The organism is Delftia sp. WY8, from assembly GCF_018437695.1.
In the GTDB taxonomy this organism is placed as follows: Bacteria; Pseudomonadota; Gammaproteobacteria; order Burkholderiales; family Burkholderiaceae_C; genus Comamonas; species Comamonas tsuruhatensis.
Window position 1 is genome coordinate 5772738 of record NZ_CP049795.1, and the last position, 57671, is coordinate 5830408.

A 57671-nucleotide genomic window follows, 5' to 3' on the forward strand; every position below is an offset into this window, starting at 1 on the left:
GCCCGATGTGGAGACCTTCCAGCGCTTTGCCTCGGCCTTCGGCCATCCGCTGCTCAAGTACGAATTCGCCTCCACGCCGCGCAGCGCGGTCGAGGCCTCCAGCGGCGCGGGCGTCTACACCTCCACCGAATACCCGGCCCACCAGAGCATTCCGCTGCACAACGAGCAGGCCTACACGCGCGAGTGGCCCATGAAGATCTGGTTCCACTGCGTCACCGCATCGCCCGAGGGCGGCGAGACGCCGATTGCCGACAGCCGTGCGGTCTACCGCCGCATTCCGGCGCGCATCCGCGAGCTGTTCGAGCCCGGCATCCTCTACGTGCGCAACTTCGGCGAGATGGACGTGCCCTGGCAGAAGGTCTTCAACACCGAAAGCCGCGCCGAGGTCGAGGCCTTCTGCCGCCATGCGCGCATGGACTGGGAGTGGAAGGAGGACGACGGCCTGCGCACGCGCCAGCTGTGCCAGGCCATGGAAAGCCACCCCGTCACGGGCGAGATGGTCTGGTTCAACCAGGCCCACCTGTTCCACATCTCGGCGCGCGAGCCCGAGGAGCGCGAGGTGCTGGAGGAGGTCTACGGCATCGAGAACCTGCCGCGCAACACCTTCTTCGCCGACGGCTCCACCATCGGCGACGACATCTTCGCCGAGGTGCGCGCCGCGCTGGACGCCGAGACCGTCAGCTTCCCCTGGGAGCAGGGCGACGTGCTGATGCTGGACAACATGCTCGTGGCCCATGCCCGCTCGCCCTTCAAGGGGCCGCGCAAGGTCATCGTCGCCATGGCCGAGCCGCGCAGCAATCTGGACCGTTTCTGAGAACCCGGGAGGCAGCTGACATGCTGAGTGGACAAAGTGCAATCGCGGCAGCAGGCCGGGCGCCGGCCAGCCTGGTCGAGCATCTGAGGGGCCTGGCGCAGCAGCGGCCCGACGACATCTGGCTCACCGTGGCCGCCGTGCAGGACGGCCGCGTGGTCGAGCGCAGCCACAGCTATGGCGAGTTCGACCGCCGCGTGCGTGCGCTGGCCGCCCGGCTGCAGCAGCTGTGCCCCGTGGGCGCGCGCGCCCTGGTGATGATGGACAACGACGAGCACTACGCCGCCAGCATGCTGGCCTGCTTCTACGCGGGCGTGATCGCCGTGCCGGTGCCGCCGCTGGAATCGCTGCGCGTGCAGCACCTGGAGCGGCTGCTGGGCATCGTGGGCGACGCGGATGCGGCCTGCGTGATCAGCACGGCCGAAGTGATGCAGGCCCTGCCCGGCGCCGATGCGCGCTTTGGCAGCATTGCCGCCGTGGCCGCCGACCAGGTGGACCTGGCCGATGCCGACGCCTGGCGGCCCCATGCGCCGGCTGCCGACGACATCGCCTTCCTGCAATACACCTCGGGCTCCACCTCGGCGCCCAAGGGCGTGATGGTCAGCCACGGCAACCTCATCGCCAACGAGGCCGCCATCCAGCAGCGCATGGACATCGGCGCGGGCGACCGCTTCATGTCCTGGGCACCGCTGTACCACGACATGGGCCTGATCGGCGGCCTGCTGCAGCCGCTGTACAGCGGGCTGCCGCTGGTGCTGACCTCGCCGCGCCTCTTCCTGGAAAGCCCCGTGCGCTGGCTGGAGCTGATCTCGCGCCACCGCGCCACCATCAGCGGCGGCCCCGACTTCGCCTACCGCATGTGCCTGGAGCGCATCAAGCCGTCGCAGCTGGCGCAGCTGGACCTGTCGAGCTGGCGGCTGGCCTATACCGGTGCCGAGCCCGTGCGTGCCGACACCGTCACGGCCTTCGCGCAGCGCTTTGCCGCCTGCGGCCTGCGGCCCGACGCGGCCTATGCCTGCTACGGCCTGGCCGAGGCCACCCTGTTCATCACCGGCGGCAGTTGCGGCGCGGGCGCCACGATCACGTCCTTCGATACCGAGGCCCTGGGCCAGGGCCGGGCCGTGGAAAGCCCCGGCGCCTCGCAGACCACCGCGCTGGTGGGCTGCGGCCCCGCCGTTCCCGGCCATGCCGTGGCCATCGTCGATCCGCACAGCCTGCAGGTGCTGGAGCCCGGCCGCGTGGGCGAGATCTGGGCGCACGGCCCCAGCATCAGCCAGGGCTACTGGGGCAAGCCGCAGCAAACGCAGCAGGCCTTTGTCGAGCATGCAGGCCGGCGCTGGCTGCGCACGGGCGACCTGGGCTTCGTGCACGGCGGGCAGGTCCATGTGGCGGGCCGCATCAAGGACCTGATCATCGTGCGCGGGCACAACCTCTACCCGCAGGACATCGAGCGCGTGGCCGAGGTCGAAGCCGTGCGCAAGGGGCGCGTGGCCGCGTTTGCGGTGGACATCGATGGCCGGGAAGGCATAGGCATTGCTGCCGAAGTCTCATTCGGCATGCAAAAACTGGTGCCGGCCCAGGCCCTGGTCGATGCACTGAGCACCGCCGTGGGCGCGCAGTGCGGCGAGGCGCCCCGGGTGATCGTGCTGCTCAACCCCGGCGCCTTGCCCCGCACCTCCAGCGGCAAGCTGCAGCGCGCAGCCTGCCGCCAGGGCTGGTCCGCGCGCACGCTGGATGCCTGGGCCGTGTTCGAGTCGGGCCGCTTCGCGGGCGGCGGCAGCCAGGCACCGCAGGAGGCGGGCGCGGCAGATCCCACCACAAGCGCGCTGGCCGGCCTGTGGCGCGAGGTGCTCGGTGGCGATGCCCTGCACAAGCCGGCCGGCGAGGCCAACTTCTTCGCGCAAGGCGGCAACTCCCTGGCCGCCGTGCGGCTGGCCGCGCGCATCTGCCGGCAATGGTCCCTGGCGTATCCGGCCGGGCGGGTCTTCGAGCACCCGCGGCTGCGCGACCAGGCGCACGACATCGACCGGCTGTGCCAACAGCGCCAGCCGGGCACGGCACTGCAGCGCATTGCCCCGCTGGCCGAGGCCCGTCGCGCCATGCCCCTGCCGCTGACGCCGGCCCAGCAGCGCCAATGGTTTCTCTGGAAGATGGATACGCGCAGCACGGCCTACCACGTGCAGGGCGCCCTGCGCATCACCGGGCCGCTGGATGCAGGCGCCCTGCGTGCGGCCGTGCAGGGCCTGGCCGAACGGCACGGTTCGCTGCGCACGGTATTCAACGCCCGGCCCGATGGGGAGGTCGAGCAGCGCCTGGACCCCCAGGGCAGGCTGGAGCTGCAGTGGCTGGATGCTGCGCAGGCCGCGCAGGGCAAGCCCGCGCAGCGCCAGGAGCACGCCGCCCAATGGCTGCAGGCGCTGTGCGCCCAGCCCTTTGATCTGCAGCAGGGGCCGCTGGCCAGGGCTGCCCTGGTGCGGCTGCAGGCCCATGAGCACATCCTGGCGCTGGTGATGCACCACATCGTCTCCGACGGCGCCTCCATGCAGATCCTGCTGGACGATCTGGCGGCGCTGTATTCCGGCGCCCCGAACAGCGGCCCGGCGCTGCAGTACGTGGACTACGCCGTCTGGCAGCGGGAGCAGGCTCAGCAGGCCCAGCAAGGCCAGCAGGCCTCGCTGGCCTACTGGCTGGAACGGTTGCAGGTGCCCCCAGGCGAGGCCCAGCCTGTGCTGGCCCTGCCCACCGACCATCCGCGCCAGGCGCTGGCACGCTATCGGGCGGGACGGCACGGCTTCGAGCTGTCCGGCGCGACCTTGCAGGCGCTGCGCGCGCAGGCCCGCCAGCAGGCAGACACGCTCTTCACGCTGCTGCTGGCAGGATGGCAGGCGCTGCTGTACCGCTACACGGGGCAGGAGGACATCCGCGTCGGGGTGCCCGTGGCCAACCGCGCGCATGCCGACCTGCAGGGCGTGGTCGGCTTTTTCGTCAACACCCTGGTGCTGCGCAACCGCATCGACGGGCGCATGCGCCTGGCCGACGTGCTGCAGCAGGCCCGCGAGGCGGCGCAGGGCGCGCAGGCCCACCACGCGCTGCCGTTCGAGCAACTGGTGGAGGCGCTGCAGCCGCAGCGCAGCCTGGCGCACAGCCCCTTGTTCCAGGTGCTGTTCAATCATCTGGTGGAGGACTGGCACGCGCTGCAGCAGGTGCCGGGCTGGACGGTGGCCGGCCAGCCGCTGGCGGCCGCAGATGCACAGTTCGAGCTGACCGTGGAAGTGCGCGAGCGCTCCGATGGCAGCCTGGGCATCAGCCTGGTCTATGCCCGCGAGCTGTTCGAGCCGGGCAGCATGCAGCGCCTGGCCGCCCACTATGCGGCCATGCTGGAGGCACTGGCGCGCCAGCCCCAATGTGCCGTGGACGAGGTGCCGCTGCTGGGTCCCGACGAACGCCAGCAACTGGCGGCCTGGAGCTGCAATGACCAGGTCCTGCACGGCGGCGACATCGTGCACCGCCGCTTCGAGCAGCAGGTGGCGCGCAGCCCCGGTGCCCCGGCCCTGTGCCTGGGCGAGGCCACGCTGGGCTACGCCGAGCTCAATGCGCGCGCCAACCGCCTGGCGCATCACCTGATCGCATCGGGCGTGCGACCCGGCGTGCCGGTGGGCATTGCCATGGAGCGCTCCATTGAGATGGTCGTGGGGCTGCTGGCCATCATGAAGGCCGGCGCGGCCTATGTGCCCATCGACCCCGAGCACCCGGCCGACCGCATCGCCTACATGCTGGAGGACAGCGGCGTGTCCCTGGTGCTGGTGCAGCCGCAGGTGCGGGACCGCCTGCCGGCCATCTGCAGGGCCCGACTGGTCGATGTGCCGGGCTTGGCGTCCCGGCTGCAGGACATGCCGGCCCACAACCCGGCCGTTGCCCTGCATGGCGACAGCCTGGTCTATGTCATCTACACCTCGGGCTCCACGGGCCGGCCCAAGGGCGCGGCCAACCGCCACCGTTCGCTGTGCAACCGCCTGGCGTGGGGGCAGATGCACCAGCCGCTGGGCCCGGGCGACACGGTGCTGCAGAAAACGCCCTTCGGCTTCGACATCTCCTTCTGGGAATTCTTCTGGCCGCTGACCACCGGCGCACGCCTGGCGCTGGCCGCCCCCGGCGACCACCGCGATCCCCGGCGCCTGGCCGAGCTGATAGCGCGCCACCAGGTCAGCACCATCCACTTTGTGCCGTCCATGCTGCAGGCCTTCATGGCGCACCCGGCGGCCGCCACCTGCCAGGGACTGCAGCGCATCATCTGCAGCGGCGAGGCCCTTTCCGCCGAATTGCAGGCGGCCGTGCTGCAGGCCTTCCCCGGCACCCGCCTGCTCAATCTCTACGGCCCCACGGAGGCGGCCATCGAGGTCACCTGGTGGGACTGCCGGGACGAGGGCGCGTTGTCCGTGCCCATAGGCCGCCCCGTGGCCGGGCTGCGCACCCATGTGCTGGATGCCGCGCTCAACGAGGTGCCGCGCGGCGTGGCCGGCGAGCTGTATCTGGGCGGTGTGGGCCTGGCGCGCGGCTACTGGCGGCGGCCTGGCCTGAGCGCCGAGCGCTTTGTCGCCGACCCCGCCAGCCGCACGGGCGAGCGCCTGTACCGCACGGGCGACCTGGTGCGCTGGCGCGGCGACGGCCAGATCGACTACCTGGGCCGCGTGGACCACCAGGTGAAGATCCGCGGCTTTCGCATCGAGCTGGCCGAGGTGGAGGCGCAACTGCTGGCCCACCCCGCCGTGCGCGAGGCCGTGGTGGTCGCCCGCCAGGCGGCCGACGGCGCGCGGCTGGCCGCCTTTGTCTCGGTGCAGCAGGGGCAGACCCTGGACATGGCCGCGCTGCGCAGCGCGCTGGTCGCAGCCCTGCCCGACTACATGCTGCCCTCGTCCATCACCGTGCTGGATGCCTTGCCGCTGAACGCCAATGGCAAGGTGGACCGCAAGGCGCTGCCCGAGGTGCCCGCCCTGCCGGCCCTGGAGCACCAGGCCTACGAGCCGCCCGAGGGCGGCGTGGCCGAGACCATTGCCGCCCTCTGGGCCCAGGTGCTGGGCGTGGAGCGCATAGGCGCCAGCGACAACTTCTTCGACCTGGGCGGGCATTCGCTGCAGCTCATCCGCGTGCATGGCCTGCTGGAGGCGCGGCTGGGCCGGGAGCTGTCCCTGGTCGATCTCTTCAAGCACCCCACGGTATCGGCCCTGGCGCGACGCATTGAGCAGGGCGCAGATAGCGAGGGCGAGGGCGACGGCGCCGCGCAGGCGGCCGCCGCCCGGGACGGCATGGACGCGGCCCAGCGCCGCCGCGAGGCGCTGCTGCAGCGCAAGCGCCACATCGAAAGGACCCTCTGATGTCTTCTTCCTCCGAAACCACCGGCCTGGAGATCGCCGTCATCGGCATGGCCGGGCGCTTTCCGGGCGCCGACGACATCGACCGCTTCTGGGCCAACATCCGTGACGGCGTCGAGTCCGTGAAGCGCTACAGCGACGATGAGCTGCGCGCCATGGGCGTGCCCCAGGCCCTGCTGGACGATGCCGGCTACGTGAAGGCCGGCGTGCCGCTGGCCGGCATGGACCTCTTCGATGCCGACTTCTTCGGCTACACCCCGCGCGATGCCGAGCAGCTGGACCCGCAGCACCGCCTTTTCCTGGAATGCGCGTGGCAGGCGCTGGAGCATGCGGGCTACGAGGGACGGCGCTACCCCGGCGCCATCGGCGTGTATGCGGGCACGGGCGCCAGCGTCTACCTGATGCGCCATCTGCTGCCCCGCCATGCGCCGGGCCCTGGCGCCCAGGTCGCCGATCTGCTGGGTCTGATGAGCGGCAACATGGCCGATGCCCTGGCCACGCGCGTGGCCTACAAGCTGGACCTGCGCGGCCCGGCCGTCACCGTGCAGACGGCCTGCTCGACCTCGCTGATGGCGGTGCACACCGCCTGCCAGGCGCTGCTGGGCCATGAATGCGCCATGGCGCTGGCCGGGGGCGTCTCGCTCAACCTGCTGCAAAACGGCGGCTACCGCTACCAGGCCGGCGCCATCTTCTCGCCGGACGGGCATTGCCGCGCCTTCGATGCCCAGGCCGCAGGCACGCTGCAGGGCAGCGGCGCGGGCATTGTGGTGCTCAAGCGCCTGGACGATGCGCTGCGCGACGGCGACACCATCCACGCCGTCATCCTGGCCAGCGCCGCCAACAACGATGGCGCAGACAAGGTGGGCTTCACGGCGCCCGGCGTCAACGGCCAGGCCGCCGTGGTGCGCGCGGCGCAGGCCCTGGCGGACGTGCCGGCCGACACCATCGGCTATGTGGAAGCCCATGGCACGGGCACGGCGCTGGGCGACCCCATCGAGATCGCGGCGCTGACCCAGGCCTTTCGCGCCAGCACGCAGCGCAGGGGCTACTGCGCCATCGGCTCGGTGAAGACCAATATCGGCCATCTCGATGCGGCCGCCGGTGTCACGGGCCTGATCAAGGCGGTGCTCTCGCTGCGGCATGCCACCTTGCCGCCGAGCCTGCATTTCGAGCGGCCGCATCCGCAGATCGACTTCGAGCGCAGTCCCTTCCATGTCAACACCGTGGCCAGGCCCTGGCCCCAGGCGGCCACACCGCGCCGCGCGGGCGTGAGCGCCTTCGGCATTGGCGGCACCAATGTCCATGTGGTGCTGCAGGAGGCTGCTGCCGCCCCTGCCACCTCTGCCGCCCCTTCCCTTACACAGGCGGATGCAGCCCGGGGCTGGCAGGTGCTGCCGCTGTCCGCTCGCAGCCCCCGTGCGCTGGATGAGTCGGCGCGCCGCCTGGCTGCCCATCTGCAGCAGGCCGGCAGCGGCCTGTCGCTGGACGATGTGGCCCACACCCTGCAGCAGGGCCGCCGCGCCTTCGGCCATCGCCGTGCCGTGGTGGCCGACGGCATGGGCATGGCGGTGGAGGGCCTGCACCTCGCTGCTTCTGCTGCTGCGCCGGCAGGCCAGGCCACCGAGGTGCCGCCACAGCCGCCCGGCGTGGCCTTTCTTTTCCCGGGCGGGGGCGTGCAGCACGCCAACATGGGCCTGGACCTGTACCGCGACGGCGGTGTGTTCCGGCAGGAGGTGGACCGCTGCTGCGAGCTGCTGCAGGCCGAAACAGGCTGGGACCTGCGCCAGTGGCTGTTCCCCGCCCCGGGTGAAGAGGTGGAGGCCGACGCGGCGCTGTCCGCCATGGACAAGGCCCAGCCGGCACTGTTCGTGATCGGCTATGCGCTGGCCCGGATGTGGATGGCGCGCGGCGTGCAGCCCGTGTCCATGCTGGGCCACAGCCTGGGCGAGTATGTGGCGGCCTGCCTGGCCGGCGTGTTCGAACTGCCGCATGCCCTGCGCATCGTGGCGGCGCGCGGCCGCCTGCTGCAGTCGCTGCCTCAGGGCGCCATGACCTCGGTGCCCCTGGCCGAGGCCGAGCTGCAATCGCTGCTGGATCTGGGCTGTGACCTGGGTGCTGTCAATGGCGAACGCCTGTGCGTGCTGTCCGGCCCGCTGTCCGCCATCGAGGCGGCCGAAGAGGCGCTGCGCGCGCGCGACATCACCGCGCGCCGGCTGCACATTGCCGTGGCCTCGCACTCGGCCATGACCGAGCCCCTGCTGGCGCAGCTGGAGCAGGTGGTGGCCAGCGTGCCCCGGCATGCGCCGCGCCTGGCCTTCATCTCCAGCGTGACCGGCAAGCCCATCACGGCCGAGCAGGCCATGAACCCCGCCTACTGGGCCGGCCACCTGCGCCATACCGTGCGCTTTGCGGACGGGCTGGACGAGCTGCTGAGCGTGCCGGGCCGCGTGCTGCTGGAGGTGGGCCCCGGCCAGGCCCTTACCGCCCTGGCCCGCCAGCATGCGCGCGCCGCCACGGCGGCCGGCATCTGGCCCAGCCAGGCCCATCCCCAGCAGACCGCACGCAGCGCGCAACTGCTGGCGCAGGCCGTTGCCGGACTGTGGTGCGCGGGCGTGGACATCGACTGGACTGCCTGCCGGGGCGGGCGGCCAGGCCGGCGCGTGCCGTTGCCGACCTATGCCTTCCAGCGCCGCTCTTTCTGGGTGCAGGCGGCGGGGCAGGGTGGCGATGCACCGAAAGCGGCAGGCGCGGCAGGCCCCTCGGCGACCGCGGGTCCGTTCTACGCCGCCGCCTGGCAGCGCAGTCCTCTGCAGTTGGCGGCAGGCACCGCTGCCGCCGCAGCCCAGGTGGCCCTGGTGTTTGGCGACGGCAGTGCCACGGCCGAGGCCCTGGTGCACGCATTGCGGGCGCAGGGCACCGATGTGGTCTGCGTGGAAGCGGGCGCCGCCCCCGCCTGCCTGGCCCCGGGCCGGCATGCCGTGCGCCCCGGCGAGCGCCGCGATTGCGAGGACTTGCTCGATGCGGTGCAGGCGCAGTTCGGCCCCGTGGGCGCCATCTACCACCTGTGGGCCATGGACGCGGCCGCCCCTGCGCCGCTGGAGCGCGGCTTTCACAGCGTGCTGGCCCTCGCGCAGGCGCTGGAGGCCCGTGCGCACGGCGCTGGAGGCCCGCGCACACGGCGGCTGCTGCTGGTGGCCGCAGGCGGTTCGGAAGATGTGACCGGAGCGGAAGCGCTGAACCCCGAGATGGCCGCCGTCTTTCCGCTGTGCAAGGCGATAGGGCAGGAATGCCCGTCCATCGACTGCCGTTTCGTCGATGTGGTGCAGGCGGGTTCGCCCGCAATGCAGGCCCGGCTGGCGCGCCAGCTGCTGGACGAAGCCCGCGCGCCGCATGGGATTCGCACGGCCGACACGGCCATCGCCCTGCGCGGTGCCCACCGCTGGCGCAAGACCTATGAGCCCCTGCAATGGCAGGACGCCGCGGCGCCGCGCCTGCGCAGGCAGGGCGTGTACCTGATCACGGGCGGCCTGGGCGGCGTGGGCCTGTCGCTGGCCCGGCATCTGGCCGCGCACTGGCAGGCCCGCCTGGTGCTGCTGGGCCGCACGGCGCTGCCTGCGCGCAGCCAATGGGAGGCGCTGGCCGCCGATGACGGGCAGCCGAGCACCCTGCGCCAGCAACTGCTGCAGTTGCTGGCCCTGGAGGCCGAGGGCGCCCAGGTGCTGACCCTGGCCGCCGATGTGGCCGACGCCGCGCAGATGCAGGCGGCGCTGGCGCTGGCGCACCAGCGCTTTGGCGCGCTGCATGGCGTGGTCCATGCCGCAGGCCATGCCGACAGCGGCATGCTGGCCACCCGCACGCGGGACGGCGTGGAGCGCACGTTCGCCCCCAAGCTGCGCGGCACCCGGCTGCTGCTGGACCTGCTGGGCACGCTGGGCACGCAGGACGTGCAGGACGTGCAGGACGTGCAGGACGTGCAGGCGCCGGACTTCGTGCTGCTGTGCTCGTCCATCTCCAGCCTCACCGCAGGCCTGGGCAAGAGCGACTACGCCGCCGCCAATGCCTGCATGGATGCACTGGCGGCACTGGCCAGCCGCCAGCGCGCCTGGCCCGTCATCTCCGTGGACTGGGACGCCTGGCGTGACCTGGGCATGGCCGCCGGCATGCGCATTCCCGAGGGCATAGGCTGGAGCGGCGCAGAAGCGGCAGCGGTGTTCGAGCGCATCGTCAACGGCGATGTGCCGCACCAGGTGGTCATCTCCACCACCGACCTGCGGCAGCGCCTGGGCGAGATCGATGCCGGGCTGGTGGATGCGCTGGCAGAACCTGCCGCCGAAGCCGTCGCCGAACCTGCCAACGGATCGCAGGCCCGTGGCGGCCATCCGCGCCCGGCGCTGCAGACCGCCTACGTCGCGGCCGAAGGCGAGCTGCAGCAGGCCCTGGCCGCGCTGTGGACCGACATGCTGGGCATTGCCCCGGTGGGCGTGGACGACAACCTGTTCGAGCTGGGCGGCGACTCGCTGCTGGCCCTGCAGATCCTGGGCCGCGTGAAAAAGCGCTTTGGTGTCGAGCTGCACCCTGCGGCCTTCTTCAAGGCCCCCACCGTCGGCGAGCTGGCCGTGCTGGTGGAGACCCGGCTGATCGAGGAGATCGAGGCCACCGTTACCGATGAAGGCGATGCCCTTGCCGCCTTCGCATCTGCGTGAGAAGACCACCATGTCCCTGAACGATCTCGATTCCCGCAAGTCCCGCCTGTCCGATGCGCAGCGCGCCGCACTGGCCCTGAGGCTCCGGGGTGCATCCGGCGCATCCGGTGCATCCGGTGCACCCGCTGCATCTGACGCAGGTGGCGCAGGTGGCCTGCCGGACGGCGACGCCCGCAACACGGCCCACACCATCACCCGCTGCGACCGCACGCTGGCCATTGCCCTGTCCCCCGCGCAGCGCAGCCTCTGGCTCACCTGGCGGCTGGAGCCCGCCAGCCCCGCCTACAACATGGTGGGATCGCTGTCGCTCAAGGGGCCGCTGGATGCGTGGGCGCTGGAGCAGGCGCTGCAGGCCCTGGCCGAGCGCCACGAGATCCTGCGCACCTGCTATCCGGCCGGCGAGGACGGCGAGCCCCGGCAGTCCATCCAGCCCGCCGCGCCCGTGCCCCTGCGCCACGTCGATCTGGGCGCATGGACGGACGGCGATCCGCAGGCCGAGGCGCAGCGCCAGGTGCTGCTGCTGGCCCGCCAGCCCTTTGCGCTGGACACGGAAACGCCATTGCGCGCCGTCCTGTGCCGGCTGGGCGCGCAGGAGCATGTGCTGGGCCTGTCGCTGCACCACATTGCGGGCGATGGCTGGTCCAACGGCATCGTGATCCAGGAGCTGTTCCACCTGTACGAGGCCCTGCGCACGCAGCAGCCATCGCGCCTGCCGGCCATGGCCCTGCAGTTCGCCGACTACGCCGTCTGGCAGCGCCGCTGGTTCGATGCCGGTGAGCGCGAGCGGCAGCTGGCCTACTGGCGCGCCCGGCTGGGCACCGAGCATGAGGCCCTGGCCCTGCCGATGAAGCAGGCCAGGGCGGCCGCGCAGGAGGCACAGGAGCAGCGCCTGGAGTTCACGCTGCCCGCCGCGCTGGCCACCCGCGTGCGTGCCCTGGGCCGCGCGCATGGCGCCTCGCTGTTCATGGTGATGCTGGCCCTGCTCAAGCTGGTGCTGTACCGCTTCAGCGGCACGCGCGAGCTGCGCGTGGGCACACCGGTGGCCAACCGCCAGAAGGCCGAGACGCATGGGCTGATCGGCTACTTCCTGAACCTGCTGGTGCTGCGCACGCACATCGATCCCGCGCAGGACTTCGGCGCGCTGCTGGCGCAGGTGCGCGAGGCGGTGCTGGGCGCGCAGGCCCACCAGGACCTGCCGTTCCACCTGCTGGTCGAGGCGCTGCAGCCGGCCCGCCAGCCGGACGTTCACCCGCTGTTCCAGGTCAAGTGCACCCAGCAGGAAGACGCCTCGGCCGCGCGCCACATCGCCGGCCTGGAGATCGCCATGCAGGCCGTCTCCAGCGGCCAGGCGCATTTCGACCTGAGCCTGGACTTCACCGACCGGCAGGACGGCATCGACTGCGTGCTGATCTACGCCCATGAACTGTTCGACGAAGCCGTGGTGCGTGACATGGCCGGCGCATTCCAGGATCTTGCGCGGCAGGTCACCGGCGCAATCAGCGACAGGCAGCCCAGGCTGGGCGAGCTGTCGCTGCCAGGCCGCGTGTCGGAGTCTGCAGGCCCGGTGCAGGCCTTTGGCGCCGACAGCGTGCTGGAGCTGTGGTCGCGCGCCGTGCAGGCCCATCCCGATGGCACGGCGGTCAGGGACGCGGGCTCGGCCCTGGGCTACGCGCAGCTGGACCGGCAGTCCGACCAGTTGGCCCGGGCCCTGGTGGCGCGCGGCGTGGGGGCCGATGTGCGCGTGGCCCTGCATGCCGAGCGCAGCTGCGCCTTTGTGCTGGGCCTGCTTGCCGTGCTCAAGGCCGGTGGCACCTATGTGCCCCTGGACCCCGGCCTGCCGGCGCAGCGGCTGGCCTGGCAGCTGCGCGACAGCGGCGCGGTGCTGATGCTCTGCCAGCAGGCGCCCGCCTGGGACGCGGGCGTTCCCCTGCTGAGCCTGGACCCGAATGCCTGCCAGGAGCCGTGCATTGCGGGGCAGGCGCTGCCGGCCGCGCCGCCGCATTCCGCACAGGGTGCCTATGTGATCTACACCTCGGGATCGACCGGGCAGCCCAAGGGCGTGGTCGTCAGCCACGGGGCGCTGGCCCACTATGTGCAGGCCGTGCTGCAGCGGCTGGACCTGCCCGATGCGGCGCGCAGCATGGCCATGGTCTCGACCGTGGCGGCGGACCTGGGGCACACCGTGCTGTTCGGCGCGCTGTGCTCGGGGCGCGCGCTGCATCTGATGGCGCCCGAACTGGCCTTCGACCCCGACGGCTTCGCGCGCTACATGGCAGAGCACCGGGTGGACGTGCTCAAGATCGTGCCCAGCCATCTGCAGGGGCTGCTGAATGCCGGCATGCCCGCTGACGTGCTGCCTGCCAGCCGCCTGGTGCTGGGCGGCGAGGCCACGCGCTGGCCGCTGATCGACCGCATCGCCGCGCTCAGGCCCGGCTGCCGCGTGCTCAACCATTACGGCCCCACCGAAACCACGGTGGGCATCCTCACCCAGGAGGCGGACGAGGTGCTGCGCGGCGGCGAAAGCCTGCCCGTGGGCAGGCCGCTGGCCAATAGCCGCGCCCTGGTGCTGGATGCCGACCTGCAGCCCGTGCCCCTGGGCGCCAGCGGCGAGCTGTACCTGGGCGGGCCGGGCCTGGCGCGCGGCTACCAGCTCCGGCCCGGGCAGACGGCGGAGCGCTTCGTGGCCAACCCGTTCCAGCCGGGCGAGCGCCTGTACCGCACCGGCGACCGCGTGACCATGCTGGCCGATGGCAGCCTGCAGTTCCTGGGCCGCATGGACGACCAGGTGAAGGTGCGCGGCTACCGCGTGGAGCTGCGCGAGGTGGCGCTGGCGCTGCAGGCCGTGCCCGGCGTGGCCCAGGCCGAAGTCGTGGCGCGGCTGGATGGGGAGGGAGGCGGGGACGGGCGCATGCAGCTGCATGCCTATGCCGTGCCCCAGGCGGGCGTGCCCGCCGACAGGCCGGGGTGGGCCGCCGCGCTGGCGCAGGCGCTGCCCGAATACATGGTGCCTGCCAGCATCACCGTGCTGGAAGGCATGCCCCTGACGGCCAACGGCAAGATCGACCGCAAGGCCCTGCCCGTGCCGGAGCAGGCGGCCGCCGATCTGTTCGAGGCGCCCCAAGGCGAGGCCGAGCAGGCGCTGGCCGCCGTCTGGGCCGACCTCTTCGGCCTGGAGCGCGCGGGCCGGCATGACGACTTCTTCGCGCTGGGCGGGGACTCCATCCTCGCACTCAAGCTGGTGGCGCGCGCCCGCAAGCGCGGCGTCAAGCTCACGCCCAAGCAGCTGTTCACGGGCAAGACGCCGGCGGGTGTGGCACGGCTGGTGGAGGGGCCGGTCGCCGGCGCCGAGCAGACCGAAGGCACGGCGCCCCTGCCCAGGGCAGACCGCAGTGGCCCGCTGCCGCTGTCCTTTGCGCAATTGCGCCAATGGTTCCTGTGGCAGCTGGAGCCCGCCGGTACGGCCTATCACATCAGCGGCGCGCTGCGTCTGCTGGGCACGCTCGATGTGCTGGCGCTGCAGCAAAGCTTCGACGCGCTGGTGGCGCGCCACGAGTCGCTGCGCACGGTGTTCCGCATGGGCGGGGACGGGCAGGTGGTGCAGGTGATCGCCGCACAGGGCAGTGTGCGGGTCGAGCAAACGGATCTGTCCGAACTCCCCGCTGCGCAGCGCCAGGAACAACTGGAACAGGCGGCGGCCGCCGTGCACCGCCAGCCCTTCGACCTGCAGGCCGGGCCGCTGCTGCGCGTGGGCCTGATCCGGGAGTCGGCCGAGGCGCATCTGCTGGTCGTGGCCATGCACCACATCGTCTCCGACGGCTGGTCCATGCAGATCATCGTGGATGAATTCGTGCAGCAGTACCGCGCACGGTGCCAGGGACAGGTGCCGCAGGCCGCACCCCTGCCGCTGCAGTACGCCGACTACGCGGTCTGGCAGCGCCAGTGGCTGGAGGCCGGCGAGCGGCAGCGGCAACTGGCCTACTGGCGCACCCAGCTGGGCGACACGCACCCCGTGCTGCAACTGCCCACCGACCACCCGCGCCGGCCCGGCGCGGACCATGTGGCCGCCAGCCATGGCCTGCAGCTGCCGGCCGAACTGGTCGGCAGCCTGCGCCGCCGCGCCCAGGCGCAGGACGCAACGCTGTTCGTGCTGCTGCTGGCGGGCCTGCAGGCCGTGCTGCACCGCTACACGGGCCAGGAAGACATTCGCGTGGGCGTGCCCATTGCCAACCGCCACCGGGTGGAAACGCAGGGCACGGTGGGCTTTTTCGTGAACACCCAGGTTCTGCGCGCCACGCTGGACGGGCGCATGGGCCTGGCGCAGCTGCTGGACCAGGCCCGGCAGGCCGCCCAGGGCGCGCAGGCCCACCAGGACCTGCCCTTCGAGCAACTGGTCGAGGCGCTGCAGCCCGAACGCAACGCCGGCACCCAGCCGCTGTTCCAGGTGCTGTTCAACCACCAGCGCCAGGACCGCAGCGCGCTGCAGCAACTGCCTGGGCTGGAGCTGCAGGAATATGCGCTGCAGGGCCAGGGCGCCCAGTTCGAGCTGACCGTGGACACCACCGAGGATGCGCAGGGCCGCCTGCACCTGCGCCTGACCTATGCCCGCGAATTGTTCGAGGCCGCCACCATCGGCGCGCTGGCCGGCCACTATGTGGCCATGCTGCAGGCGCTGGCCGATGATCCGGCCCGCAAGGTGGGCGAGGTCGCCTTGCTGGGCGCGGCCGAACTGCACAGGCAGCAGGCATGGGGCCGCGCCGCCGGCCTGCCTGCCGGTCGGCCGGCCGCAGCGCAGACGCTGCACGGCCGCTTCGCCAGCCAGGCATTGGCGCGGGCCGGGGCGCAGGCGCTGTCCTTCGAGCACCACGTTCTCGGCTACGCCGAACTCGACGCCCGGGCCAACCGCCTGGCCCACCGCCTGATCGCCCTGGGCGTGCGGCCGGAGACGCGCGTGGGCATTGCCATGCAGCGCTCGGTGGAGATGGTGGTCGGCCTGCTGGCCATCCTCAAGGCCGGTGGCGCCTATGTGCCGCTGGACCCGGATTACCCTGCCGACCGGCTGGCGCACATGGTGGCCGACAGCGGGATCTCTCTGGTGCTGACGCAGGCTGCGGTGCGTGAGCGCCTCCCGGGCGCTGCTGCGCTGCAGGTGCTGGAGATCGACACGCTGTACCTGTTGGGCGAACCCGATACCGATCCGCAGGTCGATGTGAACCCGGACAGCCTGGCCTATGTGATCTACACCTCGGGCTCGACAGGCAAACCCAAGGGCGCGCAACTGAGCCACCGCAACGTGGCACGGCTGCTGGACGCCACCGATGCCTGGTTCGGCTTCGGGCCTGACGATGTCTGGACCCTGTTCCACTCCTACGCCTTCGACTTCTCGGTCTGGGAGATCTTTGGTGCCCTGTGCACGGGCGGCAGGCTGGTGGTGGTGCCGTACTGGGTCAGCCGCTCGCCCCAGGACTTCCTGGCTTTGCTGCGTGCGGAGCGCGTAACGGTTCTCAATCAAACGCCTTCGGCCTTCGGGCAGCTGGCGCATGCGGTGGAGCAGGATGAAGAAGGCGGCTCCGGCCTGGCGCTGCGCCAGGTGATCTTCGGCGGCGAGGCGCTGGAGCCCGAGAGCCTGCGGCCCTGGTTCGAGCGCTTTGGCGAGCAGGCCCCGCAGCTCATCAACATGTACGGCATCACCGAGACCACGGTGCATGTGACGTACCGGCAGATCACCAAGGCGGATCTGGAGGGTGGTCGCAGCCCTGTTGGCGTGGCGATTCCAGACCTGGGCCTGTATGTGCTCGATGGCAGCCTGAACCTGCTGCCGCAGGGCGTGGCCGGGGAGCTGTTCGTGGCGGGCGAGGGCTTGGCACGCGGCTATCTCAACAGGCAAGGACTGACGGCAGAGCGCTTCGTTGCCAACCCGTTCAGCGAGACGGGCGAGCGTCTGTACCGCACGGGCGATCTGGTGCGCTGGAACGCTCAGGGCGAACTCGAATACCTGGGCCGTGCCGACCAGCAGGTCAAGATCCGGGGCTTCCGCATCGAGCTGGGCGAGGTGCAGTCGCAACTGCTGGCCCAGCCTGAAGTGCGTGAGGCGGTGGTGCTGGCCAAGGAGGGGGCGGGCGGTGCCAGACTGATCGCCTATGTGTCGCTGAATGCAGAAATCGCAGAGGGTCTGCTCAAGGACCGGCTGGGCGAGATACTGCCCGACTACATGGTGCCCTCGGCCATCGTCGTGCTCGATGCCCTGCCTTTGACCGCCAACGGCAAGGTGGACCGCAAGGCGCTGCCCGAGCCGGAGATGGTCAGCGCCCAGCAATATGAGGCACCGCAGGGCGAGTTGGAGGAAACGCTGGCGCAGATCTGGGCCGAGGTGCTGGGCGTGGAGCGCGTGGGCCGGCAGGACGGCTTCTTCGATCTGGGCGGGCATTCGCTGCTGGCCCTGGGCCTGCTGGAGCGCGTGCGCGCCCAGGGCCTGCGCGTGCAGGTGCGCACGCTGTTCCAGCATCCGAGGCTGGCGGAGTTTGCGCAGGCGGTATTGGAGGAACAGCAGGAGCAGCAGGGTGAGCAGGTGGCCGGCGAGATCGATGTGCCACCCAACGGCATCCCCGAAGGCTGCACGGCGATCACGCCGGACATGCTGACCCTGGTGGCGCTGGATGAGGAGGAGATTGCGCGCATTGCCGCTGCGGTGCCCGGTGGCGCAGCCAACATCCAGGACATCTACCCGCTGGCGCCGCTGCAGGAGGGGATTCTGTTCCACCACCTGCTGCAGTCCGGGGGCGATGTGTTCGTCTCGCCCAACCTGCTGAGCTTCGGGGCGCGCGAGCAGCTGCAATCCTTCGTGCATAGCCTCAATCAGGTGATTGCGCGCCATGACATCCTGCGCACGGCCGTGCTCTGGGAGGGGCTGTCCGAGCCCGTGCAGGTGGTGCTGCGTCAGGCACCGCTGCAGCTGCAGTGGCCTGATGCGGATGAGGCACATGAGGCACATGAGGCACTGGTGCCGCAGATGCTGGAGCAACTGCGCAGCCACGACCTGCGCCTGGACGTGCGGCAGGCGCCGATGATAGGGGCGCGGGCCGCGCACGATGCCGGGCAAGGCCGCTGGCTGCTGCAGCTGCTGAGTCACCACCTGGTGATGGACCGCATCACGCTGGACCTGCTGCTGCAGGAGGTGCTGCGGCTTCAGCAGGGCCGTGCGGCCGAGTTGCCGGTGCCCGTGCCCTTCCGGCGCTTTGTGGCGCAGGCTCGCCAGGGCGTGGCGGCCGAGGCGCACGAGCGGTTCTTCCGCCGCATGCTGGCCGATGTGCAGGAGCCCACGGCCGCCTTCGGCCTGCTGGACGTGCAAGGCGATGGCCGTGGCATGGAGGAGGCCCGCCTGCGGTTGGACGCCCCACTGGCCCAGGGCATGCGCCGCCAGGCGCGTGCGCACGGCGTCAGCCCCGCCGCGCTCTGCCACCTGGCCTGGGCGCTGGTGCTGGCCCGGACCAGCGGCAGGCAGGAGCCGGTCTTCGGCACCGTGCTGATGGGCCGCATGGACGGCGGCGCCGGTGCGCAGCAGGCGCTGGGCATGTTCATCAACACCTTGCCGCTGCGGCTGCCGCTGGGCGAAGGCAGCGTGCTCCAGGGCCTGCGCAGCACGGCGGCGGCGCTTGCGGCGCTGCTGCAGCACGAGCATGCCAGCCTGTCGCTGGCCCAGCGCTGCAGCGGCCTGCCTGCGGGAACGCCGCTGTTCGGCGCATTGCTGAACTACCGGCATGGCGCGGCCGAGGGTGCTGCGCAAGAGCTGGCCCGGGCCGGCGTGCAGGTGCTGGGCCGCCCCGAGCGCAGCAACTATCCCGTGGGCATGGCCGTGGATGACGACGGCCAGGGCTTTGTGCTCGTCGCCCAGGTGGTGCGCAGCGTGGGGGCCGGGCGCGTCTGCGCCTACATGCAGCAGGCCCTGCAGGCGCTGGTGCAGGCGCTGCAGCAGCAGCCCGGCCGCGACCTGCGCACGCTGGACGTGGTGCCCCCGGCCGAGCGCCAGGCGCTGCTGGCGCAGGCCTGCAACCCCCGCTCCTGGCCGCAGGCCTTGCCGGTGCACCGCATGTTCGAGGCGCAGGCAAGGCAGCGGCCCCAGGCCCCGGCCCTGGCCGCGGACGGGCAGGTGTTCAGCTACGGCGATCTGGACCGGCGGGCCAGCCGCCTGGCGCAGGCCCTGATCGCCCAGGGGCTGCGGCCCGGGCAGCGCGTGGGCCTGGTGGCCGAGCGCGGGGCCGCCATGGTGGCCGGCCTGCTGGCCATCCTCAAGGCGGGCGCCGCCTACGTGCCCGTCGATCCGGCCCTGCCCGATGAGCGCATGCGGTACATGCTGCAGGACAGCGGGGCCTGCCTGGTGCTGGCCTCGGGCCTGGCGCCGGGCCGGCTGGCCTTGCTCGCCGCCAGCGTGCCGAAGGTGCTGGAGCTGGAGGCGCTGGAGGTACCGGAGGTGCTGGAGGCAGTGGAGGCAAGGGAGCCAGGGCCGCAGGCAGGCACGGAACGCGCGCCCCGCGTCGAGGTGCATGGCGACCAGGCGGCCTATGTGATCTACACCTCGGGCTCCACCGGGCGGCCCAAGGGCGTGGTGGTGCGGCATGCGGCCTTCTCCAACTTCCTGCAGTCCATGGCGGCACAGCCGGGCCTGCAGGCGCAGGACGTGGTGCTGGCCACGACCTCCGTGTCCTTCGACATTGCGGGCCTGGAGATCTTCCTGCCCCTGGCCGTGGGCGCGCAGCTGGTGGTGGCCGGGCGCGAACAGGTGCGCGACGCGGCCGCGCTGGCGGCGCTGCTGGAGCGCAGCCGCGCCAGCGTGATGCAGGCCACGCCCTCGGGCTGGCGCCTGCTGCTGGCCGGTGGCTGGAAGGCGGCACGGCCCCTGAAGGCGCTGTGCGGCGGCGAGGCGCTTGCGCCGGACCTGATCGCCCTGCTGCGCGCGGCGGGCGTGGACCTCTGGAACCTCTACGGCCCGACCGAGACCACGATCTGGTCCAGCCTGCAGCAGGTGCAGGGCGATGCCGCCACGCTGGGCCAGGCCATCGCGGCCACCCGGCTGCTGGTGCTTGACGAAGGACTGCGCTGCGTGCCGCAAGGCGTGGCCGGTGAGCTGTTCATTGGTGGCCAGGGCCTGGCGCGCGGCTACTGGCAGCGGCCGGGCCTGAGCGCAGAGCGTTTTGTGGCCGATCCTTTCGCGGGTCCGGGTGAGGCTGGCGAACGCCTGTACCGCACGGGCGATCTGGTGCGCCGCAATGCCGATGGCGCGCTCGAATACCTGGGCCGGCTGGACCACCAGGTCAAGATCCGCGGCCACCGCATCGAGCTGGGCGAGGTGGAGGCCGCGCTGCTGGCCCAGCCCGAGGTGCGCGAGGCCGTGGTCACGGCAGCGGGGGCCGGCAGCGATACGCGCCTTGTGGCGCACGTATCTCTACATGCATCGCTGCATGCAGGCCCGCCCCTGGACGCTGCGGCACTGCGCGCAAGACTGGCCAGCGGCCTGCCCGACTACATGCTGCCGTCCGCCATCGTGGTGCTGGACACGCTGCCGCTGAACAACAGCGGCAAGGTGGACCGTGCCGCGCTGCCTGCGGCGCAGGCACCGGCCGGCCAGTCCTACGAGGCGCCTTCGGGGCAGGCCGAGGAAATGCTGGCCGGGCTCTGGTCCGAGCTGCTGGGCGGTGGCCGCGTGGACCGCCGCGACAGCTTCTTCGAGCGCGGCGGGCACTCGCTCAAGGTGGTGCAACTGCTGGCGCGGCTGCAGGGGGCAGGCGCTGCGGGGCTGACCGCCCAGGACATTTTCCGCACCCCGGTGCTGCAGGACATGGCAGGCCTGGTGCGCCTGCCGGCCCATGGCGGCGCGGATGCTGCGGGTGCTGCGGGTGCAACAGGCACGACAGGCGCGGATGCGCAGGTGCTCGATGCGCTGGATTCCTTTCTCGAAACTCTGGGAGATATCTGATGGACCGTGGCCGCCTGCGCCAAATCGCCGAGCGCTTTGCAAGCCTGGGCCCTGCCCAGCGCACGCTGGCATTGCAAAAGATCCGGGCCGAGGGACTGGATCTCTCGCACTTCCCCATCCCTGTCCGCGCACCATCGCCCGACCAGACCGAAGCCCTGTCCCATGCGCAGCTGCGCCAGTGGTTCCTGTGGAAGCTGGACCCGCAAAGCTCGGCCTACCACATCGCCCAGGCCTCGTGGATGCATGGCGAGCTGGATCTGGCGGCCTTGCGGCAGGCGTTCGGCGTGCTGCTGGAGCGCCACGGCGGACTGCGCACGGTGTTTGAGGAAAGCCCCGACGGCCTGGCGCGGCAGCGCATCGTGCCGCAGCTGGCCCTGGAGTTGCCGCTGATCGACCTGACCCCCTTGCCTGCCGCACAGCGGCGCGAACGGGCCCTGGCCGAAGCCGAGCGCCTGTGCCTCACGCCCTTTGACCTGACGCGCGGACCGCTGCTGCGCGTGGCCGCCGTCCGCCTGGACAGCCGCCAGCACCTGCTGGTGGTGGTGATGCACCACATCATCTCCGACGGCCGCTCCATGCAGATCCTGCTGGAGGAGTTCGCCGGCCTGTACGCGGCAATGGTGCAGCAGCGCCCGACCCGCCTGCCGCCGCTGCCCATTGCCTACAGCGACTACGCCGCCTGGCAGCGCGACTGGCTGGAGGCCGGGGAAAGGCAGCGCCTGCTCGACTACTGGCTGCCCGAGCTGGCCGGTGGTCAGGACCTGCATCTGGAGCTGCCCGCCGACCATGCCCGCGCGCCGGGCGCCGAGAACCGCTGGCATGCCGCCTGGCACCGGCTGGAGCTGCCCGCCAGCCTGGTGGCCGGACTGGAGCAGCGCGCCCGCGAGCAGGGCACCTCCCTCTTCGTGGCGCTGCTGGCCGGGTTCCAGGCCCTGCTGCACCGCTATACCGCCGAGACCGATATCCGCGTGGGCGTGCCCGTGGCCAACCGCAACCAGCCCGAGGCCCAGCCGCTGGTCGGCTTCTTCGTCAACACGCTGGTGATGCGTGGCCGGCTCGATCCCCGCATGCGCCTGCAGGAGCTGCTGGCCCAACTGGCCGAGCTGGTCCGCCTGGGCCTGGCCCACCAGGACCTGCCCTACGAGCAACTGGTCGAGGCGCTGCAGCCGCGCCGCAGCCTGGACGGCAGCTCGCTGTTCCAGGTGATGCTGAACTACCAGCACGAAGAGGCGGCCGGCCTGGCGGGCCTGGAGATCCAGAAGCTGGAGCTGGACGGCCTGGCCGCCCAGTTCGAGCTGACCCTGCACGCCAGCCGCCGCGCCAACGGCAGCCTGCAACTGGGCTTTGCCTATGCGCGCGAGCGCTTCGAGCCGGCCACGGTGCAGCGCATGGGCGCGCATCTGTCGCTGCTGCTGCAGGCGCTGGCGCATGCGCCGCAGTGCGCGCTGGACCAGGTGCAACTGCTGCCCGGCGATGAGCAGGCGCAGCTTCTGGACCGCAGTGCGCGCCGCAGTACCCGCAATGGACCTGCCCTCAACCCTGCGCAGCCCGCCTGCCTGCACCAGCGCTTTGCCACAAGCGCGCAGCAGCGGCCGGATGCGGTGGCGCTGACCTGCGAGTCCGCACGACTGACCTACGCCGAACTCGACGCCCGGGCCAACCGCCTGGCCCACCGCCTCATCGCCCTGGGCGTGCGGCCGGAGACGCGCGTGGGCATCGCCATGCAGCGCTCGGTGGAGATGGTGGTCGGCCTGCTGGCCATCCTCAAGGCCGGTGGCGCCTATGTGCCGCTGGACCCGGATTACCCTGCCGACCGGCTGGCGCACATGGTGGCCGACAGCGGGATCTCTCTGGTGCTGACGCAGGCTGCGGTGCGTGAGCGCCTCCCGGGCGCTGCTGCGCTGCAGGTGCTGGAGATCGACATGCTGGACCTGTCGGACGAACCCGATACCGATCCGCAGGTCGATGTGAACCCGGACAGCCTGGCCTATGTGATCTACACCTCGGGCTCCACGGGCCGTCCCAAGGGCGCGCAACTGAGCCACCGCAACGTGGCACGGCTGCTGGACGCCACCGATGCCTGGTTCGGCTTCGGCCCGGACGATGTCTGGACCCTGTTCCACTCCTACGCCTTCGACTTCTCGGTCTGGGAGATCTTCGGCGCGCTGTGCACGGGCGGCCGGCTGGTGGTGGTGCCGTACTGGGTCAGCCGCTCGCCCCAGGACTTCCTGGCTTTGCTGCGTGCCGAGTGCGTAACGGTTCTCAATCAAACGCCTTCGGCCTTCGGGCAGCTGGTGCATGCGGTGGAGCAGGATGAAGAAGGCGGCTCCGGCCTGGCGCTGCGCCAAGTGATCTTCGGCGGCGAGGCGCTGGAGCCCGAGAGCCTGCGGCCCTGGTTCGACCGCTTCGGTGACGAGAGCCCGCAGCTCATCAACATGTACGGCATCACCGAGACCACGGTGCATGTGACGTACCGGCAGATCACCAAGGCGGATTTGGACGGAGGCCGCAGCCCCGTTGGCGTGGCGATTCCGGACCTGGGCCTGTACGTGCTCGACGGCAGCCTGAACCTGCTGCCTCAGGGCGTGGCCGGAGAGCTGTACGTGGCAGGCGAGGGCCTTGCACGGGGCTATCTCAACAGGCAAGGACTGACGGCAGAGCGCTTCGTTGCCAACCCGTTCAGCGAGACGGGCGAGCGCCTGTACCGCACGGGCGACCTGGTGCGCTGGAGTGCCCAGGGCGAACTCGAATACCTGGGCCGTGCCGACCAGCAGGTCAAGATCCGGGGCTTCCGTATCGAGCTGGGCGAGGTGCAGTCGCAGCTGCTGGCCCAGCCCGAGGTGCGCGAGGCGGTGGTGCTGGCCAAGGAGGGCGCAAGGCTGATCGCCTATGTCTCCCTGCGTGACGCGGTGGAGGAAAGCCAGATCAAGCAGCGCCTGGGCCATGCGCTGCCCGACTACATGGTGCCCTCGGCCATCGTCGTGCTCGATGCCCTGCCGCTGACTGCCAACGGCAAGGTGGACCGCAAGGCGCTGCCCGAGCCGGAGATGGCGAGTGCGCAGGAATACGAGGCACCGCAGGGCGAGTTGGAAGAAACGCTCGCGAAGATCTGGGCCGAGGTGCTGGGCGTGGAGCGCGTGGGCCGGCAGGACGGCTTCTTCGAGCTGGGCGGGCATTCGCTGCTCGCCCTGGGCCTGCTGGAGCGCGTGCGCGCCCAGGGCCTGCGCGTGCAGGTGCGCACGCTGTTCCAGCATCCGAGGCTGGCGGAGTTTGCGCAGGCGGTACTGGAGGAACAGCAGGAGCCGCAGGGTGAGCAAGGGGCGCAGGTGGCCGGCGAGATCGACGTGCCGCCCAACGGCATCCCCGAAGGCTGCACGGCGATCACGCCGGACATGCTGACCCTGGTGGCGCTGGATGAGGTGGAGATTGCTCGCATTGCCGCGGCGGTGCCGGGAGGTGCGGCCAACATCCAGGACATCTACCCGCTGGCGCCGCTGCAGGAGGGGATTCTGTTCCACCACCTGCTGCAGTCCGAGGGCGATGCCTATGTCACCTCGCACACGCTGAGCTTCGACTCGCGCGAGCGGCTGCAGCGGTTTGCCGAGAGCTTTGACCAGGTGGTCGCGCGGCATGACATCCTGCGCACGGCCGTGTTCTGGGAGGGCCTGGCGACGCCCGTGCAGGTCGTCTGCCGGCAGGCCCGCCTGCCGCTGTCCTGGCTGGAGGAGGGCGGAACAGCGGCACCATCGCAGGACGCGCTGGCCCGGCTGGCCGCCTGCGCCCACGGCTACCGCATCGACCTGCGCAAGGCGCCGCTGATCCACCTGGTGGCCGCGCACGACGCGCCGGGCCAGCGCTGGCTGCTGCAGATCCTGGCCCACCACATGGTGGACGACAACACCACGCTCAAGCAGGTGATCGGTGAGATCGCGCTGATCCAGCAGGGCCGCTCCAGCGCGCTGCCCCGGCCGCTGCCGTTCCGCCAGTTCGTGGCCCAGGCGCGCTCGGGCGAGGGCATGGCCGGGCATGAGGCGTTTTTCCGCACCATGCTGGGCGATGTGCAGGAGCCCACGGCGCCCTTCGGGCTGCTGGATGTCCAGGGCGACGGAGCGCGCACGAACGAGGTGCGGCAGGTGCTTGACGGCGGCCTTGCCGCCCGGTTGCGGCAGCAGTCCCGGCGCCACGGCGTCAGCGCCGCCGCGCTGTTCCACCTGGCCTGGGCCCTGGTGCTGGCCAGGACCAGCGGCAGGGACGACGTGGTGTTCGGCACCGTGCTGTTTGGCCGCATGCAGGCGCAGCAGGGCGCGGCCCGCGCGCTGGGCATGTTGATCAATACGCTGCCGCTGCGCGTTCGCCTGGCCGGTCGTGGCGTGGCCCAGGCCCTGCGCCAGACCCAGTCCGCGCTGACGGACCTGCTGCACCACGAGCATGCCAGCCTGTCGATGGCCCAGTCCTGCAGCGGCCTGGCCGGCGGGGCGCCGCTGTTCACGGCCCTGCTCAACTACCGGCACACGGCGCTGCAGGACGCGGACGCTGGCGATGCCTGGAGCGGCGTGCAGATACTGCAAAGCCACGAGCGCACCAACTTCCCGTTCGGCCTGTCGGTCAACGACACGGGCGAGGGCTTCACGCTGATCGCGCATGTGATCGATGCGGTGAATGCCCACAGCATGTGCGGCTACATGCACCAGGCGCTGGACGGCCTGGCCGATGCCCTGGCGCGCGACCCCGGCCAGCCCGTGACCGCGATTGCGGTGCTGCCCGCGCATGAACGGGACAGGCTGCTGCAGTGGAGCCTCAATGGAAAGGCCCATCCCGAGGCCCTGCCCGTGCACCGGGAATTCGAGGCCCGCGTGCGGGAGCAGCCCGATGCCGTTTGCCTGGTCCATGGCGACGAGGCGCTGACCTCGGCCCGGCTCAACGCCCGTGCCAACCGGCTGGCCCACCGGCTGATGGCCCTGGGCGTGGGGCCGGACGTGCGCGTGGGCGTTGCGCTGGAGCGCTCGGTGGACATGGTGGCCGGGCTGCTGGCGGTGCTCAAGGCCGGCGGCGCCTACGTGCCGCTGGACATGGAGTACCCGGTGGACCGCCTGGCCTACATTGCCCAGGACAGCGGCATCGCCCTGCTGCTGACCGAGCGCAAGGCACGCGAGCGCCTGCCGTTCGCGCAGGCGCTGAACGTGGTCGAGCTCGACGATCTGGACCTGGACGCAGGGCCTGACCACAATCCCGGCGTGGCGGTCCATGGCGACCATCTGGCCTATGTGATCTACACCTCGGGCTCCACCGGCCGGCCCAAGGGGGCGGCCAACCGGCATGCCGCGCTGTCCAATTGCATGGCCTGGATGCAGGACCACTACCGGCTCACGCGGGCCGACGCGGTGCTGCACAAGGCGGCCTTCGGCTTCGATGTCTCGGCCTGGGAAATCTTCTGGCCGCTGACGGCGGGCGTGCGCCTGGTGGTGGCCCGGCCCGGCGACCACCGCGATCCCGAGCGCATCGTCGCGCTGATCCGCCGCCACCAGATCACCACGCTGAACTTCGTGCCGGCCATGCTGCAGGCGTTTCTGGCCCATGAAGGCATCGAGGAGGAGACCCGCCTGCGCTATGTGATCTGCGGCGGCGAGGCCATGCCGGCCGAGACACAGCGTGAGGCCCTGCGCCGCCTGCACGGCGTCAGCCTGCAAAACCTCTATGGCCCCACCGAGGCCGCCATCCACGTGACGCACTGGACCTGCCGCGACGATGGCCGCAGCCCGGTCCCCATCGGCCGCCCCGTCAGCGCGACCAAGGCCCTGGTGCTGGGCCAGGATCTGGGACTGGTTCCCGCAGGCGTGGCCGGCGAACTCTATCTGGGCGGGCAGGCGCTGGCGCAGGGCTACCTGGGCCGGCCCGGCCTGAGCGCCGAGCGCTTCGTCGCCGACCCGTTCGACCAGGGCGGCGGCCGCCTGTACCGCACGGGCGACCTGGTGCGCTGGAACGACGAAGGCCAGCTGGAGTACCTGGGGCGCCTGGACCACCAGGTGAAGATCCGGGGCTTTCGCATCGAGCTGGGCGAGATCGAGGCCCGGCTGCTGGCCCAGCCCCAGGTGCGGGAGTCCGTGGTCGTGGCCCGCAAGGGCTCTGCCGGAATGCACCTGGCGGCCTATGTCTCGGCGCATGAAGGGCAGCAGGTCACGGCGGCCGAACTGCGCGAGCGCCTGGCCCTTGAACTGCCGGACTACATGGTGCCGGCCGCCATCATGGTGCTGGACCGCCTTCCCCTGAATGCCAATGGCAAGGTGGACAGGGCCGCCTTGCCCGAGCCTGAACTGCTGGCCAGCCTGCACTACGAGGCGCCCGTGGGCGACGGCGAGCAGCGGCTGGCCGCACTCTGGAGCGAGGTGCTGGGCGTGGAGCGCGTGGGGCGCCAGGACCATTTCTTTGAGCTGGGCGGGCACTCGCTGCTGGCCCTGAAGCTGCTGGAGCGCATGCGCGCCCAGGGCTGGGTGACGCAGGTGCGCACGCTGTTCCAGCACCCCCGGCTGGCGGATCTGGCGCTGGCGCTGCGCCGCGAGCAGGGCCTGCCCCGGCATGAGGTGCAGGTGCCGCCCAACGGCATTCCCGAAGGCTGCACGGCCATCACGCCCGACATGCTGACGCTGGTGGCGATGGACGCGCAGCAGATCGCGCGGGTCGAGGCCGCCGTGCCCGGTGGCGCGGCCAACATCCAGGACATCTATCCGCTGGCGCCGCTGCAGGAAGGCATTCTGTTCCACCACACGCTGCACCAGCAGGGCGACGCCTATGCCACGCCCACGCTGCTGGGCTTTGACACGCGGGAGCGTTTGCTGGGCTTTGTGCAACGGCTCAACCAGGTCATCGCACGCCACGACATCCTGCGCACGGCCGTGCTGTGGGAGGGGCTGGCCGAGCCTGTGCAGGTGGTCTGCCGGCAGGCGCAGGTGCTGCTCGACTGGCTGGAGCCTGGTGAACGCGAGGGCGAAGGCGATGTGGCCGCCGCGCTTCAGCAGCGGCTGGACCCGCGCGTGCAGCGCATCGATGTGCGCCGCGCGCCCATGATCCGCGCCGTGGCGGCGCAGGATGCTCCCCACGGGCGCTGGCTGCTGCAGCTGCTGACGCATCACCTGGTGCTGGACCACACGACGCTGGAGCGCATCGTCGAGGAGATCGCGCTGATGGCGCAGGGCCGCGAGGCGGAGCTGCCCAGGCCTTTGCCGTTCAGGCGCTTCGTGGCCCAGGCCCGCCTGGGCGTGAGCACCCGGGAGCATGAGGACTTCTTCCGCGCCATGCTCGGCGATGTGGATGAACCTACGGCGCCGTTTGGCCTGCTGGATGTGCAGGGCGACGGCAGCGCGGTGGAGGAGGCCAGGCTTGCGCTGGATGCACCGCTGTCGCGCGAGCTGCGCCGGCAGGCGCAGCGCCATGGGGTGAGTGCGGCCAGCCTGTTCCACCTGGCCTGGGCGCTGGTGCTGGGCAGGACCACGGGCAAGGATGACGTGGTGTTCGGCACCGTGCTCTTTGGCCGCATGCAGGGCGGGGAGGGCGCGCACAGTGCGCTGGGCATGTTCATCAACACGCTGCCGCTGCGCATACGGCTGGGTGGGCGCAGCGTGCAGGACTGCCTGCATGAGACGCATGCGGGGCTGACGGGGCTGATGCACCACGAGCACGCCACGCTGTCGCTCGCACAGCGCTGCAGCGCTCTGGCGGGGGGGACGCCGCTGTTCTCGGCCCTGCTCAACTACCGCTACAGCGCGGCGCCGCAGGAGGGGGGCGCAGCCTCGGGCGCATGGGAAGGCATGACGGCGCTGGGCGGGCAGGAGCGCACCAACTACCCCGTGACCGTGTCCATCGATGACCTGGGCGAAGGCTTTGGCATCGTGGCCCAGGCCGATGCTGCTTTGGGGGCTGAACGGCTGTGTGGATACATGGCGGCGGCCGTGGCCTCCCTGGTCCACGCGCTGGAAAGCGAGCCCGGCCTGGAGGCTGCGGCGCTGGACATGCTGGACGGCAAGGAATGGGCGCAGCTGCAGGCCTGGAGCCTGGGCGCCCGAGCCGAACCCGGAATGCAGCCCGTGCACCAGCTGATCGAGCGCCAGGTCCAGGCACGGCCGGATGCCGTGGCGCTGGTCTTTGGCGATCAGGTTCTGAGCTACGACCAGCTCAACCGCCGCGCCAACCAGCTGGCACACCGGCTGATGGCCCTGGGCGTGAGGCCGGAGACCCGGGTGGGCATCGCCATGGAGCGGTCCATCGAGATGGTGGTGGGCCTGCTGGCCATCATGAAGGCCGGTGGCGCCTATGTGCCCCTGGACCCCGATCACCCGCCCGAACGGCTGGCGCAGATGATCGAAGACGGCGCCGTGCGGCGCCTGCTCACCCACAGCGCGCTGCGCAAGCGCCTGCCCGCAGGCGAGGATCTGCAGTGGCTGGACATCGACCGCATCGATGTGGCCGGTGAATCTCAGCGCAACCCCGTGGTTGCCGTGCATGGGGAGCATCTGGCCTATGTGATCTTCACCTCGGGCTCCACGGGCCGTCCCAAGGGCGCGGCCAACCGGCATGCGGCCCTGCACAACCGGCTGGCCTGGATGCAGCAGGCCCATGCGCTCGATGCCTCGGACGCCGTGCTGCAAAAGACACCGTTCAGCTTCGATGTGTCGGTCTGGGAGTTCTTCTGGCCCCTGATGGCCGGCGCCCGGCTGGTGATGGCCGCGCCTGGCGATCACCGTGACCCCGCAAGGCTGGTGGCGCTGATCACGGGCCATGGCGTCACCACCGTGCACTTCGTGCCTTCCATGCTGCAGGCCTTTGTGGCGCACGCGGGCGTTGCAGCATGCACGGGCCTCAGGCGCATCCTGTGCAGCGGCGAGGCCCTGTCGGCCGAGGCGCAGAACGCCGTCTTCAGGTTGCTGCCCGGAGCCGGTCTCTACAACCTCTATGGCCCGACCGAGGCGGCCATCGACGTCACCCACTGGCGCTGCCGCGACGACGGGCGGCGCCAGGTTCCCATCGGCCGGCCCATCAGCGGTATCCGCACCTATGTGCTGGACTGCGCCATGCGGCCGGCGCCACAGGGCGTGGCCGGCGAGCTGTACCTGGGCGGCATGGGCCTGGCGCGCGGCTATCTGAACCGCCCCGCGCTGACGGCCGAGCGCTTTGTGGCCGACCCGCTGGACACGCAGGGCGGCCTGCTGTACCGCACGGGCGACCTGGTGCGCTGGAACGGCGAAGGCCAGATCGAGTACCTGGGGCGCCTGGACCACCAGGTGAAGATCCGCGGCCTGCGCATCGAGCTGGGCGAGATCGAGGCCCATCTGCTGGCCCAACCCGGCGTGCGCGAGGCCGTGGTGGTCGCGGCGCAAGCCACATCGGGCGCGGCGGGCGCACGCCTTGTCGCCTATGTGGCCGGCCCGGACGCCGATGCGGGGCTGGCCGAAACCTTGCGCCAGGCGCTGGCCCGGCGGCTGCCGGACTACATGCAGCCTTCGGCCATCGTCGTGCTGCCTGCGCTTGCGCTCAATGCCAACGGCAAGGTGGACCGCAAGGCCCTGCCGCAGCCCGAATGGGCGCAGCGTGGATACGAGCCGCCGCACAACGGGGTCGAGCAGCAGCTGTCGGCGATATGGGCCGAGCTTCTGGGGCAGGACCGCGTGGGGCGGCGCGACAACTTCTTCGAGCTGGGCGGACACTCGCTGCTGGCCATGGGCATGCTGGAACGCATGCGCGCGCATGGCCTGTCGGCCTCGGTACGCAGCCTGTTCCAGCATCCGCAGCTGGCGGATTTTGCGGCGCAGCTGATGCAGGCGGACGGCGCCGCCCAGGTGCAGGTGCCGCCCAATGGCATCCCCGAAGGCTGCACGGCCATCACGCCCGCCATGCTGACACTGGCGGCGCTGGACGTGCAGGAGATCGCACGGGTCGAGGCCGCCGTGCCCGGTGGCGCGGCCAACATCCAGGACATCTATCCGCTGGCGCCATTGCAGGAAGGCATTCTGTTCCACCACACGCTGCACCCGCAGGGCGACGCCTATGCCACGCCCACGCTGCTGGGCTTCGACACGCGCGAGCGGCTGCTGGGCTTTTTGCAACGGCTCAACCGGGTCATCGCACGCCACGACATCCTGCGCACGGCCGTGCTGTGGGAGGGGTTGGCCGAGCCCGTGCAGGTGGTCTGCCGGCAGGCGCAGGTGCTGCTCGACTGGCTGGAGGAGAGCGAAGGTGAAGGGGAAGGAACGGATGTGGCCAGCCGGCTGCAGGCCGTGCTGGACCCGCGCGTGCAGCGCATCGATGTGCGCCGCGCGCCCATGATCCGCGCCGTGGCGGCGCAGGATGCGCGCAACGGACGCTGGCTGCTGCAGCTGCTGACCCACCACCTGGTGCTGGACCACACGACGCTGGAGCGCATCGTCGAGGAGATCGCACTGATGGCCCAGGGCCGCGAGGCGGAGCTGCCTAGGCCCCTGCCGTTCAGGCGCTTCGTGGCCCAGGCCCGGTTGGGCGTGAGCACCAGCGAGCATGAGGACTTCTTCCGCGCCATGCTCGGCGATGTGGACGAGCCCACGGCGCCGTTTGGCCTGCTGGATGTGCAGGGCGACGGCAGCGCGGTGGAGGAGGCCAGGCTTGCGCTGGATGCACCGCTGTCGCGCGAGCTGCGCCGGCAGGCGCAGCGCCATGGGGTGAGTGCCGCCAGCCTGTTCCACCTGGCCTGGGCGCTGGTGCTGGGCAGGACCACGGGCAAGGATGACGTGGTGTTCGGCACCGTGCTCTTTGGCCGCATGCAGGGCGGGGAGGGCGCGCACAGCGCGCTGGGCATGTTCATCAACACGCTGCCGCTGCGCATACGGCTGGGCGGGCGCAGCGTGCAGGACTGCCTGCAAGAGACGCATGCGGGGCTGACGGGGTTGATGCACCACGAGCACGCCACGCTGTCGCTGGCGCAGCGCTGCAGCGCTCTGGCGGGGGGGACGCCGCTGTTCTCGGCACTGCTCAACTACCGCTACAGCGTGGCCCCGCAAGAGGGCGCCGCAGCGGACGCAGCCTCGGGCGTATGGGAAGGCATGACGGCCCTGGGCGGGCAGGAGCGCACCAACTACCCGGTGGACATGTCCATCGATGACCTGGGCCAGGGCTTTCGCCTGGTCGGGCAGGCCAGCAAGACCGTGGGCGCGCAGCGCCTGTGCGCCTACATGCTGGCCGCCGTGGAAGGCATTGTTGCGGCCCTGGCCGAAACGCCTGCGTTGCCGGCCTGCGATATCGAGCTGCTGGACCGGGACGAATGGGCGCTGCTGACGCAATGGGCGCAATCGGTGCAGTCTGGATGCAACCCGCAGAGCCGCGATGCCCAGCCCCTGGTGCACAGGCTGTTCGAGCAGCAGGCGGACGAGCAGCCCCAGGCCACGGCCCTGGTCTTTGGCGACGAATGCATCAGCTATGCGCAGCTCAACCGGCGTGCCAACCGCCTTGCGCACCGCCTGATCGCCGAGGGAGTGGGCGCGGAGGTGCGCGTGGGCATTGCGGTGGAACGCTCGGTGGAGATGGTGGTGGCCGTGCTGGCCGTGCTCAAGTCGGGCGCGGCCTATGTGCCCCTGGACCCCGGCTATCCGGCCGAGCGCCTGGCCCACATGGTCGAGGACAGCGGCATGGCCTGCCTGCTCACGCAGTCCCGCCTGGGGCTTGCGGTGGCCGGTCGCGTGAAGGCGCTGGACCTGGATGCCATCGGCGCGATGCCGGGGCCCGACCACAACCCCGGCGCCGCCGTGCATGGCGAATGCCTGGCCTATGTGATCTACACCTCGGGCTCCACCGGCCGCCCCAAGGGCGTGGGCATCTCCCACCGCTGCCTGGCCGAACAGGCGCAGCTGGCCGTCGGCTTTGCCGCGCTGTCGCCGCAGGACCGCGTGCTGCAGTTCGCCACGCTGAATTTCGATGGCTGCATCGAGCAGCTGTTCGCGCCGCTGGTGGCCGGCGCGGCCATGGTGCTGCGCGGGCCCGAACTCTGGGACAGCGCCACCTTCCACAGGGAACTCATGGCCAGGCAGATCAGCGTGGCCGATCTGACCACCGCCTACTGGCTGCTGCTGGTCCAGGATTTTGCGCGCCAGGGCCTGCGCGGGTACGGGCGGCTCAGGCAGGTGCATGTGGGCGGCGAGGCCATGCCGGGCGCCGGCCTGCAGGCCTGGCGCGATGCCGGGCTGGGCCATGTGAGGCTGCTCAATGCCTATGGCCCGACCGAGGCCACCGTCACGGCCTCCCTCTTCGACTGCACGGGCCTGGTGGAAGGCGCCGGCGCGGCGCCCCAGGACCTTCCCATAGGCCGGCCTCTGGCGGGCCGGCACATGTGGGTGGTGGACGACCGGATGCGCCCCGTGCCCCTGGGCGTGGCCGGCGAGCTGTGCATAGGCGGGCCCCTGCTGTCGCGCGGCTACCTGAACCGGGCAGGGCTCAGCGCGGAGCGCTTTGTCGCCGACCCCTTCGGCCGCGATGGCGCAAGACTCTATCGCACGGGCGACCTGGTGCGCTGGAATGCGCAGGGCCAGCTGGAGTACCTGGGGCGGGTGGACCACCAGGTCAAGATCCGCGGCCTGCGCATCGAGCTGGGCGAGGTGCAGGCGCAACTGCTGGCGCTGGACGATGTGCGCGAGGCCGTGGTCGTGGCCGGCGAGGGACCGGCGGGCACGCGGCTGCTGGCCTATGTGTCTGCCCGCAGCGGGCGGACCCTGGACGGGCAGGAGATGCGCGAGCGCCTGGCCACGGTACTGCCCGACTACATGGTGCCGGGCGCCATCATGGTGCTGGACCAGTTGCCGCAGAACGCCAACGGCAAGCTGGACCGGCAGGCCCTGCCCGCGTTCGGCATGCCAGCCGCCAGCCAGGCGCCCGAGGGCGAACTGGAGACGCTGCTGGCCCGTGTCTGGGCCGAGGTGCTGGGCCTGGAGCGGGTGGGGCGCAGCGACAACTTCTTCGCGCTGGGGGGTGATTCCATCCTCAGCCTGCAGATCGTCTCGCGCCTGCGACGCTTCGGCTGGAAGCTGTCGCCACGGCAGCTGTTCGAGCGGCAAAGCATTGCCGAGCTGGCGCGTGTGGCCGAGCCCGTGCAGGACGAGGCGGTGGAGCAGGAGACCCCGGTCCAGGGAAGCGTTCCCCTGCTGCCCATTCAGGCGGAGTTCTTCGAAACGGACGTGCCGCAGCGATCCCACTGGAACCAGGCCCTGCTGCTGCGCAGCACGCAGCCGCTGCAGCCTGCACCGCTGCGCCAGGCCCTGGCCGACCTGCTGGCCCGGCACGACAGCCTGCGCCTGCGCTTTCGCCCCACGGCGCAGGGCGCCTGGGAGCAGGCCTACGCAAGCCCGTCCGAGGCCGACCTGCAGGCACTGCTGTGGGTGTGCCAGGCACGGGATGCCGGCGCGATCGAGGCCTTGTGCGAACAGGCGCAGCGCAGCCTGGACATCGTCCACGGGCCGCTGCTGCGCGGGCTGTGCATCGAGGTGGGCGACGGCAGCTGGCGCCTGCTGCTGGTGGCCCACCATCTGGTCGTCGATGGGGTCTCCTGGCGCATCCTGCTCGAAGACCTGCGTTCGGCCTATGCCAGCCGGCTGCAGGGCCTGGAGCCCGCCAGGGTCCACAAGACCGCCAGCTACCAGCGCTGGTCGCAGGCGCTGCAGGCCCATGCCGCGCAATGCGGCGGCGAGCTGGCCTTCTGGCAGGCGCTGGCCCAGGTGCCGGCCGTCCTGCCCTGTGCCCGTCCCGGGGGGGCCAACACCCTGGCATGGCAGTCCAGCGTCGAGCTGCGGCTGGACCGCGAGCGCACCGAGGCCCTGATCAGCCGCGTGCCGGCGGCCTACAGGACGCAGATCAACGACATCCTGCTGGCCGCCCTAGGGCGCGCCCTGTGCGCGTGGAGCGGGCAGCAGCGCATCCTCGTGGACCTGGAGGGCCATGGCCGCGAGGAGCTGTCGGCCGGCGTAGACGTCTCGCGCACCGTGGGCTGGTTCACCAGCGTCTTCCCGGTGGCGCTCGATGCGGGCACAGGCCCGGGCGACGCGCTCAAGCGCGTCAAGCAAAGCCTGCGCGAAGTGCCGCTGCACGGCCTGGGCCATGGAGTGCTCAAGTACCTGGGCACGGCGCAGCAAAGGCAGGCCATGCAGGCCTTGCCCCGGGCCAGCCTGGTCTTCAACTACCTGGGGCAGTTCGATGCAAGCTTTGACAGCGCGGCCCAATGGCTGCCGGCTGCAGAGGGCAGCGGCATGCCGGCCGACGCCTCGGCGCCGCTGTCGCACGAGTTCACCATCAATGGCCGCGTGTACGACGGCGAGCTGGTGATGACGGCCGCCTTCAGCACGGCGCGCCACGACACCGCCGATGTGCAGGCCTGGATGGGGCGCTACCGGCAGGAGCTGGAAGGCCTGATCGACCACTGCCTGAGCGGCGCGCAGGGGGTGACGCCCTCGGACTTCCCGCTGGCCCGGGTCACGCAGGCGCAGCTGGACGGCCTGGACCTGCCTGCGGGCAATCTGGCGGACCTCTATCCGCTGTCTCCCATGCAGTCGGGCATGCTGTTCCACAGCCTGTCCGATCCCTCGGGGCTGTCCTATGTCACCCAGCTGCGCATCGACGCGCATGGCCTGGATGCCGCGCGCTTCCGAAAGGCCTGGCAGGCGGTGCTGGACCGCCATGCCGTGCTGCGCAGCGGCTTCCTGGCCGATGCGTCCCTGCCGCTGCAATGGGTGGCCAGGCAGGTCCTGCTGGACATCACCGAGCATGACTGCCGGCACAGCGAGGATGTGGCGGGGGCCCTGGATGCCCTGGCCGCCGGGCAGTTCGCGGCCTTCGACCTCAGCAAGCCGCCGCTGATGCGGCTGGCCCTGGTCCGGGTGTCCGATGGCAGCCACCACTGCATCTGGACCGCCCACCACCTGCTCACGGACGGATGGAGTTCATCGAGCCTGCTGGGCGAGGTGCTGCGCGACTACAAGGGCATTGCCGTGGAGCCCGTGGACACCAGCTACCGCGACTACATCGCATGGCTGCAAGGCCTGGACCACGGGGCCAGCGAGGCCTACTGGAGGCGCCTGGTGCAGCCGCTGCACGAGCCCACCTTGCTGGTGGATGCGCTTGCCCGGCCTGCTGTCCGGCCTGGTGCCTTGCCTGCAGCCCGTCAGGGGCACCACGAGGCCGGCGCCGCGCTGGATGCCGGTGCCACGCAGCAGCTGGTGGAGTTTGCCCAGCGCGAGCGCGTGACGGCCAACACCCTGGTGCAGGCCGCATGGTCGCTGGTGCTGGCGCGGTACACGGGCCAGGCCACGGTGGCCTTCGGGGCCACGGTGGCTGGCCGCCCGCCCGAGCTGGCCGGCGTGGAAAGAATGCAGGGGCTGTTCATCAACACCTTGCCGGTGGTCGTGGCCTGCGACGGCGCGCTGGAGCTGGGCCCCTGGCTGCGCACGCTGCAGGCACAGAACCTGGCCTCGCGCGAGCATGAGCAGACGTCGCTTTCGGACATCCAGCGCTGGGCGGGCAAGGGCCAGCGCGGCCTGTTCGACAGCATCCTGGTGTTCGAGAACTACCCCATGGATGCGGTGCTGTCCGCGCATGACGACCCGCATCTGCGGTTTGCGGTGACGCATGCCATCGACGTGACCTCCTATCCCATGGACCTGGAGGTGCGGCTGGGCGATGTGCTGTCGCTCAAGATGATCTACCAGCGGAGCAGCTTCGGCGATGACGCCGTGCAGGCACTGCTGCGGCAACTGGTGCAGGTGCTGGCGTCCATGGCGGGCGAGGGCATGCACTGCCTGCGGGACATTGCCTTGCTGCCCGAGCCCGGCCGCGATGGGCCGGGGGGCACGGGCACGGGCACGGGCACAGGAACGGATGCCTGCCGCCCGCCGTTCCTGCCCGTGCATGCCTGCATGGCGCTGCAGGCGCGCCGGGACCCGGGTGCGGTGGCGCTGCTCATGGGCGAGCAGACCATCAGCCATGGCGAGCTGCAGGCGCGCAGCAACCATTTCGCCAACCGCCTGGTGCAGTCCGGCGTGGGGCGCGGCGCCATCGTCGGCATCGCCATGGAGCGTTCGCTGGAAATGGTGATCTGCCTGCTGTCCGTGCTCAAGGCGGGCGCGGCCTACCTGCCCCTGGACCCGGCGTCGCCGGCCGAACGCCAGAGGTTCATGCTGGCAGACAGCGGTGCCTCCCACCTGATCGCCCACAGGTCGGCGCTGCACAAGCTGGGCACGCCGGCCGTGGCCCATCTGGTGGTGGCCGAGGAGGTGGACTTCACCCAGGCCTGCAACGCGGCGCCGGCCCATGCCGTGCACGAGCGCGACCTGGCCTATGTGATCTACACCTCGGGCTCGACCGGGCAGCCCAAGGGCGTGGTGGTCGAGCACGGGCCGCTGGCCATGCACTGCGCGGCCACGGCCGGGATCTACGGCATGCGGGCGAACTCGCGCGAGCTGCATTTCATGTCCTTCTCCTTCGACGGCGCGCATGAGCGCTGGCTGACGGCCCTGAGCATCGGCGCCGGCCTGGTGCTGCGCGAGCCGCAGATGTGGACGGCGGAGCAGGCCTGCGAGGCCCTGCGTCACCACGGCATCTCCAATGCCGCGTTCCCGCCGGCCTATCTGGCGCAGATCGCGGACTGGGCCGCAGAGCAGTCGCAGGAGCCGCCGCCGGTGGAGCTGTACGTCTTCGGTGGCGAGGCCATGCCCAAGGCCGCCTACGACAAGGTGCGCCAGAGCCTGCGCCCGCGCCTGCTCATCAACGGCTACGGCCCCACCGAGACGGTGGTGACGCCGCTGATCTGGAAGGCCGAGGCCAGCGAGACCTTCGACTGCGCCTACGCCCCCATCGGCCGGCCCGTGGGCGAGCGCACGGTGCACATCCTGGATGCCGACCTGCACCGGGTGCCGCACGGCGTCGTGGGCGAGCTGTACATCGGCGGCTATGGACTGGCGCGCGGCTATCTGTCGCGCCACGGCCTGACGGCCGAGCGCTTCGTCGCCGACCCCTTCGACGGCGGTGGCGGCCGCCTGTACCGCACGGGGGACCTGGTGCGCGAGATGCCGGACGGCAACATCGAGTACATAGGCCGGGCCGACCACCAGGTCAAGATCCGGGGCTTCCGCATCGAGTTGGGCGAGGTCGAGAAGGCCGTCCGGGCCGTGCCCGGCGTGGTCGATGCCGCCGTGCTGGTCCAGGATGCCGGTACAGGCAAGCAGCTGGTGGCCTATGTGGTGGGCGAGGAGGGCACCGCCGCGCAGACCCTGGTCCAGCGCATCCGCCAGCAGACAGGCGAGCACCTGCCCGACTACATGCTGCCGGCCCATACGCTGGTCCTGCCCGCCTTGCCAAGACTGGTCAGCGGCAAGCTCGACCGTGGTGCGCTGCCGCTGCCGCAGGCAGATGCCGGGCGGGTTCACGTGCCACCGTCCACAGCGTCGGCCATGGCGCTGGCCCGCATCTGGCAGGAGGTGCTTGGCGTGGAACGCGTGGGCGAGACCGACAACTTCTTCGAGTTGGGAGGCGACTCCCTTCTCAGCCTCAGGATGCACGCCAAGGTGCGCAAGCTGGGCGATCCGCAACTGGACTTCAAGCTGCGCGACCTGCTGCAGCGGCCGACCATTGCCGGCCTGCTGGAGCTTCGCTCAGCCGGCGCCGGTGGAGCTGGGGGAGTCGTGGCGCTCAACGCCGTGTGTGAGGCTGCGCCACCGCTGTTTTGCGTGCATGCCGGGTTCGGCACGGTGTTTGACTACCAGCCGCTGGCGCGGGCATTGCAGGACCGGCGCACCGTCCACGCCATACCCTGCCGCAGCCTGGGCGATCCCGGCTACCGCGACCGCTCGCTGGAGCAGATGGCCGACGACTACTGCGCGATGGTGAGGCAGGTACAGCCCGCCGGCCCCTACCACCTGCTCGGCTGGTCCCTGGGCGGCAGCCTGGCGGCCCTGATCGCGGCCCGGCTCGAAGGCCAGGGACAGACGGTGGGTTTCCTGGGGCTGGTGGACCCGTTCGTGCCTGCTGGCGATGCGGCCGGGTCCCCGTCGTGGTGGGATGACTTCCGGCTCTTCGTCTCGCAGATGCTGCCCTTGGCACGCATCGAGGACCTTGCGGACATCGATGCATCGGTGCCGCCCCGCGCCGATCTGCTGGCTGCCGCGCTGGGCCGCGAAGCTGCAAGGCAGGGACCGGGGGGACCGAGCGGCCATGCCTGCATGGACGGCGCCGACCTGGCCCAGGCCTTTCTGACCACCCTGCACCTGAAGCACCTGGCGCTGCAGGCGCAGGCCCTGGCGCCCGTGCAAGCGGCGGCAAGCCTTTGGTGGAGCGATGAAACCGCGGCCGGGCACCGGCTGCGGCTCGCGCAGCAGCTGCGCCAGGAGGGGGCCGAGGGGGTCGACAGGGCAGAGGGCACGGTGATCCGCGCCGACCACTACGCCATCATGAGGAACGAGGGGCTGACGGCCGAAATCCTCGATGCATTGGCGTTGGAGTACGCGCTGGACTGACGTGAGCCGGGGACGGGGCAGGACGCCCCCGTCCCATCCCGGTTTTTTCGTGAAATCGGGGTTACACCTTGTCTCCATTTTTCTGCGCAGAACGTCTTTGGAATGCACAACAACCAGCGCCGAGGTCCGCGCCCGGTTGGTAACCAGTCTCATTCAATGCCTTTGGAAATTCTTCAGCCATGCGTTCCTTGCCCCGTCAACATCTGCTGAGCCTGGCCCTTGCCACGGCCTTTGGTTCCGTCTCGTTCTGGAGCACCGAGGCGGTGGCCCAGGCCACAGGGCAGGAGGCTGCCCAAGTGTTCGATATCCATGTGCCGGCCCAGGCCCTGGCTTCGGCCATCAACGAGCTGTCCCGCCAGACGGGAACCCAGATGTTTGCCGCAGGCGACCTGGTGGCCGGGCTCAGTTCCCGCGCCGTCAACGGCCGCCTGACATCGGAGCAGGCCTTGCGGGAGCTGCTGGCCGGCACGTCCCTGGAAGCCATCAGGATGAACAACGGAGGCTTCGCCATCCGCCGTCCCGCGGTCTCCGGCGCGACCTTGCCGACCATCAACGTCACGGACAGCGAAACCGCAGCCGGCCCCGTGCAGGGCTATGTCGCCCGGCGCAGTTCAACGGGTACCAAGACCGATACGCCCATCCTGGAGACACCGCAGTCCATCACGGTCATCGGCGCCCAGGAGATCGAGACGCTGAAGTCGCAAAGCCTGCAGGATGCGCTGGGCTACGCGGCCGGCGTCACCCGCGCCGAGGGCCTGGACCGGACCTCGGACAGCCTGTACCTGCGCGGATTCCGCACCACGGGCATGTACCGGGACGGCAGCCTGTTCACGGCCAACATCTACGACGGACGGCAGGAGCCCTACGGCCTGGAGCGCATCGAGCTGCTCAAGGGTGCCTCTTCGGTGATCTTTGGCTCGGTCTCCCCGGGCGGCGTGGTCAACACCGTGAGCAAGCGGCCCACCGCGGAAAAAATCCGGGAATTGAACATCGATGCCGGAAGCTTCGGGCGCAAGCAGGTCTCGGGTGATTTTGCGGGTGCCCTGGACGACGAGGGCAAATGGTCCTACCGGCTGGTGGCGCTCAAGCGCGACAGCGACAGCTTCATCGACCGAGTCCCCGATGACAGAACCTATATCGCCCCATCGCTCAAGTGGCAGCCCGATGCGAACACCTCGCTGACACTGTTGGCCGAGGTCCAGAAGGACCGCACCACCTACGTCTACGGGCTGCCCGCCTACGGCACCCTGCTGCCCAACATCAATGGACAGATTCCCCGCAACCGCTTCATCGGAGAGGCGGGACGGGACAAATTCGATCTGGACCGTTACTCCATCGGCTATCTCTTCGAACATGCCTTTTCCGAGAAGCTCAAGCTCAGGAACAGCATGCGCTACTACAACGCAAAGAGCAGCTACTTCAGCACGGACGGCTGGGGCCTGTCCGCCGACCAGCGCTCGGTGGTGGAGCGCTACTACCAGCCGCGCTGGGACCGCTCGTCGGCCTTCGTGACCGATACCTCGCTGCAGTACCAGCTGGACCAGGGCCGCATCAAGCACACCATGCTGGTGGGCTTCGACTACGCCCTGCCAAAGCACGAGACCGAGCGCTATGAACAGCAGGCCGCCGACCTCGATGTCTTCAACCCGGTCTACGGCAAGCCGGTGGGCCCTGTCTCCCCCTACTACCGCTCGTCCTGGAAGAACGACTACAAGCGCCTCGGCATCTATGCGCAGGACCAGATCAAGATCGATGACAAGTGGGTGGTTCTGCTGGGCGGCCGCTATGACAAGGTCCGCTTCAACGAGACGAACTTCTTCACCGGGGACGTGAGCGCGGCCAATGAGAAAAGCTCGGCCTTCACGGGCCGGCTGGGCGTGGTCTATCTCGCCGCCAATGGCCTTGCCCCCTTCTTCAGCTACAGCGAGTCCTTCGAGCCCACCCAGGGCCAGGACCGCCTTGGATCGCGGTTCAAGCCCACGACGGGGCAGCAGTACGAGGCCGGTGTCCGCTACCAGCCCAGCGGCTCCAGGGCCATGGTTTCGGCGGCGGTCTTCCAGCTCACCCGCCAGAACCTGCTCGTGCCCGATCCCCAGGACGCCAGCAGGGCGTTCAACATCCAGGCCGGGGAAGTCCGTTCCCGTGGCTTCGAGCTGGAGGCGCGAAGCTCCATAGGCCGCAATGTGAACATCATTGCCGCCTATGCCTACACGGATGCGCGCACCACGCAGGCAAGCCCCCTGCAGCCGGACGAGCTGGGCAAGCGCTCCATCGGCGTGCCCTACAACCAGATATCGCTGTGGGGTGACTACAGCTTTGGCGACTTCGGGCTTGCCGGCCTCAAGGTGGGCATGGGCGCCAGGTACCTGGGCCAGACACGCGGCCTGGCCTATGGCGTTCCCGTCTCGCTGCCGGCGTTCACCCTGGTGGATGCCATGGTCAGCTACACCACCGGACCCTGGCGCTTCGCCCTGAACCTCACCAACCTGACCGACAAGACCTATATCGCCAGCTGCTCCTACGGCTGCTTCTACGGCGAGCCCCGCAAGGTGATCGGCACGGCCACCTATCGCTGGTAAGCGGGCATGGGCCATGGGCCACGGCTGGAGCGATCCGGCCGTGGCCTTTTCTTTGTCGGGGAACCGAAGGCGCCGTTCAGAGCGCCTGCAGCTGCACGCTGCCATCGGCCTGCGCGCGCACCCTCAGCGGCAGGATGGAGGGCAGCACGGCCAGCAGGCCGGCCGAGTCATTGGCGCGAAAGCGCCCCGTCAGGCGCAGCGCGGCCACGCGCGCATCGGCGGCTTCGATGGGCTGGCTGCGGTAGGCGTTGACGGTGGCCAGGGCCTCGGCCAGCGGGGTGTTCTCGAAGACCAGCCAGCCTTCGCGCCAGGCGGACAGCGTGGCGGCATCGGCCTGGCGCACGGCCTCGGGCTGGCCATTGCGGATGTCCACCACCTGGCCTGGCAGCAGGTCCAGCGTGGCCGCCGCCTCGGTCGTCGGATCCTGCGCATCCCTGCCCAGCACGCGGACCCTGACATGGCCATGCTCCACGCCCACCGTGACCGTGCCGCCACGGTCGCGCACGGTGAACACCGTGCCCACGACCTCGATGCGCGCCTCGCGCGTGATGACCTCGAAGGGGCGGTCGGGGTCCGATGCCACTTCGAATCGCGCTTCCCCGCGCGACATGGATACGCTGCGGCGCTGGCGGTAGAGCGTCACGGCAATGGCGCTCTGGGGCGCCAGCTCGATGCGGCTGGCCTGCAGCGGCGCCTTGCCGTCGGCCAGCGTGACCTTGAGCATCTGCGAGTTGCGCGTGGCATAGGCCGAGGTGTGCAGGGGCTGCTGCCAGTACCAGTAGGCGCCCCGGCCGGCCAGCGCGCCGGTGCCCAGCAGCCCTGCAAACGACAGCAGCAGCTTGCGGCGCTGGACGCTCCTGGTGGAGCGCGAGGCGCTGTCCGCCAGCAGGGCGGTTTCCTGGAATTGCTCGCGCAGTCCGCCGGACAGGCCGCCGAGCATGTTCCAGCGCAGGTGCGCCTCGCGTGCGGCGGCATCGTGCCGGGCTGATTTCCCGCGCCATTCGCCCAGGGTCAGGCGGGCCTGGTGGGCCACCGGGTCGGGAGCGATTTCGCTTTGAACGATCAGCGTCAGCGCATGCTCGACCATGCGCTCGCTAGGTGCACTTGACATGGAAAGGGGGGGTCAGGATGCGTCGTCGGTCAGTGTACTGTTGTCGAAATCCATGGCGCTGCCCAGCGCATGGTCCTCGATCAGCTCGGAGCGCAGCTGGGCCAGCACGCGCGAGCAGTCCAGCGTGGCGCGCACCATGTGCTTGGCGACGGCCATTTCGGTGATGTGCAGCTGCTCGGAGATCTCTGCCCGCGTGTAGCCGTGCGCGCGAAAGAGGATGAAGACTTCGCGCCGGCGCGGCGGCAGGCTTTCCAGCGCCTGGACGATGCGGTCCAGGATCTGGCGCTGGGCGGCCAGGGTTTCGCTGGAGGGCGCGCTGTGCTGCACCGCCATTTGCTGGCGCGTCCAGTCCTGGGAGGTCTTGCGCTTGCGCGCATCGTCTATGCACAGGTTGCGTGCCACGCGAAACAGCAGGGCGCGCGGGGATTCGATGTCGGCATCGGGCAGCGCCTCGGCCTTCTTGCCGCTGCGCAGGCCCAGGGCGTGCACATAGACCCGCTCGAAGCTCGATTGCGCGATGTCGGCCGCATAGTGCGGATCCCGGAGATCGCGCGTGAGCTGGCGGCGCAGATCGCCATAGTGAGCCACGAGTTCCTGGATCAGGTCACGCATCCGGATACCTGCCTTTCCGCAAGGGCGATGGGTTGGAACCCCTGGGTCCGTACAGAGATGGGCCTACCGGATGCCGCAACCCCGGCCAGGGCCGGGGCGGTGCAGCAGCGGGTATGGGATTCAGCGGCGCAGGTGATTCGAAATCAAATGCAAATGGTTTGCATTCAAATTATGGCATGGGAGATTCGTGCGCCATCATGCCCGGTGCGATCTTTCAGTCCTGCAGCGCCAGCTGTTCTGTGCGCGCAACATCGGGTTTTTGGGCTTGCGCTGCCAGCAGGGCGTCGCCGATTTCGCCGGTGCGCACCGAGGTGACGGACAGCAGGGTATCGCTGAGGCCGTGGGAGCCCTCGCAGGCGCCCTGCAGGAAGATGGCGGGGCGAAAGTCCGCCGTGGTGTGCACCTGGTAGTCGCGGCTCACGGAGAAGTCGCCCAGGTAGGGGGCCAGCGGGTCCAGCAGGGTCTTGTGGTGCTCGCGCGCATAGCCGGTGGCCAGCACCACCACGTCGTAGCGCGATGCATGGTCGATGCCGCTGTTGAGATCGCGCAGGCCCAGGTGGATGCCGTCGCTGGCGGCGCGCGCATCCTGCACCTCGTGGCGGCGCAGGAAGCGGTGGCGCGTGTCGCCGACGACCTTCTGTTCATAGAACACCTTGAAGATGCTCTCGATCAGCTCCAGGTCGGGACAGGCGTAGTTGGTGTGCCAGAACTCGCGCAGCAGAGCGCCGCGCTCGTCGTGCGGGCGGCTGTAGACATGGTCCACGAAGTCGGCGTTGAAGATTTCGTTGACGAAGGGGCTGTCGTCCGAGGGGCGGATGGAGCGGGCGCGCATGACCAGGTCGATCTCGGCCTTGGCGTAGCGGCCGTGCAGGTCCATGAAGATTTCGGCGGCGCTCTGGCCCGCGCCCACGACGGCGATGCGCAGCGGCCTGGCATGCTCTGCAATGCTGCGCAGGTAGGCGCTGGAGTGGAAGACGCGCGCATCGCCGCGCAGGGGCTTGAACTGTTCGGGAATGCTGGGCGTGCCGCCGATGCTCATGACCAGGTTCTGGCCCAGGCGCTCATGCACGTTGCCGGCCGCATCGCGCGAGCGCACGCGCAGCAGCTCCACCTTGCCGTCGCGTTTTTCAGGCAGCACCTCGATGACTTCCTGCCCGTAGACGCAGCGGTCCTCGAACTTGGAGGCGGCCCAGGCCAGGTAGTCGTTGAACTCGTGGCGGCTGGGAAAGAAGGTCTTGAGGTTGATGAAGTCCTGCAGCCGGCCCTTCTCGTGCAGGTAGTTGATGAAGGTGAAGCGGCTGGTGGGATTGCGCAGCGTGGCCAGGTCCTTGAGGAAGGACACCTGCATGTGGGCCTGCTCCAGCAGCATGTCCCGGTGCCAGGCGAAGCGCGGCTGCTTTTCGATGAAGACGGGGTGCATGGCCCGCGCGGCGGTTTCGCGCTCCTTGAGGGCGATGGCCAGGGCAATGTTGGAGGGGCCGAAGCCGATGCCGATCAGCGGGTGGGTTTGCATGGAAGGTCCTTTCATTGGGTCGATGCGTCCAGTGCGTCCGGCGCGGCTGCGTCGGTCTGCGGTATCCACAAGGCGTCTGCGAAAAAGCGTTCCCTGAGCAGCACTCCCAGCACGGCGCGCTTGTGCGGGAAGTCGAATTCCTTGACCAGCGCATAGCCGCAGCGCGGCAGGCTTTTACGCATCTTGCGGTTGTCGGCGCGCGGCTCCACGACGATGCGCTGCGTGCGGCAGTCGTCCAGAAAGAGGTAGTGCGACAGCGAGGGCAGCCAGGCCGTCAGGTAGGGCTGGCCGCGGAACCGCGCCTCCCCCACCAGCGCATGCCAGCCCCGGTCATGGTCGCCCGCGTCATAGAAGGGGGCGATGCGGTCTTCCTTGGCCCAGTAGGCCTCGAAGTAGCCGAAGGGCTCGCCGTCGAAGCAGCCGATGAGGCCGAGCGCATGCGGGTCGCCGGCCATGCGCTGCAGATAGGCGCGGTGGTGGGCAAGGTCGCCGCTTTCCTCCCAGAAATGCGCGACGACCGGGTCGTTCATCCAGCGGTGGATGAGGGGCAGGTCGGCCTCGGGCTCCACGGTGCGAAAGCTCAGCGTGCGGCCCAGCCAGGGGATGAAGCGGCGGTAGACCTCGCCGCGCGGCTTGTGCAGGCGCACGGGGTGGCGCCGGCCTTCGGTGAGCGTGTAGTGCAGGGCATAGGGTGGGCGCGGGCGGGGCAGCCACAGGGGCTGCTGCCACAGCACGCTTCTTGCCACGCACGGGGCCTGGCCCGGCTGCACTGTGGCAATGCTGTCGCGCAGGCCCGGTGGCAGGCGGGGCAGGGACAGCTCGATTTCCCGGGCATCCGGGCGCAGGCCGAAACCGGCCTGCAGCGCGGCCAGCAGTTCATCCGCTTCGGGCATGCCCGAGCAGGGGCCCAGCCATTGCAGCCGCAGCAGGCCTGGCGCGGCCGCGGGCGACAGGTTCCAGAGACTGTGCTTGCCGGGCCTGCCGGCATCCACGGACCCCGAACGCTCCAGGCGCAGCCGCTGTCCATCGCCGAAGACGCTGATCGTCTCGGCGCCTGCATGGGCAAGGTAGCTGGCGCCGGAGGCGTCCGGTGACGGTGTAGCGGTGGCTTCGGCTGGACGCACGTGGACTCTTTCAGATGGAGTGCCCCGCGTGCGGGACACGGATGGGGGCAAGGGCACAAGGGACGCAAGGGACGCAAGGGACGCAAGGGACGCAGGGGACACAAGGCAGCCTCATGACCGGGATGACGTGCAGGCGCGGCAAATGTTCATGCCAGGGCCGTTCATGCCAGGGCCGGGATCCGGGTCGCCTGGAAGGCATGGGCCAGTGCCTTGCAGATCCGGCCGCGCAGCACCTCGGTCTCTTCGGTGAGGGCGCCCAGCCGCGCAAAGTCATGGACCATGCCGGCGTAGATCTGCAGGTCCACGGCCACGCCGGCGGCCTGCAGCCGCTCGGCATAGCGCTTTCCTTCGTCGATCAGCGGGTCGTACTCGGCCAGCACCATCAGCGTGGGGGCCAGCCGGCCCAGGTCGGATGCCTGCAGCGGGGCAAAGCGCCAGTCCTGCCGGTCCGCATCGCTGCGCAGGTATTGGCCGAACATCCAGGCCAGGGTGTCACCTTCCAGCAGATGGCCGGTGGCCAGGCGCGCATGCGAGTCACTGTCCTGCTGCGCTGCCGTGCAGGGGTAGAGCAGCAACTGCAGCAAGGGCTGGGGCATGCCCGCGTCGCGCGCGGCGATGCACAGGGCCGTGGCCAGCGTGCCCCCGACGCTGTCGCCGCCAATGGCCAGGCGCTGCGCGTCCAGGCCATGGCGGCCGCCGTGCTCCAGCAGCCAGGCCAGGGCGTCCTGTGCGTCGAGGAAGGCGGTGGGAAAGCGGTGCTCTGGCGCCAGCCGGTAGTCGATGGCCAGCACATTGCAGGGCGTGCCCAGCGCCAGGCTGCGGCACAGGCTGTCATGGGATTCGAGGCCGCCCAGCACATAGCCGCCGCCGTGAAGGAACAGCAGGCAGGGCGCGGCTGTGTGTCCAGGGGCTGCGCGGTAGAGCCGGGCACGGATACGCGCGCCGTCGCGCGTGGGCAGCTCCAGGTCCTCGGTGGGCAGATCGTCGCCCGGCAGGTCCAGCGCCAGCGTGGCGTTGTCGTAGGCGGTGCGCGCCTGCGCTGCCGTCATCTGGCTCATGCGCGGGCGGCTGGATGCCTGGGCGTTGGCGAGTTCAAGAAATGCTTGCAGGTCGGGGTGGAGAGCCATGGCGTCCTTCGGGTGTGCGGCAGACAAGGCAGGGCGGGCCGGTGCAGGGCATGGCGCCCGCGCTGCCCCTTCCCCGTGATGACGCTGGGCGGCGGAATTTGTTCATCGCCTGGGCGGTGAACATTTTTGGCGCACGCACGTCTTGCAGGGAGTAGGGAGCGCTCGCCGTGCGCCGCGCTCCAGGAAACGCCGGGCCGCGCCGGCTTTGCAAGACCATGCGCCCACGGGCGCCAGAGGAATCCCTTATGGAAAACGCCAGCCGACCGCCCTCCGAGGTACTGCGCCTGCTCAGGCCCTTCCTGCCGTGGATGGCGCTGTCCGTGGTCACGGGCATTTGCGCGGGTGGGGCCACGGTGGCGCTGCTGGCGACCATCAACCAGGTGCTCAACCGCCCAGGCGGATTGGCCGGCGGGCTGCTGCTGACCTTCATCGCCCTGTGCGCCACCGTGCTGGTGTGCCGGGCCACGTCCGACATGTCGGGCAATTTCGTGGGGCAGCGCCTGGTGGCCCGGCTGCGCAAGGAGCTGGCCAGCAAGATCCTGGCCGCGCCCATCGACGCGCTGGAGCGCTACTGCACGCACCGCCTCATGCCCGTGCTCACGCAGGACGTGGACATGATCAGCGACGTGGCCTTCGTGCTGGCCTCCAACGTGATCGCCCTGGCCATTGCGCTGGGCTGCCTGGCCTACCTGGCCCTGCTGTCGCCGCCGCTGTTTGCCATGCTGGTGGTGGCGCTGGTGCTGGGCGTGAGCCTGCAGGCGCTGGCCCAGTCGCGCGGCGTGGCGGGGTTCTGGAAGGCGCGCGATCACGAGGAAGTGCTGCACAAGGCCTACCGCGCCATCAGCGAAGGCGCCAAGGAGCTGCGCATGCACCGCGCGCGCCGGGGCCGCATCTTCGACGGGCAGATCGGCTCCACCGTGGATGCCATCCGCCGCATCAACAGCCGCGCCATCAACACCTATGTGCTGGCCACGGCCTTCGGTTCGGCGCTGTTCTTTCTGTTGATCGCCCTCATCCTGGGCTGGGCCGCGCTGCGCACCACCGAGCCCGTGGTGCTCAGCGGCTTCGTGCTGGTGCTGCTGTTCCTCAAGGGCCCCATGGACCAGATCGCGGGCGCGCTGCCCAACCTGGGCCGTGCCAAGGTGGCGCTGCAGCGCATTGCCGACCTGTCGGCGCGCTTTGCCAGCCCCGAGCCGCACCTGCACCTGGACAGCCCGCCCGGCGAGGTCCGCCTGGACCACGGCCTGGAGCTGCGGGGCGTGCGCTATGCCTTCGATGCGCCCGAAGGCGGCAAGGCCTTCGAGATCGGCCCCATCGACCTGAAGCTGGGCAAGGGCGAACTGGTCTTTGTGGTGGGCGACAACGGTTCGGGCAAGACCACGCTGATCAAGCTGCTGCTGGGCCTGTACGCGCCCCAGCAGGGCGAGATCCTGCATGACGGCCAGCCCGTCACGGCACAGACGCGCGATGACTACCGCCAGCTGTTCACCACGGTGTTCTCGGACTTCTACCTGTTCGAGGACCTGGTGGCCGGTGGCGAGGAAGGCCAGGCCGCCGCGCTGCCCGAGGCCGCGCTGCCCTACCTGCAGCGGCTGGAGATCGCCCACAAGGTCAGCGTGCGCAACGGCAGCTTCAGCACCATCGACCTGTCCACCGGGCAGCGAAAACGGCTGGCCCTGGTCCACGCCTATCTGGAGGGCCGGCCCGTGCTGGTCTTCGACGAATGGGCGGCCGACCAGGACCCGAGCTTCCGCCACCTGTTCTACACCGAGCTGCTGCCCGAGCTGCGCGCCAGGGGCCACCTGCTGGTGGTCATCTCCCATGACGATCGCTACTTCCACCTGGCCGACCGCATCGTGCGCATGGAGGCCGGCCGCATGGTCCTGCCGCAAGACGGGGCGCAGCCGGTGGCAGCTGCATCGGCCAGTCCCGCCAGTCAAGGCGTGCTGGCCGACATCTGAATTCCTGCTGAATCCACGAACATGGCAAAGACAAAACTCGTCTACATCTGGTCCCTGAGAAACGCCGCCGCCGACCAGGCCGGCCAGCACATCGCCTACAAGGGCGCAACGCGCTACATGAAATCGCCGCTCGAATACCTGGGCGAGTTGCTGGACACCAGCCCGCTGGGCGATATCTACAGCCTGGAGGCCGTGATCCACGACGACGACGAGGCCTCGCCCCGCGACCGCGAAAAGATCGGCGACTACGGCTTCAGCTACCGGCCGGGCGGCCGCTGGTTCTATCCGCCGGACCTGCGCATCCAGGGGCGCAGGGTCAATGACCTGCTCATGGCCGTGCCGTCTTCCTACCGGCGCCTGCCGCTGAACGATCCGCAGCGCGCCGCGGGCAAGCAGATGTTCGAGGCGCAGTTGCAGGACAGGCTGGTACAGCTGGGTGCCGAGCGGGTGGTGCTGGACGGCCTGCTCGTCATCCTGGACCGGCTCGTGCGGCCCGGGGCCCTGTTCCACCGCAGGATCGCCAACATCCACCCCGGCATCACGCGCCTGGAGTCGCCCTATGAACGCCGGGGCGCCTGCGCCACGCTGGACGCGCTGCATGGCGCGCAGGGCCGCAGGATCGTGGACTGGAAGACCATGGAACAGCGCCCGGTCCCGCCCCTGTTCAAGACCGGCGCATCCTTTCACTACGTGGACAACGGCATCGACTCCGGCGAAGTCATCGCCGACGTGCTGGGCACCGACATCGATCCCCAAGACACGATTCTTGAGCTGCGCTGGAACAACTTCCAGCACAGCCTGTTCCCTGCATTGCGCAAGGGGCTGGAGATGATGGCCAAAGAGCCTGCACGCACCACGGCCTGACAACGCGCGTATCTCCAAAAACGGCGCGGCCCAACGCGAGGGACGCCGAGCAAGGGCCTATGCCGGCCGCGCCGCCCCGCCGCGAGGGTGTCGTCCCCCTCCCTCGCGAAGCGAGAAAGAGAGGGGGAAGCGGCGCAGCCGCTCAGGGGGTGCTTACTTCGGCGCCAGACGAATGGCCCCGTCCAGCCGGATCACCTCGCCATTGAGCATGTCGTTGTCCAGGATGTGGCGCACCAGCTTGGCATAGTCCTGGGGCGTGCCCAGGCGGCTGGGGAAGGGCACGCCGGCGGCCAGCGCGTCCTGCACTTCCTGCGGCATGCCGAACAGCATGGGCGTGCCGAAGATGCCGGGGGCAATCGTCATGTTGCGGATGCCGTTGCGCGCCAGGTCTCGCGCAATGGGCAGCGTCATGCCGACCACGCCGCCCTTGGACGCCGCATAGGCCGCCTGGCCGATCTGGCCGTCGTAGGCTGCCACGCTGGCCGTGGAGATCAGCACGCCGCGCTCGCCCGTGCTCTCGGGCTCGTTGGCCGACATGGCGGCGGCGGCCAGGCGGATCATGTTGAAGCTGCCGATCAGGTTGACCGTAATGGTCTTGGAAAACAGCGCCAGGTTGTGCGCGCCGTTCTTGCCCACGGTCTTCTCGGCGGGCGCAATGCCTGCGCAGTTGACCAGGCCTGCCAGCTTGCCCAGGCTCACGGCCTTGTCCACCACGGCCTGGCCATCGGCCTCCTGGCTCACGTCGCATTTGACGAAGACGCCGCCGATCTCGCGCGCCACGGCCTCGCCCTTGTCCGCCTGCATGTCGGCGATCACCACCTTGCCGCCCTCGGCCGCCAGCATGCGCGCCGTGCCTTCGCCCAGCCCGGAGGCGCCGCCCGTGACGATGAATACCCGGTCCTTGATCTGCATGGAATGTCTCCTTGGTTATCTGACGTTGACGTAAACGTAACTCTCAAATTATGCATGCAGCCCCGGCCGCAGCCATGTCGCGCCCAAGAAAAAGCCCGGCAGTGCCGGGCTGGTGATGGGCGCGATGGGGATTACTGGAACCCGGCACGGTCCAGCATTTGCTGGACCTTGGTCATGTTCTTGCCCACGGCCGTGATCGGGATGGTCTCGCTCTTGAAGGGCTTGCCGCCGGTCATTTCCTTGAGTGCGGGGTTGTCCAGTTCCACGCCCTTGGCTGCTGGCCACTCGTTGTTGCCGTTGGCAAAGTAGTTCTGGGCGGCGGGGCTGGCCAGGTACTCCAGGAACTTGACGGCGTTGTCCTTGTTCTTGGCATGGCGTGCCACGGCGCCGCCCGCGATGTTCAGGTGCGTGCCCCAGCTGGACTGGTTGGGGAAGACCACGCCGATCTTGCCGACCACGGCCTGGTCCTCAGGCTTGCCCGAACGCATCATGCGCGCCAGGTAGTAGCTGTTGGTCACGCCGATGGTGCATTCGCCCGAGGCCACGGCCTTGATCTGGTCGGTGTCGCCACCCTTGGGCGGGCGGGCCAGGTTGGCCTTCATGCCCTGGATCCAGCCCTCTGCCTTTTGCTCGCCCATGTGTTCGACCACGGTGCCGAACAGGCTCAGGTTGTAGGGATGCGAGCCCGAGCGGATGCACAGCTGGCCCTTGAACTTGGGGTCGGCCAGCGATTCGTAGTTCTGCACGTCGGCGGGCTGGACCTTGGCCTTGTTGTAGACGATGACGCGGGCGCGTGTGGACAGGCCGAACCAGCTGATGCCATCGGCCGTGGGCTGGGCGCGCAGGTTGGAGGGAATGGCGTCTTCCAGCAGCTTGGAGTGGATGGGCTGGAACAGGCCATCCACCTCGCCGCGGTACAGGCGCGCGGCATCGACCAGCAGGATCACGTCGGCCGGCGAGGCCTGGCCCTCGGCCTTCAGGCGCGCAATGATGCCGGCGTCGTCGCCGTCCACGCGGTTGATCTTGATGCCGGTGGCCTTGGTGAAGCCGTTGTACAGCTCCTCGTCCGTGGAGTAGTGGCGCGCGGAGTAGAGGTTGACGACCTGGGAGTCGGCAATGGCTGTGCCGGCAGCCACCAGGGCGCAAGCGGCAAACAGGGCTTTCAGGGATTTCGACATGAAGACAGGCCTCTCTTTGTTGGCAAAGCGCGATGATAGGTCAAACGCGAATTGTTCTTAATAAAGGGAAGAGGCTTCCAAAGGTTTTCTCGCCCCAGGGCCTTTGTGCGTTGCAGGGTGCAGTGCTCAGTGCGGCGAGGATGCCGGACGCATCAGCGCAATGATGTCGCGCAGGTCCGTCTGGTCCTGCAACTGGCGCAGCGCCTGCCGCAGTTTCTCGGCCCGTGCACTCGGTACCGGCGGCAGTGCATGCGCGCAGCAGGCGTGGAATTTCGCATCCTGCTCGGCTTCGTTGAGCGGCAATGCGGGGCTGCCAGGAAGATCGGGCATGTCCAGTGACAGCACGCGCCCATTGCAAAGCCGCAACTCCACGCGCTGGGGTGTCATTGCATTGGGGTCGGGGTTGCCGTCGTCGAGCACCTGCACGCGTGAGGCCAGCTCCAGCCTGCGCGGGTCGGACAGCATGGCGGCGTCGAAGTCGTCCAGGCCTACGTGGCCTTGCAGCGCGGCCGTGGCCACCGCGTAGCCCATGCACAGTCTTGCGCTGGCCGAGTCCATGCCGGCGTGCGCCGGCCGGCCTACCAGGCGCACGATGAGTGCAGAGGCATGTACGCATACGCTTGCGATGTCCTGCGCATGCAATCCGTGCTCGCGCATCAATTGCAGTACGGCGCCTATGCCGCTGTGCGTGGCGCGGCCTGTGGGGTAGGGCTTGTGGCTCATGCGCTCGATCTGGAACACATGACCCACGTCGGCAGCCACTTCGTGCCAGCGGGCCTGGCCGGCGTCGAACAGCGCGAAATAGCCAAACGGCCCTTCGAGAATGTCACGCGGCCCAGGAAAACCCGCTTGTGCGAGTTCGAAGGCTGTGACTGCGGCACGCGCGTTCAGTCCTACCTGCAGTCCTACGGCCGGCGATCCCTCGGCATGCGCCTGCATGGTGCCCGACAGATGGCTGTAGGCCAGGCCCAGCGCATCACGCGTGGTGGTCTCGTCCAGACTCGCCAGCTTGCACAGTGCGGCCGTGGCGCCCAGCCCGCCGCACATGGCGGGCCGGAAAAAGCGCATGGGCGCGCGCTGCGCCAGCGCCACATGGATGGCGAAGTCCAGGCCAGCGGCCACCGCCTCTATGAGTTGGCGGCCGTCGATTGCGCCCTCGCGCTCGGCGTAGCCCAGCGTCGCAGGCGCGATGCAGGCGAATGCATGGACCACGGCGCGGTCATGGATGGCATCGAATTCCTGATTGAAGACCTGGTAGGCGTTGAGCATCACCGCACTGGCCAGCGGCAGTCGCTCGCCGCTGGCCCACACCGTGGCCTCTTGTCCCTGGCCCAGGGCCGCTGCCGCCCGGTGCAGCGCGGCCATGCGCGGATGGCGTGAGCCTGACAGCCCCACGCCGACGGCATCGAGCAAAAATGCCTTGGCGGCGTTCACGGCAGGCGCAGGCAGGTCCTCATAGCGCAGGTGCTGTACGTGCGCGACCAGTGTGTCGATTGCATTCATGCAGCACCTCGGTCATGCGTGCAGGTGGGTGACGGGCACTGCTGCGCATACCAGGCATGCAGGGTGGTGCCTGTCACGAAGCGGGTCATCGGATGCTGCTGTAGCCGATCCAGCATGGACTCGAAATCGGGCAGGCGATGGGGGACTCCCATCAGATGAGGGTGCAGGCCCAGCGTCAGCACGCGCGGTGAGCCATGCTCGCGCACCTCGTTCTCGAAAACCTGCAGCGTGCTTTCCAGGCGGCGCCCGAACTCGCCCGTGGCGTGCTTTTCCACGGCGTGAATGACCGAATCGTTGAGTTCCAGCGCGTATGGAAGCGCCAGCAACTGACCGCTGGAGGTCTGCATCCAGTTGGGCAGATCATCCAGGCACCAGTCGAATACATGGTCTATGCCGGCCTGGGCCAGCAGGTCGGGCGTTTGCAGCGTTTCTCGCAGGCCCGGCGACAGCCATCCGCGGGGCCGGATTCCGCAAAAGCGTTCTATGCGGTCCAGTGCGCTGGAAATGGCCCCGGCTTGGTCTGAACCACCATCGTGCGACAGCGCGCGCTGGTGCATGCCATGTCCGATGATTTCCCAGCCTGCGTCCAGCAATGCCTGAGCGGCCTGGGGATAGGCGTCGATGACGGTGGCGTTGAGGCTGGCCGAGGCAACAAGGCCGCGGCTGCGAATGGCCGCCATCATGCGAGGCAGGCCGCAGCGCAGACCGTATTCGGCCCAACTGAAGTTGGGAACGTCGGGCAGATTCTCTCGGCCGTGGGGCGGCGTGAGTACGGTGCGCGGCATGGGCTGGTCAAAGGGCCAGTGCTCCACATTGATGACCAGGTGGACCAGGATATGTCGGCCGTCCAATCCGCGCAGCGCTGGCCTGCGGCTGGATAGCTGAAACGGGATGCGGGGATTGTTCATCATGGGTGCGGTCATCGGCCTGTGAATGAAGGGGCGCGCTTTTCCGCAAAGGCGCGGCGGCCTTCTGCATAGTCCGCGCTGTCGAAGCATTGGCGTATCAGTGCCTCTGTGGCCACGGCCTGTGCACTGCTGCCTGGCTGGCGCGAGGCCAGTATGGCTGCTTTCGCGGCGCGCAACGTCAGCGGCGCGTTTGCTGCGATGGTCTCGAGGCGCGCGCGTGACAGGGCTGCAAAGTCTTCCAAAGCAAAGCACTCCTGCACCAGTCCCCTGGCCAGGGCCTGGAATGCGTCCAGCGTGCGTGCCGTGTAGAACAGTTCGAAGGCTGATGCCATGCCTGTCACCTCGACGAGACGGCGCATGTCGGCCAAGCCGTAACCCAGGCCGAGCCGTGCGGCCGGCATGCGCAAGCGCGCGCTTGCGCTGGCATAGCGCAGGTCGCAAGCCAGTGCCAGGCCAATACCCCCGCCCATGCAGGCGCCCTGGATCAGCGCCACGGTCGGGGCGGGAAACCCTGCCAGCGCCTGCTGTGCCTCAGAGACTGCCTGGTTGTAGCGCAGCACAGCCTCGGCGCCATCGCGAACCTGATCGAACTCTGCGATATCAGCGCCCGAGACAAAGGCCTGGCTGCCTGTGCCCTGCAGTGCCAGCACACGAAGGCCATCGGCCTCGCGCAATTGGTACAGCGCCTGCGCCAGCTGCTGCCACATGGCCAGCGTCATTGCATTGCGCCGTTCGGGGTGGCAGATCGTCAAGGTGGCGATGCCGTCGGTCAACGCCTGCTGGATATGGCCGCCGCTCATACCACCCCCTCGCTGCGCATGCGCTGCACATCGGCAGTGCCATAGCCGATCTCGGCCAGCACTTCCTGCGTGTGCTCGCCCCAGCCAGGCGCAGGGCGCGCAATGCCGGCAGGCGTGCGCTCCAGAGTGACGGGCTGGGAGATGAGCCGGTAGCTGCTGCCATCGTCGCCGGGGACGGCCTGCGCCACACCCAGATGTCGCACCTGGGGGTCGTCGAACACCTCAGGCATGGAATAGACCGGACCTGCGGGAACACCTGCGTCATTGAGCAGCTTCACCCAGTGGGCTACGTCGCGTTCCCGAAAGCGCCTGGCCAGGGCCTCGTTCAGCGCAGTGCGGTGGCGCACGCGCAGTTTTTTCCGACGCGTAGCGCGGGTCCTGCAGCCACGCAGCCTCGCCCAGACAGTCACACAGACGCTTCCAATTGCCCTCTCCCGAGGCTCCCAGGTTGAAGGCGCCATCGCGCGCATTGAACAGGCCCATGGGGCTGCTTGTGGGATGGTCGTTGCCCACTTGCACCGGCAGGTCGCCTTCGTTGAGGTAGCGCGCGGCCTGGAAGTCCATCAGCGCTATCTGCGTGTGCAGCAGCGAGCTGTGAATCCACTGACCCAGGCCCGAATGCTCGCGCTCCAGCAAAGCCAGCAGGATACCGACGGCGGCATAGATTCCGGTGCCGCAATCGGCCACGGCCAGACCTGCACGCAGCGGTCCGCCACCAGAAAAACCGGTGACCGACATGAGTCCACCCATGCCCTGGATGATCTGGTCGAAGCCGGGCCTGCCTGCATAGGGACCGTTCTGGCCGAAGCCCGAAATGCTGGCCAGGATGATGCGGGGGTTGATGGCGCTCAGCTTTTCGTAGGACAGACCCAGCCTGTCCTTGACATCGGGCCGCCAGTTCTCGACCACCACGTCGGCGTCGACCACGAGCTTGCGAAATACCTCCAAGCCCTCGGGCGTCTTGAGATTGAGTGTCAGCGACCGCTTGTTGCGGTTCAGGTTCTGGAAGTCTCCCCCCTGGCGGTCGGCGGCAAACATGGCCTCATTGGGATCGATGCCTGCCGGTGGCTCGATCCGTATCACATCGGCGCCGAAGTCGGCGAGGATGCGCACGCAGGTCGGGCCGGCCCGCACGCGTGACAGGTCAAGCACTCGCAGATGCGCAAGGGCGGGGGATGCGTTGATTTGAGGCATGTTGTCTCCCGGTATCAAGGGTGCACAAAGTGATGGAAGGGCAAGGCAAACTCGTGGGCAAAGGCCAGCAGCAGGCTTTCGCTGCCGGGTGCTCCCACGATCTGGACACTGACCGGACGGCCCCGGCCGTCCTTGCCCACGGGCATGACCAGCGCTGGCAGCCCCAGGTAGTTGATATAGGCGTGGTGGCGGTGCATTGCCGCCAGCGCGCGAGGGTCGAAGCCGGGGCAGGAGGTTGTGACGGTCTCGCGGTCGGGCACGCCTTTTGGCAGGCAGGGCGTCAGCAAAAGGTCGATGCCGTCCAGGCAGGTGGTCATGAAGGCATGGCTCTGTGCCGGTATCTGATGCAAGGCATGGCGATACCAGCCATTTGGCATGGCCCAGCCCGGCAGGGCGATGGCCCTTGTGGCCGGAGCCAGGGTGTCAAGCTCTGTGCGCACAGCGGCCTCCAGTGAAATGGCTGCCTCGGCATGCAGGACGATCTGGGCCAGCCGGTTCAGCCGGCCCAGGTCAGGCGCTGGGCGGTTTTGGATCTGCACGCTGGCGTGCAGGCTCTTTTCGAAGAGGGTCAGCGCAGCCGCCACGCCGGCATCCTCGTGGGTTGTGCGCATTGCGTTGCCGATGCGCCAGCGCGGTGGGGGCTCCGGCGTGTCAGGCCGCGTCGGCAGCATGGCTGTGAAGATGCGGGCCGCATCGGCTGCGCTGCGCGCGATCACCCCGACGGTATCCAGAGTGGGAGCCAATGGCGCCACGCCATCGGAGGGCAGCAGGCCGCGCGTAGGCTTCAGGCCGATCAGGGCGCAGGTTGCCGCCGGCATGCGCACTGAGCCCGCCGTGTCGGTGCCCAGCGAAGCCGCGCAAAGACCCGCAGCCACGGCCACGGCCGATCCGCTGGACGAGCCGCCGACGGCAGCCTGGGCGTCAAGAGG

Annotated in this window: 19 protein-coding genes and 1 pseudogene (2 of these 20 cut by a window edge); 8 read left to right on the forward strand and 12 right to left on the reverse strand. The window is 69.8% G+C overall.

Going from position 1 to position 57671, the window contains the following annotated elements:
• The 6 genes from G4D77_RS26510 to G4D77_RS26535 form a co-directional block, all read left to right on the forward strand.
• On the forward strand, window positions 1–814 hold the 3' portion of the coding sequence (locus tag G4D77_RS26510) for a TauD/TfdA family dioxygenase (RefSeq protein WP_016450666.1). It extends 176 nt beyond the left edge of the window; 814 of the gene's 990 nt are visible here — the last part of the coding sequence; its start codon lies beyond the left edge, outside the window; the stop codon is at window positions 812–814.
• Between the two features lie 20 nt (window positions 815–834).
• Window positions 835–6183: a non-ribosomal peptide synthetase gene (locus tag G4D77_RS26515; RefSeq protein WP_154833914.1), complete on the forward strand. Its 5349-nt coding sequence runs from the start codon at window positions 835–837 to the stop codon at window positions 6181–6183.
• Entirely contained in the window at window positions 6183–10883 is a 4701-nt protein-coding gene (locus G4D77_RS26520) for a type I polyketide synthase (protein ID WP_154833915.1), read from the forward strand. Before G4D77_RS26515 ends, G4D77_RS26520 begins: the two co-directional genes overlap by 1 nt.
• 10 nt (window positions 10884–10893) lie before the next feature.
• Window positions 10894–20850 (forward strand): non-ribosomal peptide synthetase, encoded by a 9957-nt coding sequence (locus G4D77_RS26525; RefSeq protein WP_213757759.1) that lies wholly within the window; start codon window positions 10894–10896, stop codon window positions 20848–20850.
• Window positions 20850–39356 carry a non-ribosomal peptide synthase/polyketide synthase gene (locus G4D77_RS26530; RefSeq protein WP_154833917.1) on the forward strand — a complete coding sequence of 6169 codons (18507 nt, stop codon included), beginning with the start codon at window positions 20850–20852 and terminating at the stop codon, window positions 39354–39356. The genes G4D77_RS26525 and G4D77_RS26530 overlap by 1 nt, the downstream gene beginning before the upstream one ends.
• Window positions 39357–39535: 179 nt before the next feature.
• A complete protein-coding gene (locus tag G4D77_RS26535) occupies window positions 39536–41935 on the forward strand; it encodes a TonB-dependent siderophore receptor (protein ID WP_154833918.1) in 2400 nt (799 codons plus the stop codon).
• Window positions 41936–42011: 76 nt separating this feature from the next.
• Here the strand turns inward: G4D77_RS26535 and G4D77_RS26540 are convergent, their stop codons facing one another.
• The 5 genes from G4D77_RS26540 to G4D77_RS26560 form a co-directional block, all read right to left on the reverse strand.
• Window positions 42012–43046, reverse strand: a complete 1035-nt coding sequence (locus tag G4D77_RS26540; RefSeq protein ID WP_154833919.1) for a FecR family protein — start codon at window positions 43044–43046, stop codon at window positions 42012–42014.
• Between the two features lie 12 nt (window positions 43047–43058).
• On the reverse strand, window positions 43059–43658 hold the full coding sequence (locus tag G4D77_RS26545) for an RNA polymerase sigma factor (protein WP_154833920.1): 600 nt from the start codon (window positions 43656–43658) through the stop codon (window positions 43059–43061).
• Window positions 43659–43872: 214 nt separating this feature from the next.
• Window positions 43873–45171 (reverse strand): lysine N(6)-hydroxylase/L-ornithine N(5)-oxygenase family protein, encoded by a 1299-nt coding sequence (locus G4D77_RS26550; RefSeq protein WP_154833921.1) that lies wholly within the window; start codon window positions 45169–45171, stop codon window positions 43873–43875.
• Window positions 45172–45182: 11 nt separating this feature from the next.
• Entirely contained in the window at window positions 45183–46295 is a 1113-nt protein-coding gene (locus G4D77_RS26555; RefSeq protein WP_016450482.1) for a GNAT family N-acetyltransferase, read from the reverse strand.
• 161 nt (window positions 46296–46456) lie between these two features.
• Window positions 46457–47422: an alpha/beta hydrolase gene (locus tag G4D77_RS26560; protein WP_154833922.1), complete on the reverse strand. Its 966-nt coding sequence runs from the start codon at window positions 47420–47422 to the stop codon at window positions 46457–46459.
• A gap of 245 nt (window positions 47423–47667) precedes the next feature.
• Between G4D77_RS26560 and G4D77_RS26565 the strand changes: the two genes are divergently transcribed.
• Both G4D77_RS26565 and G4D77_RS26570 read left to right on the forward strand, forming a co-directional pair.
• Window positions 47668–49383: a cyclic peptide export ABC transporter gene (locus G4D77_RS26565; RefSeq protein WP_154833923.1), complete on the forward strand. Its 1716-nt coding sequence runs from the start codon at window positions 47668–47670 to the stop codon at window positions 49381–49383.
• Window positions 49384–49404: 21 nt separating this feature from the next.
• Window positions 49405–50247: a formyl transferase gene (locus G4D77_RS26570; RefSeq protein WP_154833924.1), complete on the forward strand. Its 843-nt coding sequence runs from the start codon at window positions 49405–49407 to the stop codon at window positions 50245–50247.
• Window positions 50248–50400: 153 nt separating this feature from the next.
• On the opposite strand, the gene G4D77_RS26575 is transcribed toward G4D77_RS26570, so the two are convergent.
• The 7 genes and pseudogenes from G4D77_RS26575 to G4D77_RS26605 form a co-directional block, all read right to left on the reverse strand.
• On the reverse strand, window positions 50401–51159 hold the full coding sequence (locus G4D77_RS26575) for a 3-hydroxyacyl-CoA dehydrogenase (RefSeq protein WP_034363673.1): 759 nt from the start codon (window positions 51157–51159) through the stop codon (window positions 50401–50403).
• 131 nt (window positions 51160–51290) lie between these two features.
• The gene (locus tag G4D77_RS26580) at window positions 51291–52337 is read right to left on the reverse strand and encodes an extracellular solute-binding protein (protein WP_016450487.1); all 1047 of its coding nucleotides are present in this window, start codon (window positions 52335–52337) and stop codon (window positions 51291–51293) included.
• A gap of 126 nt (window positions 52338–52463) precedes the next feature.
• A complete protein-coding gene (locus G4D77_RS26585; protein WP_016454379.1) occupies window positions 52464–53840 on the reverse strand; it encodes an MmgE/PrpD family protein in 1377 nt (458 codons plus the stop codon).
• A complete protein-coding gene (locus G4D77_RS26590) occupies window positions 53837–54748 on the reverse strand; it encodes a polysaccharide deacetylase family protein (protein WP_317840757.1) in 912 nt (303 codons plus the stop codon). The genes G4D77_RS26585 and G4D77_RS26590 overlap by 4 nt, the downstream gene beginning before the upstream one ends.
• A gap of 11 nt (window positions 54749–54759) precedes the next feature.
• Window positions 54760–55548, reverse strand: coding sequence for an enoyl-CoA hydratase (locus G4D77_RS26595; protein ID WP_016454377.1), 789 nt, complete (start codon window positions 55546–55548; stop codon window positions 54760–54762).
• Window positions 55545–56742 (reverse strand): annotated as a pseudogene (locus tag G4D77_RS26600) (CaiB/BaiF CoA transferase family protein). Before G4D77_RS26600 ends, G4D77_RS26595 begins: the two are co-directional and overlap by 4 nt.
• A gap of 14 nt (window positions 56743–56756) precedes the next feature.
• A protein-coding gene (locus G4D77_RS26605; protein ID WP_047470508.1) for an amidase crosses the window boundary here: on the reverse strand, window positions 56757–57671 show its 3' portion. The gene runs 396 nt beyond the window's last position; the window shows 915 of its 1311 coding nt (coding positions 397–1311); its start codon lies beyond the right edge, outside the window; it ends in the stop codon at window positions 56757–56759.

Bases quoted from the DNA above. Each gene is read 5' to 3' on its own strand.
- G4D77_RS26515 (WP_154833914.1), top strand. From the start codon at position 835: ATGCTGAGTGGACAAAGTGCAATCGCGGCAGCAGGCCGGGCGCCGGCC.
- G4D77_RS26520 (WP_154833915.1), top strand. From the start codon at position 6,183: ATGTCTTCTTCCTCCGAAACCACCGGCCTGGAGATCGCCGTCATCGGC.
- G4D77_RS26525 (WP_213757759.1), top strand. From the start codon at position 10,894: ATGTCCCTGAACGATCTCGATTCCCGCAAGTCCCGCCTGTCCGATGCG.
- G4D77_RS26530 (WP_154833917.1), top strand. From the start codon at position 20,850: ATGGACCGTGGCCGCCTGCGCCAAATCGCCGAGCGCTTTGCAAGCCTG.
- G4D77_RS26535 (WP_154833918.1), top strand. From the start codon at position 39,536: ATGCGTTCCTTGCCCCGTCAACATCTGCTGAGCCTGGCCCTTGCCACG.
- G4D77_RS26540 (WP_154833919.1), bottom strand. From the start codon at position 43,046: ATGTCAAGTGCACCTAGCGAGCGCATGGTCGAGCATGCGCTGACGCTG.
- G4D77_RS26545 (WP_154833920.1), bottom strand. From the start codon at position 43,658: ATGCGTGACCTGATCCAGGAACTCGTGGCTCACTATGGCGATCTGCGC.
- G4D77_RS26550 (WP_154833921.1), bottom strand. From the start codon at position 45,171: ATGCAAACCCACCCGCTGATCGGCATCGGCTTCGGCCCCTCCAACATT.
- G4D77_RS26560 (WP_154833922.1), bottom strand. From the start codon at position 47,422: ATGGCTCTCCACCCCGACCTGCAAGCATTTCTTGAACTCGCCAACGCC.
- G4D77_RS26565 (WP_154833923.1), top strand. From the start codon at position 47,668: ATGGAAAACGCCAGCCGACCGCCCTCCGAGGTACTGCGCCTGCTCAGG.
- G4D77_RS26570 (WP_154833924.1), top strand. From the start codon at position 49,405: ATGGCAAAGACAAAACTCGTCTACATCTGGTCCCTGAGAAACGCCGCC.
- G4D77_RS26575 (WP_034363673.1), bottom strand. From the start codon at position 51,159: ATGCAGATCAAGGACCGGGTATTCATCGTCACGGGCGGCGCCTCCGGG.
- G4D77_RS26580 (WP_016450487.1), bottom strand. From the start codon at position 52,337: ATGTCGAAATCCCTGAAAGCCCTGTTTGCCGCTTGCGCCCTGGTGGCT.
- G4D77_RS26585 (WP_016454379.1), bottom strand. From the start codon at position 53,840: ATGAATGCAATCGACACACTGGTCGCGCACGTACAGCACCTGCGCTAT.
- G4D77_RS26590 (WP_317840757.1), bottom strand. From the start codon at position 54,748: ATGAACAATCCCCGCATCCCGTTTCAGCTATCCAGCCGCAGGCCAGCG.
- G4D77_RS26595 (WP_016454377.1), bottom strand. From the start codon at position 55,548: ATGAGCGGCGGCCATATCCAGCAGGCGTTGACCGACGGCATCGCCACC.